Here is a 50,033-nt window from a genome sequence, read left to right as displayed (position 1 = left end):
GCAACTGGCTGACCCTTATGGGTCCGCACCGGCATATCATCACGCGGTCGATCAACCACACGGTTCTGCCCCGCCGACTTCGCCATCGCATACCCCACGTAAACCGTGGCAGCCGCCACACCAAGGGCCACGAGCGTCGTCTTATTGTCGCTCAGAACAGATCGAACATTGCTGGGGTGCATCTCGGTCCTCCAACTTGCAGCAGGCCCACGCGCAGCCAGCCTTCGCTCAGCAACGGCGTTCAACGCTTTCGGTTCCGCTCGTTATCCGAAAGGCGCGCCCTGACGACAAGGTGGCCACCAGCGTGCAGGCTAAATCTGCAGCGCTGTCAAAGTTCAGACAGTCCCTTCTCAAGAGCCTCATCCACAGTGGTTAAGGTGACCTGTGCCGAAAAGCGTAGCCGATATATTTTCATCGCAGCGTCATGGGTCTCATCCATCGTGCTGCAAAGGGCGTCGGTCGCCAAGACGACGTGATAACCATGATCAATAGCCCCCAGCACGGTGGCCATCACGCAAACATCCGACTCGCCGCCGCTGATCAACAACCTGGTAGCACCGCTGCCTTGCAACATTTTCGCAAGCTTGCCGTCGCTCCATGGTGAATAGACGACTTTGTCGACGACGCGGGCGGGCGGCACGAATTTTTCGAGTTCAGGAAATAAACCGAGCCAATGCGCGCCAAGCATTTCACCGGTGACCTCTCGCCATTTCGAATAATACTCACGCCACGCGCCAACTGCATCGGCGGGTGACTGAGGCGGAATGAAGCGGGTGAAAATAGTTCGCTCAGGGTGATGCGCAGCCAGACGAGCTACACCGCCCAGTATGCGCTCGGTCCAAGGCACGGCCCACGGCGACCCTGGACCAAAAAGCCTTTGCATATCGACACTTAGGTGAAAAAGCATCTGGTTGTCCGTGTCTCGCCGCAGAAGGGCTAAGAGCATCTCTCACCCCTCCTGCGATCAGTTGTTATCTGAGCCCCTGCCGCCCGCAGTGCTGCTGCAAAGTGCCACCGTGAGACCGCTGCCAGCTTCTACGGTAGGCGAAAAGCCACCACATGCCATCAATGGCCCTGCGGACCTTGCGACCTGTTGCGGTCGGCCACGGTCTCCTCTCATTAGTGATCAACCCGGTTGCCGATCTTAATACCAATTTCCTACCGAAGGTTCGGTTCCAAGTTTGACTCCAAAGCGCGCTCACAACCTCAGCAGGACTGGATGACCCCTGACCGACCAAAGTTCGCCCCAGCCAGACCGTTGGCCGCTAAACCTCAATGCCGAACGAACACAATTCCATCGAGCGCGATCGTTTTCACCGGCCACTGAAATACGCCAACCCCGCCTGACCATTGGCACCCGATGTGTTTGGCTAACTCAAGCGTCTCAACGTCCACAGAATGATTACCGTCGGCGTAAATTTCTTGTCCCGCAGGTCCAACATCAAGGATGACACCCGTTTCGCCATCACAGGTCAGCCAACGAATGTTCTGATCTCTACCCTCGACATACTCAAATTCAACTTTGTATATCATTTTACTCTCCTCACTGGATTACGCTGACTTAACTCAGCCTATGCTACAGCTATTACTGCAAGATGTGAAAAGGTGATTTCAGGTTGCTTGAGGCAACCTAGCGTAAAGATGCTGACACACGTGAGCAGCTATGTCTCCGTGCAGAGCGAGTAGTGATCTTTACTCCTACCGCCGGGGATGACATTCTCCCATGCTAAAATCCAACGAGGAATCCATTGGAGCATTTTGTCACCACCCCGACCCGTCCGGTCCTGACCGGCAGTGCGCGGGCGGTGTTCCAGCGGCTTGTCGAGCAGGGTCCCTCGACCCGGCCTCACATCGGTCAATCACTGGGGCTGTCTCGTCCTACGATGTCTGCCGCCATCGCCGAGCTTGAGAAGCCGGGCTATGTCGAGATGATTGGAGCGATCCGGGGGCCGCTGGGACGCAGTGCGGCGGAATACCGGGTGGGGCAGGGCGCAGGCTATGTGATCGCAGTGGACGCGGGATCAACTCATGTGCGGCTGCGCGTGTCGACGCTGGACCGAAGGCTTTTGACCAGTCGCCAGCTGCGCTTCCCAGTCAGCCACATCGCCATTGATGCTGACGTCAGCCAAGCGGTAGCTGCTGAGGTGGGTGCCGTCATCGCGGAGTCACTGCCGGAATGGGGGCCGCTTAGGGTGCTTGGCATTGCCACCCCAACACGGGTGGTCGGCCCAGAGGGCGATACAGAGGCCAGCCGTCAAAACGTGGTGTTCTGCGCGTTCACCCCGCCCAAGGGCGCCGCGATTGTGCTGGAAAACAACGTGAACTGTGCAGCCGTCGCGGAGATGCACTATGGCGCGGCGCAAGGAGAGGCAGATTTTGTCTATGTCCAAGTTGGGCTAAAGATCGGCATGGGCATCATTTTGGGCGAACGCCTGATACGCGGTCGCAATGGCGCTGCGGGCGAGATCGGGCATCTGAGCTTCCCGCTCGCACCAAATACCAACCCGCTGCGGGGTGAGGCCGAGCATTTCTTAGGCACTGAGGCGTTCTTGGCGCGGGTTCGTGCCGACTGGCCTCCGCAGGCTGGAGCTGCGCCAACAGATACCGCGGAACTGCTCAAGCTGGCCGGAACTGGGCATGAGAAAGCGCAGCGCTGCGTGGCGCGCCATGCCGCCGATATCGGTGCCGTCGTCGCCAGTTGTGTCAGCGTGGTTGATCCTGGGCTGGTGGTCTTGGGCGGTGGACTTGGTGCCTCGCCTCTGCTGCTGCCCGGCGTGCAAGAAACGGTAAACCGTCTGTCCTATGCAGCGGACATTCGCAACACCCTACTTGGCCCTGACGCAACGGTGTTGGGGATAGAACGTCTGGCGATCGAAAAAGCGCTACTGCTTCTCATCGGGCAGAGCGGCTGATCTCAACTGCCGCATTTGCGAATATGTGCAGGAAAGCCTTGACTCATCCTCAATCGCTTTTATTAGTTAAGGTGCCTAACGTTGATAGGCAGCTTGCCGTGTGATGCGGCGCAGGGTTCCCACAGGAGGAAACATGAAGACGCTAAGCATACTTCGATCCGGCGCCGTCGGACTCGCCACACTCGCTGCCACCTCGTTTAACAGTATGGCACTCGCCCAAGACGTCGCGCTGCAATACTGGGTCTATTCGGATTTCGCCCAAGGCGACGCACTTGCTATGCAAGAGGAATTCGTCAAGGAATTCACGGCTTCGCACCCCGGCGTGACTATCGAGATCGTTGGCAAGGGTGACGATGATCTGACCGCCGGCCAAGTGGCAGGCGCTGCCAGCGGTACCCTGCCCGACGTATTCATGAATTCCCAATCGGTTGGCGCACAACTGGTCGAGGTCGGGGCGCTGGCCAATATCTACGAAAAGTGGATGGCAATGCCCGCTGAATATCGCGCGCAATTTGACGAATCGGCGCTAAACGCCTGCATGCCTCGCCCGAGCGAGCTGTATTGCCTGCCTTACACTGGCTTTGGCTCGCTGTTGTTCCGCAACCTTACCGTGCTTGAAAAGGCCGGGATCGACCCGACCCCGCCCACGACATGGGACGAGTGGCTGGGCCAGATGAAGAAGATCAAAGAAGCCGGTTTCTATGCGGTCCCGGACCAAACTGCGGTCTTCAACTCCATCGCCGAGATCTATGCCACGACAGGCAGCGCAGACAGCTGGGGCTTTAACTGGGATACCAAGACGACCAAGATCGACCCGGCAAATATGACCAAAGTTCTCGCTAAATTCGTCGAGCTTGTGCCTTTGAACTCGGGCACCAGCCGGAACGATCAGGCCACGAAAGATCTGTTCATCTCGGACCAACTGGCGTTCCACACGATCGGCCCATGGGTGAATCCCACCTACGCTGAAGCGGCCAAGGCTAGCGGTCTGAAGTACGATTTCGTGCTGATCCCCGGCGATACGGCGGGAAAGACCGGCGGTATCCGCAGCTACGAGATGGTTGGTGTGGCTCCCGGACCGAATGCCGATGTGGCGTTTGAGTTCGCGGCGTTCCTAACCGAGAAGGCGCAGATGGCACGTTGGGCGAAGCTGCTGTCGCGCTATAATGCGAACGCGGCCGCAATGGCGGACCCGGATGTTTCGGCTTTGCCACTGATCAGGGTTTCCGTCGATGCCGCACATGGCGCGATGGATGTGGCGGCACCGTACTTCATCGGTTCGGTGCCAAGCTGCTACAACTCAACCGTGATCGACATCGCCTCTGCCACCGCTGACGGAGAATATACGCCCGAAGCCGGTGCTGCCGAGATGATCACCAAACTGAACGAGTGTCTGGCCGAATAGGCTGGCGATAATGCCACCTGCGGTCGGTCCCAGACCGACCGCAACCTTGACCGGAGCTTCTATGTCTTTGCGCCGACATCTGCCCCACTACATGATGATTGCGCCGTTCATGGTGCTGTTTGCTGCGTTTTTTCTGTATCCGATCATCAGCGGTTTTTTCTACAGCTTCCACGACTGGAACGGCGCCAGGCCGCCCGAATACGTTGGTGTAGCGAACTATACGAAGATCTTGCACTCGCGTGATTTTGCGACCGCGATGGGCAATCTGGCCGTCTACATCGCCATCACGGTGCCGCTTGGCATCCTTGTGGCGCTTGGACTGGCACTGCTGGTTGACAGTTTCACCGGGCGCTGGGCGAACTTCTTTCGCAATGCCTATTTCATGCCGGTGGTTTTACCCGCGTTTCTGGCCGCAACGATCTGGCGGTGGATTTACGCGCCGAATTTCGGGCTGCTGAATGTCGCCCTCGGCTGGTTTGGCTTAGGTTCGATCAACTTTTTGAACAATTCTAGCACCATGCTCTATTCGCTGATCGCGGTGGATGTTTGGGTCTCAGCCGGTTTCAACATGGTTATCCTGCTGGCTGGTTTGAAGAATATCCCCACCGAGCTTTATGAGGCCGCGCGGCTGGACGGCGCCAACAAATGGCAGCAGATCGTCCATATCACCGTGCCGATGCTGGCACCTGTGCTGTTCTTTGTTGTCACCTACAGCCTGATCTCTGCCATGCAGGTGTTCGACAAGCCGTGGCTGCTGACCGGATCGTCGTTCACCAGCTACGGCGGTCGGCGCAACGCGCTGCTGTTTCCGGTGATGGACATGATGGGCCGCGCCTTTGGTGGCGTGAAGTTCGGCGAGGCTGCCGCTTATGGCTTCCTTCTGACCCTCGCCATCGTGACCGTCACCGCCCTGATGTTCGCGCTGCGCAGTTGGAGTGCACGCAAATGACCGTTGTAACGACCCGCCCGACGATCTGGACCGTGCTCAAATGGGCATTGGCGATCCTGATTGCCCTCATAGCACTTTTCCCGATCTGGTGGATGGTGAACGTGGTCTTCTCGATGCCCGGAGAGCCGGTGTCGTTGAACCCGCGCCTGTGGCCGACCTCACTGTCAGCCGGGATTGAGAAGATCCGGGTCATTTTTACCGAGACCGAATATCTGCGCGCCTACGGCATCTCGCTGATTTATGCAGTGCTAACCATTGCCGGTGTGCTGACCTTCGGCTCGCTGGCTGCGTTCGAATTCTCGCTGTTCGATTTTCCGGGCCGACGCATCCTGTTCGGGATAATCCTGCTGTCGCTGATGGTGCCCACGGCGGTGACCATCATCCCGACCTATCTGCTGACGTCGCAACTTGGCTGGCTGAACACCATGCACGGGCTTGTCGTGCCCGGTCTGGCCTCGGCCTTTGGCCTTTTCATGCTGGTTCAGTTCATGCGGGCGGTGCCAAAGGACATGATCGAGGCGGCGCGTTTGGACGGGGCCAGCCATTTCCAGATCTACTGGCACATCGCTTTGCCGCTCTGCCGCAATGCAATGGTCACGCTGGCGATCCTGACGTTCATGCAGACCTGGGGCAACTACATGTGGCCACTGATCGTCAGCTCCAAGCCGCAACTGTATACGGTGGGGCAGGTGGTGGGTCTTTTCAACTCTCCGCTGTCACACCAGACCGTTGACATGGTGATGACGGCCAACCTGCTGGCCGCAATCCCGCCGCTGCTGTTCTTCCTGATCTTTCAACGCAAGATCGTCGAAGGCGTCGCGATGTCCGGAACCAAGGGCTGATCGGAGCACAACATGCCATTCCTCGACATATCATCCGTCTCGAAATCCTATGGCACGCAAGGGGTTCTCGAAAATATTAACCTGTCCATCGAAGAGGGCGAGTTTGTCGTCTTTGTCGGGCCGTCAGGCTGCGGGAAATCCACGCTTCTAAGGATGATTTCCGGGCTGGAAACCATAAGCTCTGGCACCATCGCGATCGAGGGCAAGGTGGTCAACGACATCGAACCTGCCGCGCGCGGCACGGCGATGGTGTTCCAGTCCTACGCGCTTTACCCGCACATGACGATCTTCGGCAACGTCTCGTTCGGGCTTCGCATGGCGCGCAACACGAAGGAGTTCATTGCATCCAAGGTGGCGCAGGTCGCGGGCATCCTGCAACTAAACAAGCTTCTGGAGCGGCGACCGGGACAACTGTCCGGTGGCCAGAAGCAACGTGTTGCCATCGGCCGCGCCATTGTGCGCGAGCCTCGGGTGTTCCTGTTCGACGAGCCTTTGTCCAACCTTGATGCCGAATTGCGCGTGCAAATGCGGGCGGAGCTAATGGACCTGCATCGCCGTCTTGGCACCACGATGATCTACGTGACCCACGATCAGGTCGAAGCAATGACCCTCGCCGACAAGATGGTAGTGATGAGCGGTGGGCGAGTGCAGCAGGCGGGGCCGCCGCTGACGCTTTACGACGATCCCGACAACCGCTTTGTCGCGGGCTTCGTAGGCTCGCCCAAGATGAATTTCCTGCCGGTCAAAACCGTCGAGCCCGCTTCCGGCGGCGTGCAGCTGTCGGGCATTGCAGGCAACGGCACTGCGTTTTTGCCGCTTGAAGCGCCCGGTTTGATCGGCCCGATCGAGATCGGCCTGCGCCCCGAACACATCCGCATCCTTCCCGCCAGCGGGTCGGAAGCGGGTCTGTTTCTAGAAGGCCGCGTCACGCTGATCGAGGAACTGGGATCGGAAAGCTTTGTCCATCTCGACCTCGACGACGGTACACGGATGACCGTCCGCGCTGGGCGCGACGCCGACCTTTCAGCTCCGACCCTGCGCTTGGCCATCGATCTGAGCCATGCGCTTTTGTTCGGTATCGACGGCGACCGCATCCGCAGCCAGAGCGGGCCACGGGCATGACCTTGAGCAATCCCATGCCGGGGATGATCGTCGGCATCGACATTGGTGGCACCAAGACTCATCTGCGCATGGAACCGCTGGACGGTGGGCCGATGCGCGAACAAGTGCTGCCGACCAAGGAATGGCGGGTGCGCGACTGGGATCGGGATGCCCAGCGCCTTCTGGAAATCGTAACGGCTATGGCTGACAGCACGCCGATCGCTGCCCTCGCGGTTGGCGCGCATGGCTGTGACGATGCCGAGGAATGTGAGACGTTCCAGCGCGCTTTTGCCGCTTTGACCGCCATTCCTTTGCAAGTCGTGAACGATGCCGAACTGATGCCATTGGCGCTGGGCCTGACCGGGCAGATCGGCGTGGTGGCAGGAACAGGCTCCATTGCCGTCTGTCGACCGAGGCCAGATCGAATGCTTGTCGCGGGTGGCTGGGGCTGGATCGTCGGCGACGAGGGCAGCGCTCCGGCCTTTGTCCGCGAGGCGGTCCGCGCCATCGCCCACCATTTCGACGCTGGCGGCGGGCGGGATGAACCGCTTGTCGTGGCGATCTTCGAGGCGTTGCAGGTGCCTTCGATACCGCGTCTCGGCAGCGCGCTGTCCGATATGCGCTCCGCTGCCGAAGTTGGCCGCCATGCCAGCGCAGTGTTTGAGGCTGCCGAGGCCGGTTCCGTTCTCGCCGCAGGCGTAATCCGGGCGGGCGGGCGTGCTTTGGCCGAACTCGCCGCATTGCTGTCGTCGCGCGGTGCCGGGGCCAGTCATGCCATTGCCGGAGGCGCCGTCATCGCCGCACAACCGCGTCTGTGGCAAGCTTTCGCGGAAACCCTGACCGAGATTACCGCTGGGCGCATCGCTCCGCATCTGTTCACCGGCAAGCCCGTCGAGGGCGCCTGTCGCCTCGCCGCAAGCCTTCTCACTCCCCAAAGCGCCACTGCTGCGCTCTCACGATTCTAAAGTAAGGACTATCACCATGAGCTATCGTTCAACCGTTTTGCGTCAACCGCAGTCGCTGGCAGACACCTATGCCTCCGCTCGCGATGAATTGGCAGGAATGGACCTGAAACCGCTGGACCGCCCGCTCATCGGCGTCACCGGCATCGGCGCAAGCTTTGCCGCTGCGGTCGTTGTGACCGCCGAACTGCAGGCGCAAGGCCGCCGCGCCTTTGCCATCCGCTCGGTCGATATGGCGGCGGGACATGACCTCTGCGACACGCTGGTCGGCCTGTCGCACCGCGGCCGCAGCGTCGAGACCGTCGCGGCTTTACAGAAACTGCCGCAGGCAGCGCGGTTGGCGATTACCAATGACCCAGAAAGCCCGCTGGCCCAAGCCGCCAACCTCCACCTGAAGTTGGCGAACGGCGAGGACGCCACCCCGTCCAGCACCGGCTACACCGCCACCTTGATGGCCGCTGGCATGGCGTTCGAAAAGCTGTTGGGTCAGGCCGACAGCTTTGGCGAAGTGCCCGCCCTCACCGATTCCGTTTTGGCTGCGGCAGCTCTGAAGATGAAGCGCTTAGGCCAACTGATGCCCGCGCGTCGTGCGATTGACTGCGTCGGTGCCGGCGCTGCTTTGGGCACCGCCGATGGAGCCTCGCTTCTGATCCGCGAAGCGGCGCGCATTGCGGCTTCCGCCTACGACACGCGTCACTATCTGCACGGCCCAATGGAAAGCATGGATGCGAATACTGCCGTCGTGCTGTTCGGCGCCGACCGCGAGGTTGAACTGGCCCTGCACCTAGAGCGCATTGGCTGCCCCGCGCTGCTTGTCACAACTGCTGACGGCGTCGAAGATGGCGAACTGCTTACCGTGGTGAAGGTGCCGAAGGTGAAAAACCTGATCGCACAAGGCATCATCGACATCTTGGTGGCCCAACTTCTCGCGGCAGAACTCTCCGATGCGGTCGGGTTGACCGACACCAAGTTCCGCTACCGGATGGCCGACACTAAGGTGCCGCAAACCGAGACCACGGCAGCACCGCTCTGACATCTTCAGGTTAATCTATACGTGACATGCTACAGTCCTTCGTAATTTCAGATGCTTGCGGTCGGTTAAATCCAAGGCCGCAAGCACGGCGCGTGACAGGGCGGCGCTTTTTTTTCAGTGGAAAGCTGGACGGAAGATCCTGTTTAGGCGAACGGCCAACTCTTTTCTACGACCAAACACCACGTTCAACACGCGGCTTCAGATGCGCTTGCCTGTCTCGATCGAGAACAGATGCAAACGACCAGGAAACGGGGCTACATTCAAACGGTCACCGCGTTGCGCGGTTGATGTACCCGGCAAGCGCAACGTTAGCAAAATATCGGAACCGACAATCACACCATAACCGAAGGCATCCGCGCCCAGATGCTCGACCGAGCGCAGGTCGATTGGGATTGAAGCAGTGTCTGCGTCAGTAACTTCCAAATCTTCTGGCCGCAGACCCAAGCGCACCTCACCACTGGCAGGGATCCCTGCAATAGCCAGCCTATGACCGCCCGGCAAAATTGCTGTGCCAGCTTCGGCACGGATGGTAAAAATGTTCATCGCGGGCGAGCCAATGAAGCCTGCAACAAACTCGCTGGCCGGCGTTCTATAAACTTCTGAGGGCGTGGCAATCTGCTCGGCTATGCCCTTGTTCATCACGATAAGCCGATCCGCCAGCGTCATGGCCTCTACTTGATCATGCGTGACATAAAGCGTGGTTTGTCCGGTGCGAAGGTGCATATCTTTGATTTGCAGGCGCATCTGCACCCGCAGTTTGGCGTCAAGGTTTGACAGCGGCTCGTCCAGCAACAGCGCCGAAGGCTCGCGCACCAAGGCACGCCCCATGGCGACCCTTTGGCGTTGTCCCCCTGACAAAGCACGGGGTTTGCGATCTAGGTATGGTTCAAGCTCCAGCATGGTGGCGGCACGGGCTACGCGCTGTTCAATTTCGGGTTTCGGCATTTTGGAGATTTTCAAGCCGTAAGCCATATTCTCGCGCACGCTCATATGCGGATAAAGCGCGTAGTTTTGAAACACCATGGCAATGTCGCGATCGCGTGGCTCCAGATCATTCACCACCCGGCCACCGATTTCAATAGTGCCCGCTGTGATACCCTCCAGGCCCGCCACCATGCGCAGCAAGGTTGACTTGCCACAGCCCGAGGGGCCAACGATCACCACGAATTCACCGTCAGCAATATCCATGCTGACGCCGTGGATTACCTCTTGTCCGGCATAGCTCTTACGCAATTCTTTTAACAGGATATGGGCCATTTATTTCTCCGTCTCGACAAGGCCCTTAACGAACCAACGCTGCATAAACACAACAACAAGGATCGGCGGCAGAATAGCCAGCACCGAAGTGACCATCACGAGACTCCAGGGTGTATCCGCATCGGCAAAAGAGATCATCTTCTTCAACGCGATCACTATGGTGTTCATCTCATTCGAGTTTGTGACCAAAAGCGGCCAGAGATATTGCGTCCAGCCATAGATGAACTGGATCACGAAGATCGCCGCAACATTGGTTAAAGACAGCGGCCATAGAATGTCTTTGAAAAACCGCCACGGCCCCGCACCGTCGACGCGAGCAGCTTCCAACAATTCATGCGGAATGGTCATGAAGAATTGGCGAAACAGCAAGGTGGCGGTGGCCGAGGCGATAAGTGGCAGGATCAGCCCGGGGTAGGTGTCAATCAGCCCCAAATCCACCATCACTTTGTAAGTGGGCTGAATGCGGACCTCAATCGGCAGCATAAGCGTGATGAAGATTACCCAAAAACAAACCATCCGCAGCGGAAAGCGAAAAAACACGATTGCATACGCCGATGCCATTGAGATGGCGATTTTCCCAATCGCGATGCCGAGCGCGATCAGAGTGGTGTTGCCCAAAAGCCGCCACAGGCTGACACCGCCCATTTTACTGATGCCGCCGGAGAAGGCGTTTTTATAGTTCGAGTATGCCTCAGCACCGGGCAAAAGCGGCAGCGGCGGCCGCAGAATGGTTTGCGTGCTATGCGTTGACGCGATCACGACGTAATATATCGGGAACGCCACCACGATCACGCCCAAGATCATCCATAAATGCGCCAGGGCTTTGCTTGATGCCCGAGCAGCAAGCGGGCCGTCCGATGTTTCAGCCATAATGTACCCTGCGTTCGATGAAACGAAACTGGAAAGCGGTAAGCCCGATCACGATGACCATCAAAATCACCGATTGCGCGGCCGAATCCCCCATGATCAGGTTCACAAAGCCATCATTGTAAACTTTGTAGACCAGCGTTTCGGTGGACTTGCCGGGGCCGCCACCTGTCACCGCGTGGATGATGCCGAAGGTATCGAACAACGCATAAACCGTATTGACCACCAACAGAAAAAACGTTGTGGGAGCCAGCAGTGGAAAGACGATAGTCCAGAACGCATGACGGCGGCTTGCTCCGTCGACAGCGGCGGCTTCTTGCAACGAGCGCGGAATGGCCTGCAAGCCCGCGACAAAGAACAGGAAGTTATAGCTGATCTGTTTCCAGGTTGAGGCCGCGACCACCAATCCCATCGCTTGTTCGCCATCAAGCAGCGGGTTCCACGCGATGCCAAGTTGGCGCAGCGGCCAAGCCAAGGTACCGAACGACGGGTTGAACATGAACAGCCAAAGCATACCCGCGATGGCCGGGGCGACGGCATAGGGCCAGATCATCATCGTGCGGTAAAATCCTTTTCCGCGTACGATTTTCTCTGCCTGAACCGCAAGGAATAGCGCTATCGACATTGCGCAGAATGCCACCAAGATCGAAAAGATCACAGTAACCTGTAAAGCGTTTAAATAGTTCGGGTCACTCAACACACGTCGGAAATTGGAAAATCCGACAAAGCTGGTACTGAGGCCAAAAGCATCCTCTCTAAGCATGGACTGTCGAAATGCTTGCGCGGCAGGCCAGTAGAAAAAAATTACCGTAATTGCCAACTGAGGCGTAACGAGCAGCCACGGCAATAGTTTATGCGGAAACACTGTCCGGTTCATCATCGATCCTCGTTACGAAACATCGGCGCGCACAGGTTCATTGTGCGCGCCGGGGCGATAGGATCAGCCGCCCGATGCTTGCTTGATCGCGGCATTGCCACGCTCCACGGCGTTCTTCAGTGCCTGCTCGGCAGTCTGCTGACCGGCCAACATCTTTTCATATTCCTCGTTCTGAATGTCGCGCAGTTGCGGCAGATTTGGCGCGCGCACACCCTTCGAGTTTTCAGTTGGGGTTTTGCCAGACATTTGCAGAATAGGCGTCTCACGCGCTGGATTCTTGTCGTAAAAACCCGAAGCTTTTGTCGCCTCATATGCCGCATTGGTGACTGGCAAATAGCCAGATTGTTCGTGCAGGAATTGCTGCACTGGTGTTTGCGACAGGTAGTTGAAGAAGGCCGCAACACCCTTGTAAGCCTCTGGTGACTTGCCTGCCATCACCCAAAGCGACGCACCACCTGGGGTGGTGTTTTGCGGCGCACCTTCTGCAGTTTCATCATAGGGCAGTTGGCCGATGCCGTAGTTCATTCCCGACTTCACGATATCGCCCAAACCACCGGAGCTTTCCGTCAAGATACCGCATTCACCCGAGGTGAAGTTCTGTTTGGCTTCCGACGTACGCCCACCGTAGACGAAGACACCCTCTTTCGCGAGGTCCGCAAGCTCTTGGAAATGCTTGATAAACAAAGGGCCGTCGATTTTCAACTCGGGCGTGCCAGCCAACCCATTTTCATTGGTGGCCCAAGGCAAATTGTTCCAAGCCGCAAAGTTTTCCGTATGTATCCATGTCAGCCAAGTCGACGTATAACCGCAATTTGCAGCACCGCTTTCTTTGATCTTACGCGCAGCCGCCCAGACCTCTGCCCAGGTTTTTGGCGGAGTATTGACGTCCAGCCCGGCTTTCTCGAAGATATCTTTGTTATAGTACAGGATGGGCGAAGACGAGTTGTAGGGGAACGACAGCATCTCGCCCTCGGGGCTGGAATAGTATCCGACAATACCCGCGAGATACTGACTTTTGTCAAAAGTGAAACCGCCTTCGGTCAGCACTTCGGCTACGGGTTTGATCGCACCTTGCGCTCCCATCATCACGCCGGTGCCAACGTCAAACACTTGCATGATGTCTGGGGCTTGTCCGGCCCGAAACGCCGCAATGCCAGCGTTCAGTGTTTCTGGATAAGTGCCTTTGAACACCGGTTTCACCACGTATTCAGACTGGCTTGCGTTAAAGTCGCTGGCAATTTTCTCGACGACTTCGCCGTTCGCCCCGCTCATGGCGTGCCACCAAGAAATCTCGGTTTGCGCATGTGCCGCAAATGGCAGCGACACAAGACCCGCGACCCACAGAGATATAGCTTTCATTTCAGTCTCCTCCCAAATCCGCTTGTCCGAAAGAGTTTTTCATAATCTCCGGCGCAAGTTCCACTCACAACGTTTCTTCAATCTTAGCTGATCCGATCAAAGATCATCGGGCAATTTTTAACTCCGCAATACAAAGGATTGAAGACAAAGCCGTCGCACCGATGCCATTTCAGCCGCAAGATGAGTAAGACAAGTAAGTTATAGTCTGCCGCAAGCTGAGTATGGCAGACAAGTTCTAGCGTACCCTGCCTGATTTTCAATCCGGCGTCTCACATGGTTGACGAAACGGGAAGATATCCGCCTGCGGATGGTTCAGCAGGCGCACGCCCTACTGCGCAGGCGTTGCGCCACGCACGCAGGACATCGCGGAACTCGACAGTTTCAATTAAATGGATCGCCCCAAACGAAAATGCGCGCCGTTGGCGCGCATTTTGTGTTTCGGCGAGCGACGGGTTTACCCCCGCCCAACCGCGGTATGCGGTTAACCCAGCGACGGATCAATCGCCTTACATGCCGCAACCAAGCCCTTAACCGCATCCACCGATTTGTCGAACATCGCTTGCTCGTCGGGGTTCATTTTGATGTCCACGATGCGCTCGATGCCGCCTGCACCGATCACGGTGGGGACGCCGACATACATGCCGGTCAAACCCAACGCGCCGTCAACGTAAGCCGCACAAGGCAGCAGGCGCTTTTGGTCTTTCAGGAACGCCTCGGCCATTTCTATTGCCGATTGCGCCGGGGCGTAGAAAGCCGAGCCAGTTTTCAACAGACCGACGATCTCTGCACCGCCATCGCGGGTGCGTTGGATGATGCCGTCAAGGTTCTCCTGCGTGGTCCAACCCATTGCAACCAGATCGGGCAGCGGAATACCTCCAACTGTCGAATAACGCGCCAGTGGCACCATGGTGTCGCCGTGTCCGCCCAGAACGAAGGCAGTCACGTCGCGCATCGAAACGCCGAACTCAACGCTCAGGAAGTGGCGGAAGCGGGCAGAATCCAGCACGCCTGCCATGCCGACGACCATGTGGTGCGGCAGGCCAGAAAACTCACGCAGAGCCCAGACCATCGCATCCAGCGGATTGGTGATGCAGATCACGAAAGCGTTCGGCGCATGGGCTTTCAAGCCCTCGCCAACCGCTTTCATCACTTTGAGATTGATCCCCAGCAGGTCATCGCGGCTCATCCCGGGTTTGCGCGGTACGCCTGCGGTGACGATGCAAACATCGGCGCCCGCGATATCGGCGTAAGAATTGGCGCCTTTCAGGGAGGCATCAAAGCCCGCCGAAGGGCCGGATTGCGCGATGTCCAAGGCTTTGCCCTGCGGAGTGCCCTCGGCAATGTCGAACAGAATAATGTCGCCAAGTTCTTTGATGGCGGCGAGGTGGGCGAGCGTGCCACCAATTTGACCTGCGCCGATCAGCGCGATTTTAGGGCGTGCCATGTGCGTCTCCGAAGGGTTTGTATACTGTGGTATGCCTAAGCTCAAACCGGATCTGCTGCAAGCCCGCTGCAGTGCAGCAAGGCAAGCCGCTGGCCCGCTACGCGTGTTTGCGCTAAACGGCGCAAGCATAGGTAGCAGGCGATTCAGAACCGCTTTGGGTCGGCAACGCGGTGATCATGGGTGATTCCGCTGGCAGGGGAAAGAGCGATGATGGATGGAGTAGCATTTTGGATGCTGGCGGTGCTGGCGTCGGTGCTGGTGGGCATGGGCAAGGGCGGCCTACCGGTGGTGGGGATGCTGTCGGTGCCGGTGCTGGCGATGGTGCCGGGAATAAGTCCGGTGACAGCGGCGGGTCTGCTTTTGCCGTTGTATGTGGTGTCCGATATGTTCGGGCTTTACGCCTATCGCCATGCGTTTAACGCCCGGGTGCTGGCGATCATCATCCCGGCGGGGACTTTGGGAGTGGCGATCGGCTATTTCACCGCGACTTTGGTGTCGGAAGCGTGGGTGACGGTGCTAATCGGGGTGATCGGCGTGGTGTTCGCGCTGAACCTGCTGATCCGGCGTCAGGTGATTGTCGAGCCGAAGCGGGCGGAGGTGGCTCCGGGGATGTTCTGGGGGGCTGTGACCGGATTTACCAGTTTCGTCAGCCACTCGGGAGGGCCGCCCTATCAGGTCTACACCATGCCATTGGGTCTGAGCAAAGCGGTGTTCGCGGGCACCTCGACGATAGCGTTTGCCTATATCAACGCGATCAAACTGATCCCTTATTATATGCTGGGACAGGTCAATCTTCTTAGCCTTGAGAAGGTGTTGGTGTTGATGCCCGTCGCTGCGATCTCGGTGTTTGCGGGGGTTGGTCTGGTGAAACGTCTGCCAGAGCGGTTGTTCTTTCAGTTGGTAACATGGGCGCTGTTGCTGGTGTCGATTAAGCTGATGTGGGACGGGTTTAAAGCCATCTGAACTTCAGGCAACGTTGCTGCGCGCAAAGCGTGGGCAGCAAGGATTAACCCGGCAAAGCCGAGAGACAGGGCAAACAAGGTCTTTTGCATGAAGCCTCCGTTGTTGATCTTCAAGGGTGCGTCAAAACTTGCAACCAAGGCGTTAACGCGCCGCACTGGCTTTTCTGCGCTGCGGCAATTACGCCCTTGCCGGAAGTGCCGAATTAGGGCCACTTGACGCAACATTGTTGCTTGGAGAGAATCATGCCCGCCAAATCTTTGGCCCGACCCTACCGCTCGGTGCTGTATATTCCGGGATCGAATGCGCGGGCGCTGGAGAAGGCGCGCGGTTTGCCCGTGGACGCGATTATCTTCGATCTGGAGGATGCGGTGGCACCGGATGAGAAATCTGCGGCGCGTACGGTGTTAGCGCAGGCTTTGGCGGAAGGCGGCTATGGCAACCGCGCGCGCATTGTAAGGATCAACGGTTTGGATACCCCGTGGGGGGTCGAAGACTTGGCAGTGTTCGGCATGCATCAGGGTGTCGAGGCCGTGCTGGTGCCGAAGGTGAACCGGGCCGCTGATCTGGACGCGGTGGCGGCGGTGACGGACAAGCCGTTGTGGGCGATGATGGAAACCGCCTTGGGGATGCTGAACGCGGCCGAGATTGCGGCGCATCCGAAGCTTTCGGGCATGGTGATGGGGACGAATGATCTGGCGAAAGAGCTGGGCGCTCGGCATCGGCCGGATCGGTTGGCGATGCAGACGGGGCTGGGCTTATGTGTGCTGGCGGCGAAGGCTTATGGCTTGGTGATCGTCGATGGCGTTTACAACGCATTCAAGGATGAGGCGGGGCAGTTGGCCGAATGCGCGCAGGGCCGGGATATGGGGTTTGACGGCAAAACGCTGATCCATCCGGCTCAGGTCGCCATTGCCAATGACGCATTTGCGCCGTCCGAGGCAGAGATTGAGCTCGCTCACCGCCATATTGCCGCGTTCGAAGCGGCCAAGGCGGCGGGGCAGGGCGTGGCGGTTGTGGATGGAAAGATCGTGGAAAACCTGCATATCGTGACGGCACAGGCGGTTCTAGGGAAGGCCCAGATGATAGCCGCGCTGTCAGAATAGGATTTGGCGATGGTCTGGCTGATTTTGGGGTTGGCGCTGTGGATAGGCGCGCATGTTTTCAAACGGTTTGCACCGCAGGTGCGAGCGGAAATGGGCGAGCGTGGCAAGCTGCTCATTGCGGTGGTTTTGGTGCTGAGCGTGGTGCTGATGGTGGTCGGCTATCGCGGGGCGGATTTCGTGCCGATTTACACCCCGCTGCCGGGTATGGGTCACGTCAATAACACCCTTATGCTGGTGTCCCTGTTCCTGTTCGGCTTAGGCGGCACCAAAGGCACGCTCTATCCGAAAATCCGACATCCGATGCTGTGGGGCGTCGTGGTTTGGGCGGTGGCGCATTTGCTGGTGAACGGCGATTTGGCTTCGCTCGTGCTGTTTGGCATCATGGGTCTGTGGGCCGTGGTTGAGATGTTGCTGATCAATCGGTCCGAGGTTTGGGTGCGCCCAACCAATGGCCGTGGCGTCAAGGGCGATGCGATGAACTTGGTGGGCACCGTCGTTCTACTCGCAGTGATTGCGATGGTTCACCAATGGCTTGGCCATCCGGTGTTTTTGGGGACATATTCCTGATGCAACTTTATCGGTTTTTGTCGGACGACGACACATCTGCCTTTTGCCACAAAGTCTCATTGGCGCTCAGCAAAGGCTGGGCGCTGCATGGCTCACCCTCTTACGCTTTTGACGCCAGCCGCGGCGTAATGCGCTGCGGGCAGGCGGTAGTGAAGACTGCGACGGGAAGCTATGATCCCGAAATGAAGTTGGCCGAGGCATAGGTGCGTGATGTGCGCGCCCTGCTGGGGAGATGCTGGTGATTAAGACCAATGCGGGGCGGTTCTTTGAAGATTATCGGTTAGGTGAGGAAATCATCCACCCGGTGCCGCGCACGGTGAAAATGGGTGAGCGCGCACTCTATCACGCGCTTTATCCGGCGCGGCATGCTCTGTATTCCTCGGACGTTTTCGCGCAAGATTGCGGGCTGCCGTTCAGCCCGCTCGATGATCTGATCGCGTTTCATGTAGTGTTCGGCAAGACCGTGCCGGATGTGTCGCTGAATGCGGTGGCCAATTTGGGCTATGCCGAGGGCCGTTGGCTGCGCCCGGTGTGGCCGGGCGATACTCTACGCTCGCAAAGCACGGTGATTGGGGTCAAAGAGAACTCCAACGGGCAATCTGGTGTGGTCCATGTCCGCACGACGGGCTTGAATCAGCATGACGAGGCTGTACTGGAATATGTGCGCTGGGTGATGGTGAAAAAACGCGATTTTGCCTCGACAGCCCCAATGGCGGTGGTGCCGAACTTGGCAAAGGTGGTGGCACCCGGCGCGCTGGTTATCCCGCAGGGGCTTGATTTCACGCGCTATAATTTTGCTCTGTCAGGCGAGCCGCACCGGATGCGTGACTATGCCGTAGGCGAGGTCATCGACCATGTCGATGGCGTTACCATTGAAGAAGCTGAGCATATGCTGGCGACAAGGCTGTGGCAGAACACCGCGAAAGTGCATTTTGATGCGACACAGCGGCCCGATGGCAAACGGCTGATTTATGGCGGGCATGTGATCAGCCTCGCGCGGGCTTTGTCGTTCAATGGCCTGGCAAATGCTCAGATGATCGTGGCGCTGAATGCGGGGACACATGCCAATCCGTGCTTTGCCGGAGATACGGTGCGCGCATGGTCCGAGGTGCTGGATATGGTCGAGACGGATGCAAAAGGCGTCGGCGCGATCCGCCTTCGGCTGGTGGCGACGCGCGGCGCTGCGGGAGAATTGCGAGGGCTGGATGGCAAATATCTGCCCGAGGTGCTGCTCGACTTCGACCATTGGGCGTTGATACCCATTTAACAATTGCCTGCTATACGTAGCTTGAATGGCAGCCTTTAACCGCTCATCGCAAGCTTTGGCGATATAAAGCGATAACTTCGCGTGGCAGCAAAATATTTACGCGGATCATCGGCATGTGCGCAGACACGGTGTCGGACCTGCTTTGCGTAGTTGTTCGACGGATATGTAACGTTGTTCCTCAGATATGTAACACGACCCGCTGTTTGTGATCACACGAAAAATGTGTGTGATCACAAACCGAATAAAATCGCGATGATAGCGAGAACATTTCGCAGCGGCAGCATCGTAGGGGTGGCAGTTGTTCGATAAACGCTATTTAGATAGGCACAGCCGCGCAGCCGCCAGGCGTTTTGCCCAAAGCTGCTGGCCCCCGATGCGGATCAAACGAAGGGAACCGTCATGGCCGAAGTGAAGCGGGTAGAGCGCCCCTTGTCACCGCATCTGTCTATTTGGCATTGGCAAATCCATGCGATTACCTCAATTCTGACGCGGATCACCGGAAATGGCCTGATAATCAGCGCGCTGTTATCGGTGTGGTGGTTGCTCGCTGCGGCGACCTCGGACAGCCAGTTTGCGATTGCCAATGCTGTCGTCACCAGCTGGTTTGGCGATCTGGCATTCACCGCCTCGGCTTGGGCTTTGTGGTTTCATTATTTGGCCGGGCTTCGGCACCTTTATTTTGATGCCGGACACGGGCTCGATATGAAAACCGCAGAAAAGCTGAGCTGGGCGGTGGTGATCGGATCATTCGTTCTGACCATCCTCACCATATTCATCGTGTAAGGGGCAAGACATGCGCTATCTGACCGCCCGCAAACGTGTCGAAGGCAAGGGTGCCTCGCATACCGGGACCTCCCACCATTGGCATATGACGGTTAGCTCCGCCGTGCTGGCCTGTATGGTCCCGACTTGGATTTACGTCTTCGGTCACGCGCTGGGCAAAAGCCGCGAAGGCGTGATGGAGACGTTCTCGCACCCGTTCCCGGCCATACTGACCGCCTTGGTGCTGATCGTCGGGATGCGCCATTTCGCGATGGGCGCACAGGTGATGCTTGACGATTATGTTCACGGCACCGCGCGCAAGTTGTCGGTGATCTTTGTCCAATCGCTTGCCGCCGTGATCACGGCGACCGGGCTGTTCGCGCTGATTAAAATGGCGCTCTGAGGATTGATATGACCGCTTATCCCTATGAAGTGCATGATTATGATGTGGTTGTTGTCGGTGCCGGGGGCGCGGGTTTGCGCGCAACCTTGGGCATGGCCGAGCAGGGCTTGCGAACCGCTTGTGTAACCAAAGTGTTCCCGACCCGGTCGCATACTGTGGCGGCACAGGGCGGCATCGCGGCGTCCTTGGGCAATATGGGGCCCGATAGTTGGCAGTGGCATATGTATGACACGGTGAAGGGCAGCGATTGGCTGGGCGACACCGACGCGATGGAATATCTTGCGCGTGAGGCTCCGAAAGCGGTTTACGAATTGGAGCATTACGGGGTGCCGTTTTCGCGCACAGAGGAAGGCAAGATCTACCAGCGCCCGTTCGGCGGCCATACCACCGAATATGGTGAAGGCCCGCCGGTTCAGCGGACTTGTGCGGCGGCCGATCGGACCGGCCATGCCATTTTGCATACGCTTTACGGGCAATCTTTGAAGAATAACGCCGAGTTTTTTGTCGAGTATTTCGCGATTGATCTGATCATGACCGAGGGCCGCTGCACCGGCGTGGTGGCGTGGAAGCTCGACGATGGCACGATCCATGTGTTCAACGCCAAGATGGTCGTGCTGGCAACTGGCGGCTATGGACGCGCGTATTTCAGCGCGACGTCTGCGCATACTTGCACTGGCGACGGCGGCGGCATGGTCGCTCGCGCCGGTCTGCCGCTGCAGGATATGGAGTTCGTGCAGTTCCACCCGACCGGCATCTACGGCTCGGGCTGCCTGATCACAGAGGGCGCTCGGGGTGAGGGCGGCTATCTCACCAACTCGGAAGGTGAGCGCTTTATGGAGCGTTATGCGCCACATTACAAAGACTTGGCTCCACGAGATTACGTGTCGCGCTGCATGACGATCGAAATTCGCGAAGGCCGTGGGGTAGGGGCCAACAAGGACCATATCCATTTGCACCTGAACCATTTACCGCCCGCAACCTTGGCTTTGCGTCTGCCGGGGATTTCAGAAAGCGCGCGGATTTTTGCGGGCGTTGATCTGCACAAGGAACCGATTCCGGTGCTGCCGACGGTGCATTACAACATGGGCGGCATTCCGACCAACTACTTCGGCGAGGTACTCAACCCGACGCACGACAACCCCGATGCGACTGTACCGGGCTTGATGGCCGTGGGCGAAGCGGGCTGTGCCAGCGTGCATGGCGCGAACCGTTTGGGCTCGAACTCGCTGATCGACTTGGTGGTTTTTGGCCGGGCGGCGGCGATTCGTGCGGGCGAAATCGTCAATCCAAAAGATCGCATTCAAGACGTTAACCGAGCCGAAGTTGATCGCGCTTTGAGCCGCTTTGACGCTGCACGCAACGCCAACGGCAGCACGCCGACCGCCGATCTGCGGTTGGAAATGCAAAAGACCATGCAATCGGATGCGGCGGTGTTCCGCACCGATAAAACGCTTGGCGAAGGTGTGCAGAAAATGACCGCGATTGCGGGCAAGTTGGATGACATCAAGGTGACCGACCGCTCGCTGGTATGGAACAGTGATCTGATGGAAACGCTTGAACTTCAGAACCTTATGCCGAATGCGCTGGCGACAATTCACGGGGCATATGCGCGCACTGAAAGTCGGGGCGCACATGCGCATGAAGACTACGCCACGCGCAACGATACCGATTGGCGCAAACATACGCTCGCTTGGGTGGACGGAAGCTCGGTGCGGCTGGACTATCGCCCGGTGCATACCGCGCCACTGACTTCAGAAGCAGATGGCGGGATTTCGTTGCAAAAAATCGCGCCGGCCGAAAGGAAGTTCTGATGCGCGCTTTGCGCACCCCGGAAGTACCGCAGGGGTGCAAAGCCTGCCGAATGACAATGCTGGGAGGAGAGAGCTATGTCTATCAGTCGATATAGTATTCTGCACGGTTTCTTGTTAGTAAGTTTGGTCGCTGCCTGCGATCCGCAGGTTCTGGCCGACAAGGCGATGCGCCGCACAGCGGAATCCGTAGTGCGTCCTGTTATGTCCCGAGAGTTGTCGGGTAATGTCGCCGAGGCTGCAACGCAATGCGTGCTCGATGCGGCCTCACCCGAAGAAACCCGAGCCTTGGCGCGGGATGTCGGGGTCGAAGCCGGAACTTTGACGGTGCAAAATATCCGCAACCTTGCGACCCGGCCTACAGCCAGCGACTGTTTCGCCCGCTCTGGCGTACCACCGCTGAAAGGTTAAGATATGCGACTGGTCTTTGCCCTTATCGCACTTTTGCCGCTGATCGCTTGCGGACCGATCCCACGCGCGCAAGCCGAGCGTGAATGTCTGCAGCGCGCAAGGCTCGCGGAGCATCCGCGCGGAGAACTGGGCGTTGGGCTTGGCTCTGGCGGACGCCGCGATGTGTTTGGTGAGATCACTTTCAGCAATGATTACCTGCAAGGTAAAGACCCGTCGCAGGTTTACCAAAATTGCGTCGTTCAACGCTCGGGTGAGATGCCGTCACGCCCGTTCACCAGCATTCCCGACAGCCATTATTGAGTTTGCACACAAAAAGGTCTGAGACATGGTTCAGTTCACACTGCCAAAAAATTCGAAAATTCGCACTGGCAAGACCTGGCCAAGGCCGGATGCCAAAAACGTCCGCAAGTTTCAGATTTATCGCTGGAATCCTGATGACGGGCAAAACCCTCGGGTAGACACATACTTTGTGGATATGGACACTTGCGGCCCGATGGTGCTGGACGCTCTTATCAAGATCAAAAATGAGATTGACCCGACGTTGACGTTCCGGCGTTCTTGCCGTGAAGGGATTTGCGGATCTTGCGCAATGAATATCGGTGGCATCAACACGTTGGCCTGCATTTACGGTCTGGACGAGTTGAAGGGCGATATCAAAATTTACCCGTTGCCGCACATGCCGGTGGTGAAGGATTTGATCCCTGACCTCACGCTTTTCTACGCACAACATGCCAGCATCATGCCGTGGCTTGAGACCAAAACCAACCGACCTGCCAAGGAATGGCGCCAGTCGATTGAGGATCGCTCAAAACTCGACGGCGTTTACGAATGTGTGATGTGCGCCTGTTGCAGCACGTCTTGCCCCAGCTATTGGTGGAATGCCGATAAATATCTCGGGCCAGCCGCCCTGCTACATGCTTATCGCTGGATCATCGACAGCCGGGATGAGGCAACAGGTGAGCGTTTGGATGATCTGGAAGACCCGTTTAAACTCTATCGTTGCCATACCATCATGAACTGCACCAAGACCTGCCCGAAAGGCTTGAACCCAGCCAAAGCCATCGCTGACATCAAAAAAATGATGGTTGATCGGGTGGTCTAAGCCAGCGAAGCCAGCTCTGACCGATCGCACCGCTTGCGGATTTAGTGATCGGTCAAGGCAAGCAGTGCTGATTGCGTGCCCGGCTCGAAGCCTTCCAATCCTTCCGTCAACGCGTGCAAGTCATCGACGATTTGCCGAATATCCACACGCTCGGCGTCGGTGAAATCCGCTCCGCTTTTGGTCAACCCCGCAATAGTGCGCGAGGTCGATGCGCCTATCGCATAGGTCCAGCCATTGTGCAGCCCATGTGCCAACGCGTCCTTAATCACGCCCTGTGAGTCTTGGTCGACCAGATCTGCCCAGTTTACCGACCCAACATTGGTCAAACCCCAATGCACCACCGGATCGCTGAGCATAAAACCGCGTTCGCTGTAGTGGTCAATCCACCCTTGATGGTAAGTTCTATACAAGATTGAGGGGCGCGTGTAGCGAATGTGGATCGCAAGGGCAAAGCCACTATCACAATACGCACGTAACCGGGTTAACAATAGTGCAACCGCACCTACCTTGGTCGTATCCTGCACGTTCACTCATCCTTGGGGTGCTATATGTTGCGAATTACAATTTAACCGGGCAATGTTTACCCAGGCAGGCTATGACGTGGTAAAGTATTCGGCAACTGTTTTGAGCATATGACACTGCTAGACGCCATGAGAGAACAGATCCAACATATCGCGCCGGCGGGCTCTTATGTGGCACTGCGGGTAGGATTCTCTTTTCCCGAGGAAGAGATGAACAATCTGCCCGACATTTGGGTGGAGTTTTATACAACCCATGGGCTAGTGGTACAAGATCCAGCAATGCGTTGGGTCTATGGCAACATTGGCGGCATCAGGTTCTCAGAAATGACCTCTACCGATCCGCATCAGGTGCGCGCACATGCTGCGGTGTTCGGTCTGGGCCACGGCGCTGCGGTGTCTGTGATGGCTTCGCAAGACAAAGGCAGACGCAGTTACGGTCTGTTTTTTCGCGATGACCGCGACTTTGATAATGCCGAAATGGACGAGCTACTGCGAATCATGCAGCACCTCCATACCGGCCCCGAAGACGAGAAAAGCCTGACCAACGCAGAGGTAGAGGCGCTGAAACTGCAGTCAGAAGGTTTGCGGCTGAAGCAGATTGCGCTTCGGTTGGGCATTTCCGAAAGCGCAGTGAAGGCGCGGTTGAACAACGTAAAGCGTAAACTGGGCGCGCGAACGCAGTCCCAAGCGGCCTCAATAGCCGCCGCGCGCCGGATTCTTTGAGCGGGCCGAATTACCTACAATTTTAGGCAACACCCAATCGCCTTGTGTTTGCGGACAGTGCGCAAATGCAACTTCCGCGATATTGTCTCCATATCTGAAATAATTCAGCTTGTTTAAGGGACGATCATGGACAATATCCGCTTCGACTTCTCGGACTTTCATCGCTACGGCTCGGCATTCTATGATTTTCTGGCCCTGCGTAAACAGGTCTTTGTCGATCAACTCGGCTGGGACGTGCCGCATAACGACAAAGTGGAGATGGATCAGTATGACACGCCGGTTGCGCATTATTCGCTGGTTTTGAAACACGGTCAGGTTGTGGGCGGCGCGCGCGCGATGCCGACGACGGCGACTTGGGGTCAGCACACCTACATGCTGCGCGATGCCTATTCCGGCAAACTGCCCCACATCCCGTCACATGTGATGTCGGTCGAAATTGCCACGCCGCATGTTTGGGAATGCACGCGGCTGGTGATCTCGGACACGCTGACCACCGCTGCAGACCGCACCGAATGTTTGACGGCCATTGTCGATGGCCTTGTCGATATCACCCAAGCGCAAGGTGGTGAGGAGTTGATTTGCCTGTCCTCGCTGACACTCATGCGGGCCTTGCGCCAGATCGGCTATGAGGTGTCGCGACTGGGAGAGACCTATCGCAACGATGAGGACGGTAGGCAATATGCGGTGTTGCGGATGCCGGCGGAATACTCGCGCGCACGTCAGCAGCGGGTCGTCCCGATCCCGTTTCCAAGCCATCGCATCCGCGCCGAGGGCTTCTTGCAGGGTGCGACGGCTTAAGCCATGCTGAATAAGCCAAAGCGCAGCAGGATGAACAGGAGGCCGCATGCCATTACTTTTGCTGCTTCTGGCGGTGTCAGTCTTCGTCTACGGCTGGCTGGCACGCCGCAACTCGACTCTGACGCGGGATTGTCGCTGGCGATTGGACCGCACCTTGGGGGTGTCGCATTATCGCTGCGCAAGCTGCGGCGCTGAGTGTGACACCGGATCACCGCGTCAGCCGCGCCATTGTTTACGCCCGCAATAAGATACTGCGTCCGGGTACCCCAATGCTCGACACCAACCGCGATCGGGGGGGCATTGCCCCCCAAATCGCTTGGATTCACCGCCAAAGATGTGCGTTAAGAAACAATGGAAGCTAGCAATAGCGCTCCACCGCGAGCAGTTGGTGGTCGCCGTAGCGGTCGCCAGCAGCAAAGCCGGGCGGCAGGATACGGTCGATTTCCGCATGGTCTTCAGGCGTAAGCGTGATCTCGGGTGCCATTACCCAATGTGCAAGATTTTCCGCTTTGCGCGTGCCAGGGATCGGGATCAGATGATCGCCCTTCGCCAAAATCCACGCAAGCGCAGTGGCCGACGTTGTCCAACCACGCTTCGCACAGAAAGCACGGAATCCCTTGATGGCATTAGTGTTTTCGGTGAAATTAGGCTCGGTAAAGCGCGGATTGGTGCTGCGGAAACCGTCATCGGGGACTGCCAGCGGCCGCTCGCCCAACATGCCACGTGCGAGGGGTGAGAACGGAATAAACGCCACACCAAGCGCCTTGCAGGCTTGGATCATGCCAAGCTCTGGCTGGCGGCTCCACAGCGAATATTCATTCTGCACAGCCATGCAGGGATGTAACTTGTGGGCAGCGCGTAAGGTGTCGGGCGCAATTTCCGACATACCGTAGCCGCCAATTTTACCCTCTTCGATCAGCCGCGACAGCGTGCCGATCACTTCGGCCAAAGGCCGGTTGTGCTCGCGGCGGTGAATGTAGAACAATTCGACATGGTCACGGTTGAGAATCTTCAGCGAGGCTTCCAACTCGGTGCGCAGATGAATTTCGGAATTGTCGATGTAGCGCGGTGGCCCCGCAACGAAGCTGGCTTTGGTGGCGATAACCACCTCCGGGCGTCGGCTGGCCAGCCATTTACCAATGATTGTCTCAGAAATGCCCATGCCGTAAATGTTGGCGGTATCAATAAAGTTGATGCCGTGATCCCGCATGGCGTCGAGGCAGCGCAGGCTTTCTGTCTCATCGGTTTGGCCAAATATCCCGCCAAAGGACATCGCCCCCAAGCCGATGGCCGATACGTTGGGGCCATTCTGGCCGAGTTTGCGAGTTTTCATGGGCGTCTCCTACGCTAGGGCTGCGCAATAGACGCCCACGAATCGGTAAGGTCAAGGTCGCATGTCGTTGGCTCTGCAAAGCATTTTGCAGAGCCGAGCAGCGCGCTGCAATTGGATCGTGGCGGCGCGCGAACTCAAGACGTCGGCGATCAAAGCCGTTGAGATCATTAAAACATTCGGTGATCGGCAAACCGCAGGTCATAAAATCCGTCATCCTTTCGCGTGCGCATCAGGCGAAGGCAGCCTCTAGCGCCACCTCAACCATCGCGCCAAAGCTTGTTTCGCGCTGATCCGCCGGCAAGGCTTCATCCGTCAAAAGATGGTCGGAAATTGTTAAAACCGCCAATGCGCGCCGATTGTAGCGGGCGGCCAGCATATAAAGCTCTGCGGCCTCCATCTCGACACACAAAGTGCCGTGGCGTTGCAACTGATCCGACAGGTCGGGGCGTTCATCGTAGAATGTATCGGAGGAGAATATCCCGCCAACATGCACGGGCACGCCGATTTTTAGCGCGGCTCTATGCGCCGCTGTAAGCAGGCCAAAATCGGCGCAGGGTGCGAAATTGAGCTCTCGAAACACGCTTTGCGACGGGCTGCCGCATGTGCTGGCAGTCTGCGCCAAAACCACATCACGCAGCTTCACATGCGGCTGCATCGCGCCCGCAGAGCCAATGCGGATCAAGGTCCGCGCGCCAAAATCTTTAATCAATTCATTGGCATAGATTGACAGAGACGGCATCCCCATACCCGAGCCGTGAATTGTCACCTGATGCCCGCGCCATGTGCCGGTGTAGCCGAGCATACCCCGGACCTCATTCACAAGCACCGGATTTTCAAGGTAGCGCTGCGCCGCCCAACGAGCACGGTAGGGATCGCCGGGCAGCAGCACAGTTTCAGCAATCTCGCCAGGTTTGGCTCCGATATGATGTGTCATATTTTCCTCCGCTTTCGCCAAAACTAGGGTGTTTCGAAGCGCGAGGAAAGCAGTTAGGCGGCAGTCGCAGCCCTATCGACGAGCGTTACAATATCCATCATAATTCGGTTCATCTCAAAGTCTTTCGGCGTGTAAACGGCGGCGACACCCATGGCGCGCAGCGCATTCGCGTCATCTTCTGGGATGATACCGCCGACGATCAGAGGAATCTGCGACAGGCCGGCTTGCTGCATTCTTAACAGAGTGTCGCGGATCAGCGGGATATGGCTGCCCGACAGGATCGACAGGCCGATGACATGGGCATTTTGCTGTACGGCGGCATTGACGATCTCCGCAGGGGTCAGACGGATGCCTTCGTAGTGGATGTCCATGCCACAATCCCGGGCGCGGGCCGCTATTTGTTCTGCGCCGTTGGAATGGCCGTCAAGCCCCGGCTTTCCAACAATAAATTTAAGCGGCCGACCGAGTTTGGCAGAAAGAACTTGCACGGCTTCGCGGATCGGCTCCAGCCCCTCGGTACGGTTTGAAGGGTTGCGGGAAACGCCGGTCGGGGCGCGATATTCGCCGAAAGCACTGCGCACCATTAATCCCCACTCGCCCGTGGTCGCCCCAGCTTTTGCCGCCGTGATAGAGGCCGGCATGATATTCGCGCCGGACGCGGCGGCGGCACGTAGGCCGCGCAGAGCGCTCTGCACGGCATTTTCGTCGCGCACACTGCGCCATTCGCTCAGTCGAGCGATCTGATCGGCCTCCGCTTTTGGGTCAGCCACCATAATGGAGCCATCGCCTGCGGTCAGCGGGCTTGGCGTGGTTTCAATCCAAGCGTTGACGCCAACCACCGTGGTTTCATGCGACTCAATCTTGGCGATGCGTTCGGCGTTGGCTTCCACCAGCCGCGCCTTCATGTAGTCAATCGCCGCAACCGCCCCACCCATCGCGTCAATTTGTGCCAACTCGGCGCGCGCCCCGTCCTTGAGCATCGCGACCTTGCGCTCAATGGCCGGATTACCGTCAAACAGATCGTCGTATTCCAACAAATCGGTCTCATAGGCCAATATTTGCTGCATCCGCAAAGACCACTGCTGATCCCAAGGCCGGGGCAGTCCCAATGCTTCGTTCCAAGCAGGTAGTTGCACGGCCCGAGCGCGGGCATTCTTTGACAGTGTCACGGCCAGCATTTCGATTAAAATGCGATATACGTTGTTCTCGGGCTGCTGCTCGGTGAGACCCAGTGAGTTGACCTGAACCCCATAGCGGAACCGCCGATGTTTGGCGTCAGTAATACCATAACGGGCAAGGCAAATTTCGTCCCAAAGATCAACAAACGCCCGCATCTTGCAAATCTCAGTCACGAAGCGAATGCCTGCGTTGACAAAAAACGATATTCTGCCCACCATACTAGGGAAATCAGCGGTTGAAACTTTACCTTTTAGATCATCAAGCACAGCGCAGGCAGTGGCGAGGGCAAATGCCAGTTCCTGTTCCGGCGTCGCTCCGGCCTCTTGCAAATGATACGAACAAATGTTCATCGGATTCCATTTGGGCAAATTCTTTTGCGTGAAAGCCGCGATGTCAGTGGTCATCCTTAACGACGGCGCAGGCGGCGCAATGTAAGTGCCGCGCGATAAATATTCTTTGATAATATCGTTCTGAACGGTGCCTTGCAGAGCGGTCAGATCTGCTCCCTGCTCTTCCGCCACAGCGATATAAAGCGCCAAAAGCCAAGGGGCGGTAGCGTTAATCGTCATAGAAGTATTCATGCGTTCCAAGGGGATATCTTTGAACAACGCCCTCATATCGCCCAAATGATTGACCGGCACGCCCACCTTGCCCACTTCGCCACGGGCCAACTCATGATCGGAATCGTAGCCGGTTTGGGTTGGCAAATCGAAGGCCACCGAAAGCCCGGTCTGCCCCTTCGCCAAATTGTTGCGGTAAAGCGCGTTTGAGGCCGTGGCAGTCGAATGACCCGCATATGTCCGAAACAACCACGGGTTTTCCTTAGTCACCATCTCGGGCCTCCCTGGATTTGTGAAGCAAGTATATTGCGTACATGAAGCAATAAGCGCAATTTATCGAAAGTGTCAATTCGCTGCAGCGCGGCAAAGCAGTTTTCGCTTGAAGGCGCGGTCACCAAAAATCTATGCATTGCCGATTGAGGGCTTTGAAACCCAACCTCACACTGGCAATGATGCAGCATGACACAGCCCGTCGTGGTCCCATTCTGGTTGCTGCTTTTGATCCTCGCATTTGCTGCGATCACGTTGGCCTCGCATTTTCTGTTCCCATCTGTGCGCTGGTTCTTTCGCAAACGCGCCGAAAAGGCTCTGGCGCGGCTGAACAAACGCCTAGATCGCCCGATCGAATTCTTCAAACTTGCGCGCAGACAGGACATGATCGTGCGACTGTCTTACGATTTGCGCGTCCTCGAAGCGGTGGCCGACCACGCGGCCGAGACCGGAGTGCCGGGTTCGGTGGCGTTTGAGGAAGCCCGCCGCTATGCCCGCGAAATTGTGCCGGGGTTTTCGGCAACGTTGTACTTCGGCGTGGCAATTCGTCTTGCGCGCTGGCTGTCCCGATTGGCCTACCGGGTGCGGATTGGCAAAGTCGATGCCGCTTTGGCGCATATCGACCCCAAGGCCACGGTAATCTTTGTGATGAACCATCGCTCTAACATGGATTACGTGCTGATCACTTGGCTGGTCGCCAACCGCTCGGCGATTTCTTACGCGGTTGGCGAATGGGCGCGGATCTGGCCGCTGAGCGCGCTGATCCGCTCTATGGGCGCCTACTTCATCAGGCGCCGCAGTCGCAACACGCTCTACCGCCGGGTGCTGGCGCGCTATGTGCAGATGGCGACGGCGCAGGGCACCACGCAGGCGATTTTTCCGGAAGGCGGGCTGTCGTTGGATGGTCGCGTGGGTGCTGCCAAGATGGGGCTGCTGTCTTACATCGTCTCGGCCTACGAGCCCGGCGGGCGGGACGTGGTGTTTGTCCCGGTGGGTCTGGCCTATGACCGTGTGCTGGAAGACCGGATTTTGACCGACGCCGCACAGGCTGGCAGCCGTAGATTTCGCGGTAAGCCGCTGGCAACTATAAAATTTATTCTGCGCAATATATGGCGCAAGTCTCGTGGCCGTTTCAAGGGCTTTGGCACAACGGCGGCTGGCTTCGGCCCGCCGGTGTCGCTACGGCGCTTTCTCCGTGACGCGCCGGATGCCCCTACCGAAGAACTGGGTGCTCATCTGATGGCGGAAATCACCAAAGTCGTGCCGGTGTTGCCAGTGCCGTTAGTCGCCGCCGCGCTAACGCAAAACCCCGCGGATCGCGCGGCGTTGTTGGAAGGGATGATCGCTCTGCAAGCCCGCCTAAACGCACATGGCGCGGTGCTTAAGCTCTCCCCCCAAGGGGTGCAGGCCACCTTGGACGAAGGTTTGGAACCCTTGTTGCATCGCAGATTGATAGACGAAAACTTGGCGATCACCGCTGGCTCAGCCACGCTGATCGCATTTTACGCGGCCTCAGTCTTACAGCGTTTGGAGTAGTCGCCGCTACGCAGCAGACATAAAGTTACAAAATAGCCCTAAAGACTATTGCAAAGTTGCGCGATGGCTGGCTATCAATGCTTGAATCCGCATCGATTCTGCGACGCGGCATTTGTTGGAGGCTGGCATGGCTCTGGATACTGCTTCGGCGATCATTCCCTATGAGGCTCCGATCAAGGATCTGTACGAGATTGGCGAAATGCCACCCTTGGGTCATGTTCCGGCAAAAATGTATGCGTGGTCGATCCGGCAAGCGCGGCATGGCGAGCCCGATACCGCGATGCAGGTTGAGGTCGTCGATACTTGGAGCCTCGACAGCAATGAGGTGCTGGTTCTGGTGATGGCGGCTGGGGTCAATTACAACGGCGTTTGGGCGGCCTTGGGCGTGCCGATCAGCCCGTTTGATGGCCATAAACAGCCGTTTCACGTCGCGGGCTCGGATGCGTCTGGCATCGTCTGGGCGGTCGGCGACAAGGTGAAACGCTGGAAGGTCGGCGATGAGGTTGTGGTGCACTGCAACCAAGACGACGGCGATGACGAGGAATGTAACGGCGGCGATCCGATGTTCTCGCCCAGCCAGCGGATCTGGGGCTACGAGACCCCGGACGGCAGCTTCGCCCAGTTCACCCGCGTGCAAGCGCAGCAGTTGATGCCTCGTCCGAAGCATCTGACATGGGAGGAATCCGCCTGCTACACGCTCACCTTGGCGACCGCCTACCGGATGCTGTTCGGCCATGAGCCGCATGATCTGAAACCGGGGCAGAATGTTCTGGTTTGGGGCGCATCGGGCGGCCTTGGTTCGTTCGCAATCCAACTGATCAACACCGCAGGCGCGAATGCAATCGGTGTGATCTCCGACGAATCCAAGCGTGATTTCGTCATGGGTCTGGGTGCCAAGGGCGTGATAAATCGCAATGATTTCAAATGCTGGGGCCAATTACCAACCGTAAATACACCGGAATACAACGATTGGCTCAAAGAGGCCCGCCGCTTTGGCAAAGCGATTTGGGACATCACCGGCAAGGGCATCAGCGTCGATATGGTGTTCGAACATCCGGGCGAGGCGACCTTCCCGGTGTCGTCGCTGGTGTGCAAAAAAGGTGGCATGGTGGTGATTTGCGCTGGCACCAGCGGGTTCAATTGCACTTTCGACGTGCGCTACATGTGGATGCACCAAAAACGCCTGCAAGGCAGCCATTTCGCGCATCTGAAACAGGCGGCAGCGGCGAATAAGCTGATGATCGAACGTCGGATTGACCCCTGCATGTCGGAGGTTTTTGAGTGGGCACAGATCCCTGCGGCGCATATGCTGATGCGCGCAAACAAGCACAAACCCGGCAATATGGCGGTGCTGGTGCAAGCTCCCCGCACAGGTTTGCGCACATTTGAAGACACGCTGGACGCCAGTTTGCACCGTTAAAGTAGCAAAACGCCAATTGTTTCACATTGGCATAAATATTCCGGGGGAGCGCAGCGGGGGCTGGCCCCCTCCGCAGCTAACATCCGCGCCACGTCGCAGAACCCATCCCCGGCAGCGCCGTTTCAAGGGGCTCAATGCCCCGCGAAACGGCCATTGGGTTCAGGTCTGGCCCTTCACGGCATCCTCGCCTATGTTGGGCAAATGACCGAACTTGCCCCCATAAAGCTCACTTTCTCCGATGATCAGGCCGAAGCCTATGACCGCGTTTCGGCGGAATTGTTCAGTATGGGCGTTGATTTGGACAAGGGCGGGCTAGAGCCTCGTCCGGAAGATAAATCGTCGGTGCTGGCCGTCGTTGGTAAGGCGGGGTCCGGCAAAACCATGCTGCTCGCCAGCCTCTACAAGGCCCTGGTGGCGGCGGGCGTTGATCTGGTGTCCGGCGACTACGAACCGAAAAAGCGGAAGGAACGTCGGACCCTGGCGATTTTGGCCCCGACCAACAAGGCGGCTTCGGTGCTGCGAATGCGCGGCGTGGCTGCGACGACCATTCACCGCATCCTTTATTCCCCCGTCTATGACCCGCAGTATGAAAAGATCGCCGAATGGCTGACCGGGCAAGGCCCGCGCCCAGTGGTTGAGGGGCTGACCGAACTGGCGCTCGACCGTGCCCATGCGTTCTATCAAACCGTGGCCTCCATTCCGGGTGCGCTGGCTGCGGCGGGCCTGCGTGGCAGCGACTTCATCAAAGGCTGGAAGCGGCGCGAAGAACCGCTCGATATCGGTTTTGTTGACGAATCCTCGATGCTCGATGAACGCGCGCTGACCGATCTGCGGGAGATTTTCTCGACTTTGGTGCTATTCGGCGATCCGGCGCAGCTGGCTCCGGTGGGGTTGTCGGGTGAGATGGTGTTTGACCGTTTGGGCGAGGGCCGCAAGCTGGTTCTCAGCCGTATCCACCGCCAAGCGCAGGACAATCCGATCCTTGATCTGGCACACGCTTTGGGCGACCCGAACCTTAGCTTTGATGAGTTTGAGCGGATGGTTGAGGCTGCCTCGAAAAAAGATGATCGCGTGGTCTGGGCCGAGCGGGTCGATGCTGATCTGATGGCGCGCAGCCCGGTTTTGGTCTGGCGCAACGCGACGCGGATCAGGTTGATCACGGCCTTCAGGGCGGCGCATGGCGCGCCGATTGATCAGTTGTTGCCCGGTGAGCCGTTGATTTGCGACGGCATCGAATTGCCGCTGAAGCACCGCAAAAAGCGGATTGATCTGGAAGCGCGCGGGCTGATCAAGGGCGCGCAGGTAATCTACCTGGGGCCGGGCAATCGGCCCGGGTTTGCGAAGATACATGTCGTCGGGGCAGAAGATCCGCAGGTTTCCGCCGCCTCGATCATCAAGATTGAGCGTCCGGATGAGGATGAACCGTTCATCGCGTCGGCTGCGACGATGGGGGCGGCGTTCCTGCATGGGGCGGCGGTGACGATCCATAAGGCTCAAGGGTCGCAGTGGGAGACGGTGCAGGTGTTCGCGCCGGACTTGTATGCGGCGGCGGCTGCGGGGCGATCGGAGGCGGGGGTGCCGCTGTGGAAACGGCTGGCTTACGTGGCGATCACGCGGGCGCAGCATCGGCTGATGTGGGTGGTCCGCAACCGGCTGGCGCGGCCGCTGCAGGTGTTGACGGTGGAGGATTTGCGGCCGGCTTCGGTGCCGCTGACTTTATCGGCGCAGGGTGACGACTAGACTCTGGCTTTAGCTGGGGTAGGGTGACGCAAAGAATGAGGTTTCGATGATCTGCGTGTTCGTTCAATTTCGCTGCACCCCCGGCAAGACCTATGAGGTCGCGACTGCGATTTATGATCGCGAGGTGGTTTCGGAATTGTATTCGACCTCTGGCGAATATGATCTGATCGCGAAAATCTACATCCCCGATGATGCCGATGTTGGGCATTATCTGTCGGAAAAGCTGTTCGATATTCCGGGGATCGTGCGGACTTTGACGACGATGACGTTCAAGGCATTTTAGGCGGGATTCAGGTTGTTCACGCGCGGACAGGGGTGCGTCCCTATAGAAATCAATGGCTTAGCGGGGCGGGTCATATTTCGTTAACCTTCAAACACCACCGCCAGTTTGTTGCCGGATGGGTCGCGTAGGTAGGCTGCATACCAAGTCGGGCTGTAAATCTCGCGGATGCCGGGGGCACCTTCGTCTGTCGCACCCAGCGCCATTGCGGTGGCGTAGAACGCATCGACTTCATCGCGATTGTGGGCGGGTAATCCTAGCATTTGACCGTTGCCCGCGCTGGCGGCTTCCCCGTTGAATGGCGGGCAGACCCAGAATTTGAAGCCGATCCCGGTGCCAGCCTCAGAATAGCATTTCCAACCACCGGGGAAATCGGCGTGGGCGGCCCAGCCGATGGTTTTAAGCACCGCGTCGTAGAAGGCGTGGGCAATAACTGGGTCGTTTGCGCCGAGAGTGATGTAGGCGGGCATGGCGGTGTCCCATGTTAGGCTAATGTGAAATTGTGCGAACTAAGCGAGGACTGGAGAAGTTACAGCAACAGATCAACGTAAGATAGGCGGGCCGTTTTGGGTTGCAGCTTCAACAAAGGCGTTGATTTTGGCGGGGTCTTTGACGCCGTGGCCGGATTCTACGCCGGAGGAGACATCGACTTGCCGGGCGTTGGTTAGGCGGATGGCTTCGGCGACGTTGTGCGGGGTGAGGCCGCCTGCAAGCATCCACGGGCGCAGCCAACGGCGTTGGGCGACCAGCCTCCAGTCGAACGACAGACCGTTGCCGCCGGGCAGGGCGGAGTTCTTCGGCGGCTTGGCATCGACCAGAATTTGATCGGCGACCAGCGAATACTCCATCAGGGCTTCGAGATCGCCTTCGTCGGCAACGCCAATGGCTTTCATCACTGGCAGGCCGTAGCGGGCGCGGATTTCAGCGACACGCTCAGGCGTCTCATGGCCGTGAAGTTGCAGCATATCCAAAGGCATAGCCTCGGTTATCGCATCGAGCAGGGCGTCGTCGGCATCGACCACAAGCGCTACTTTCGCCAGACCCACGGGGGCGGCGAGGGTCAATTCGCGGGCTTGCGGAATGGTCAGATGGCGCGGGCTTTTCGGGAAAAACACAAAACCCGCATAAGCGGCTTTCGCCGCAGACACGGCGGCCACGTCAGCTAGGCTGCGCAAGCCACAGATTTTTACGCGAATATCAGGCATTGTTAATCTTTGGCATCACTTCTGCCGGGGTCGGTCAAGCAGCGCTATCACATCATCCTGCGGCACCGAGGTGGCGTCGCGCATGGTGGCAAGTTCACGCTCCAACCGGGTGACTTGGCGGGACTTGGTTGAGGCTGTGGCGCGGTGCTTATGCTCACGCGCCCATTCCCACAAAAAGCCAACCAGCACGCCCGCGACAATGCCAAAAAACAGCAGCATGAAAACCGGAAGCTCTAACTGCCACGTCACGCCAAGAAACGCGGCCAGATCATCCGGCATGGCTTTTAACAGCACGGGGGTGCGGTTGGCCAAAGCCACAATCAGCAGGGCCAAGCCCACCGCCGCCAGAATCAGATAGCGCAGAAAACGAAACATCGGACCGCCTTTTCGCAGGTGCTGCGCCTATATTGGAGCAGATTGGCCCGCATGCAATGCGGCTTATTTGGTGTTGAGCCGATCGCGCAGCAGTTTGCCAGTTTTAAAGAACGGAACCTTTTTATCCTCAACCTTGACCGCCTCGCCAGTGCGCGGATTGCGACCGACGCGGGCATCACGCGCTTTGACCGAAAAAGCGCCGAAGCCGCGCAGCTCTACCCGGTCGCCTTTGGCGAGGGCGTCAATAATTTCTTCGAACACCGTGTTGACGATGCGTTCAACATGGCGCTGCGTAAGATGCGGATTTTCATCCGCGATTTTTTGGATCAGTTCAGAACGGATCATCCGCGATATCCCCCTTGTGGTGCCGCGTCCCTTTTTGCTGGGATTCTCGGCCGTGCCAACCTGTTACGCATTGGACTATAGGCATAATTTCCAAATCCACAAACAAAAATGCAGTCAAAAGCTGCCAAAGCAAAGGGCCCCGCGTTGCCACGGGGCCCGTTTATTGACCTGTTCGGGTCAGATCAGTTCTTGTCGCCCTTCAGAGCAGCACCAAGAATGTCGCCCAGCGAGGCGCCCGAATCGGACGAACCATACTGCTCGACGGCTTCTTTCTCTTCAGCGATCTCGCGCGCTTTGATCGACAGACCCATGCGGCGGGTCTTCGGATCAATGTTGGTCACGCGCACGTCGATCTTGTCGCCAACGCTGAAACGCTCTGGACGTTGATCGCCACGCTCACGCGAGAGATCAGAACGGCGGATGAAGGATTTTGCGCCGTTGTATTCAACTTCAACGCCGCCTTCTTCGATCGCGGTTACGATGACGGTGATGATACCGCCACGTTTCACGCCATCAACCGCATCGGTGAAGGTGTCTTCGCCCAAAGCCTTGATCGAGAGCGAGATACGCTCTTTTTCCACGTCAACTTCGGTGACCGAAGCCGTAACGGTGTCGCCCTTGCGGTAGTTTGCAATCGCGTCTTCGCCACGTTGATCCCACGACAGGTCGGAGAGGTGAACCATGCCGTCGATGTCGTTGTCGAGGCCAACGAACAGACCGAACTCGGTGATGTTCTTGACTTCGCCTTCGATGTTGGTGCCGATCGGATGGGTTTCGGCAAACACTTCCCACGGGTTGCGCTGAGTCTGCTTGAGACCCAAGGAAACGCGGCGTTTGGTGCTGTCGATTTCCAGAACCATAACTTCCACTTCCTGGCTCGTCGAAACGATTTTGCCGGGGTGAACGTTTTTCTTGGTCCAGGACATTTCCGAGACGTGAACAAGGCCCTCAACACCGGCTTCCAGCTCAACAAATGCGCCGTAATCGGTGATGTTGGTGACACGGCCTTTGTGCACGGTGCCGATGGCGTAAAGTTTCTCAACAGCATCCCAAGGATCGGATTGCAGTTGCTTCATGCCAAGGCTGATGCGGTGGGTTTCTTTATTGATCTTGATGACTTGCACCTTGATCGTCTCACCAATCGCGAGGATCTCGGACGGGTGATTGACGCGACGCCAAGCCATATCGGTAACGTGCAGCAAGCCGTCAACGCCGCCCAAATCGACAAACGCACCGTATTCGGTGATGTTTTTCACAACACCGTCGATGGTTTGGCCTTCGGTCAGGTTGCCGATGACTTCAGCACGCTGTTCTGCGCGCGACTCTTCGAGGATGGCGCGACGCGACACCACGATATTGCCACGACGGCGATCCATTTTCAGGATTTGGAACGGCTGCTTCATGCCCATCAGCGGGCCAGCATCGCGCACGGGGCGCACGTCCACTTGGCTGCCCGGCAGGAAGGCGACAGCGCCGCCCAGATCCACCGTGAAGCCGCCTTTGACACGGCCAAAGATCGCGCCATCGACGCGAGTCTCGGTCGCATAGGCTTTCTCAAGACGATCCCAAGCTTCTTCGCGGCGGGCTTTCTCGCGCGAGATTTGGGCTTCACCGCGGGCATTTTCCACGCGGTCGAGGTAGACTTCCACGGTATCGCCCACGTTGATGTTGGGCTGCTCACCGGGGTTGGCGAATTCTTTCAGATCGATGCGGCCTTCCATCTTGTAGCCGACGTCGATGATGGCCTGGCCCGCTTCGATAGCGATAACCTTGCCTTTGACAACCGTACCCTCTTCGGGGGTGTCAATTTCGAAGCTTTCTTTCAAAAGTGCTTCGAATTCGTCCATAGCTTTGGAGTTCATGTAGTTTGGGTCCTTTTTTCGATATGTCACTGGCCATGCGGTTGGCTCCGCCGGTCTTGGCTGCAATGAAGACGGGGCGTGGCTTCAGCCTGACCCTGCAATCGTTGGCGTCTTTATGGCGAAAGGCAGGATTCTGCAAGCGATATAGGGGCTCGCGCTGGTTTTACTGCCCGAAATTTGCCGGGATTTGTCTGGCTGAGTTGCGTTACTTCATCGTCGCGAGATAGGCCGCCACGTCTTCAGCACCGTTGCCCATCTTAAACGCCATTTTGGCGGTCACCGAGGCATCACCAGATTCCTCTTTGACCCATGCGGTTGGGTTGGTGATGTAGGCCGCAAGCTTGGCTTCGTCCCAAATATCGCCCTTGGCATTCAGCGCCAACAGGCCGGTACCGTATTTGAAATCGGGATAGCTGCCAATCGGGCGACCGATTACGCCATACAGATTGGGGCCGGTTTTGCCGCCCATTTGCACCGCTTTGCCGTCGGGGGCGATGATGGAATGACAGGCTTTGCAGCGGTTGAACAACTTCTCACCTTTTCCTGCGTCACCCTCTGCAAGGGCAGGAGTGGATAGCAACAAGGTAATCAGTGCGGATCTCAGAGCGAATCTCATCAAGCGGGCTCCTTCACGGGCTGGCCAAGCGGGCGCAGCGGTTGCGCCTGTTCAAGAGGTTATAGCCCGCGCGGCGTTGATTGACATCAGTTCGTGCGAAGTGCTTCAAACCGCCGCGGCAGAGCTTCTGTGCGGGTTAACTCAGGTGGAAGTCGATCGGTTGCAGCGGTTTTGGCGCGGGTTGGCCCAGATGCGGTGCAAGGCTGATTTCGGCAGCGCGGCAGATTGCGTCGAGCGGCAGGGCGTTCAAAGTGGTGCCGAACGGGGTGCTGAGTTCTTCGGTGACTTCGGCAAAGCCTAGAAAAACGTAAGCGACGATGCCGACGAAAAGCGGCGTCAACCAGCCCGAGGTGCCGACCAGCGCCATCGGCAGCAGCAGGCAAAACAGGTAAGTCGTGCGGTAGATCAGCAGCGAATAGACGAAAGGCAGCGGCGTTCCGGCAATGCGCTCACAGCCGGCTTGTTGCAGCGCGATACTGCCAAGCCGAGAGGTCAGCGTGCGTGCGCCGAAGCCGTCCATTTGACCTGCGGCATAGGCTTGCGCCAGATCGGCGTTGATCAGGTTCAGCGCCGAGCAGGGTGGATGCGGGTCGGCCAGCAGCGTTGGCGAGCGCGATTGGGTTTCGGAATCATGGGTTATCCGGCGCAGTTGCGTGCGGTGTAGATGCAAAAACGCCAGCGATTGCAACAGGATACGGTGGCGGATGGTTTGGTCGGGTAGAAAGACCTCCAACTCTCGGGCAAGGCTGCGCAGGTCGGCCAACAGACCGCCCCACAGCTTGCGAGCCTCCCACCAGCGATCATAGGCGGCGTTGTTGCGAAAGCTGAGGAACAGCGAAAGTGCTATGCCAAACACGGTGAAGGGGATGCCCTCGATATGCGGCAGGACGCCGAAATGATGGTCGAGAAACACCATCAGGGCCGCGAATGCGATGACACAAAACAGCGGCAGCGCGATATGCGGCAACACCGAGCCGCGCATCGCAAAGGCCAATTCCCAAGCGCGGGGTCTGTCGCGGATGATCATGGCGGTGTCCTTTTGCGTAACGGTTACGGTTAACGGCAGCTACCTGAAGCGCAGTTGCGTGAAGCGAAAGGCCGCGACTTTCGATTTGCATTGTCGATATGATGTTAGCGAGTGCCTACGTCTGTTTGCGCAACCGCGACGGATTTCACAATCGCAAAGATCGGCTGACCGGGGCTAAGGCTCAAAGCTTTCGCAGAGCGGGCGGTGATGCGGGCCAGCATATGCTCGGACCCTACGGCAAGTTGGATCAGCGCGCCGTCGTCAGATAGGCGGATTTCGCTGATCGTGGCTTGCAGGATGTTCAGCGCCGATAACCCCTCTGGCCTCGTGCGCGACAGGATCACGTCTTGGGCTGCGATGCGGATGCGCAATGTTGTGCCAAGGTTTGCGGCGATTGTCGGCAGCCAGATCGGGCCGCCGGCACTTTGCAACTGGCTCAGACCGTCAGCATCTTGCGCGATCAGAGTGCCGGTAAGGGTGGCACCCGCGTCGCGCAATCCCAAGGCCGGGGCGAGATCGGGGTCGGACAGCAGATCAGCGGCGGAGCCAGCGCGCAGAATGCGGCCTTGATCGAGCACCACCAAAGTCGTGGCAAGGCGGGCGACTTCGGCAAGCGCATGGCTGACATACAGGATCGGGATCTGAGTGTGGTCGCGCAGGGCTTCGATATAGGGCAAAAGTTCGGCTTTGCGGGCTTCATCCAAGGCGGCAAAGGGTTCGTCCATCAGCAGCAGCGCGGGGTTCGACAGCAAAGCGCGACCGATGGCAACACGCGATTTCTCACCGCCCGAAAGTGCCTGCGGACGGCGGGCGAGCAGAGCGTTGAGGCCAAGCAGAACCACAATATCATCGAAGTTCGGACCTTTGGTTTTGGGTGAGAACCAGCGACCGTAGTTTAGATTTTGCCGCACGGTGAGGTGCGGGAACAGCCGGGCGTCTTGGAAAACATAGCCTAAGCGGCGGCGATGCGGCGGCAGGTTGATGGCGTGGGCGGTGTCGAGCAGGGTGATCTCGCCTGAGGTGATGCGGCCCTGATCGGGGCGCAAGATACCCGCTACAGCATTGATAACGCTGGTTTTGCCTGAACCAGATTTGCCAAACAACGCGGTTAGTCCGGGGGGTGCCGTAAAGTTCACCTCCAGCGTGAAGCCGGGAAAACGGTGGTCAAGGGCGACGGTCAGGCTCATCGGCCCGCAATCCTTCGGGCGACGGCGCGGCTGAGCAATTCCGACAATATCAGCGCAAACATGGCTACGGCGATGGAGACTAAAACCAACCGAAAGGCTTGCGGATCGCCGCCGGGGACTTGCAAAAACGTGTAGATCGCCGAGGGCAGGGTTTGGGTTTGGCCGGGGATGTTCGAGACAAAAGTGATCGTCGCGCCGAACTCTCCCATCGCTTTTGCAAAGCACAACACCGCGCCCGCGATGATGCCGGGAAGGATCAGCGGCAGGGTGACGGTGACGAAAACCCATAGCGGCGATGCGCCGAGCGTGCCTGCGGTTTGCTCGAGTTTAGGATCGACGGCCTCAAACGCCTGGCGGATGGCGCGCACCATCAGCGGAAAGGCCATCACGGCGGCGGCGAGGACGGCACCGCTCCATTTAAAGGCGAGCACGAGGCCGAACCATTGGTCAAGATATTGGCCGATAAAGCCTTTTCGCCCGAACGCCAGCAGCAACAAGTACCCGGTGACGACGGGCGGCAGGATCAGCGGCAGATGCACGAGGCCGTTCAGCAGTTGTTTGCCCCAGAACTCTCGCCGCGCCAAAACATGCGCTACATAGGTGCCCAACGGCAAACTGAGCACCGTCGCCCATAGCGAAACGCGCAGCGACAGCGCCACGGCGCGCCATTCATCGGCGGTAAACCAGTCGGCGAGGGTGAACCAGTTGGGCATTGAGCCTTATTTCAGAACGGTAAAGCCTTGGGCAGTGAATACTTTCGCAGCGGCATCGCTAGACAGCTCGTCAAGGAAGCTCTGCGCCTCGGGTTTGGTGCTGCTGGCCACAACGGCCGCAGGGTAGACGATTGGCTGGTGGCTGTCGCTAGGGAAGGTGCCGACGACCGTCACCTTGTCGCCCGCTTCATCATCGGCAATTGCATCCGAGGCATATACGATGCCATAAGGCGCCTCGCCCGCAGCAACCAGAGCGAGGGCGGCGCGGACGTTATCGGATTGCGCAACATTGGCTTCGACGGCGGCCCAAATGCCAAGGTTTTCCAGGGCTTGCTTGCCATATTGGCCCGCAGGAACGGAATCAACGCTGCCCATCGACAACTTGCCATCGCCAAGAAGCGTTTTCAGATCAAAGCCTTGGGTGATGCCAATCGGTGCCGCCTTGCCAGAGGCGACCAGCACCAAAGTGTTGCCGAGGATATTTTTGCGGCTGTCGTCTTTGATCAGCTTTTCGTCGGAGAGCGTATCCATCCACTGCTTTGAGGCCGAGATAAACAGATCGGCGGGCGCGCCCTGTTCAATCTGTTTGGCGAGTTTGGCAGTGCTTTCGTAGGAAATCACCACGGTGTTGCCGCTGGCTTTTTGCCAATCGGCGGCGATGATATCCAGCGCGTTCTTCAAACTGGCGGCAGCGAATACGGTGATTTCGTCGGCACGGGCGGGCAGGGCGAGGCTGACGAATAAGGCTGCGGTGGCGATGCTGCGGATGAGAATTGGCATCGTGAACCCTGTCGACATGTTTTGCCAAACATATCAGCAAAGTCGTGTGCCGATGCAAGCGTTATTTCCCGTCGGGAATATCGCGGAGCAGGGCTTGCAAGGCGGCGATATGCGGCGCGGTGGCCTGCGCGGTGGCAGTTTCGGCGGCGCGATATTGCGTGATCACCGTGATGCCGGTGGCAGTTAGCTGCGCGCCGCCACCCTTCGCGCCACCACGCACACTTTCCACCACGGGATCGGCGAACGCGGCATTCATTTCCTCGACCAGCATCCACGCCCGCTTGTAGCTCATCGCCATCGCGCGTCCGGCTGCGGAAATCGAGCCGGTGTCGCGGATATGTTCCAGCAACGTCACCTTGCCGGGGCCGATCATTGCGGCTCCGAAATAAAAACGCAGGAAGATTTTTGCAGGCAATGTGCTCATGCGGTCAGGGTTCAGCCAAACCGAACGCATTGCAAGCGGTTCATCGGGTCAGGTCTTGCCGATTTGTCTCTCGCAAATGATGGGTGAGGCTGATTAACTCCGCCGCGCGCCGCTCGGGTATCCAACCTTTCGCCTCGGCCACCACATCGGCTATCCGCTCCAGATCGGCGGCGTTGACAGCACCGGTGATTGCCAGCGTTGTGCGGCGCAGCACCAGATCGGCAAGGTGTTCGACCGATTCATTGCGGGCGAGCCAGTCAATTTCAGCGAGGCTGTAGGCTTTGGCATTGGGCAGGCGATCAGTGTCACTGTGGGCTGATCTGTGGGCGGAGAAACTGTTCAAGCTGGTGCCGTAGCGGGCGAAAAGTTCTGCCGCGCGGGTGAGGGTTAAGCCACCGGCTACGGCGGCGCTGGCGATCTGACTCGATTTTGCTGTATCATCAGTGGGATAGCGCTTGCCGCCACCAATCCCAAGATTGCGCGTGCTGATCTGGCGGGTGGAGTTCAGACGGCTCAAGCAGGTGTCGGCGACTTCTTCGGCAAACCCTCGGAACGTCGTCCACTTTCCGCCGACCATCGAAATAATCGCGTAAGGGCGCTGGCCTGTGGGCTCCAAAACTGGCGCGGAATGGTCGCGGCTGATCAGACCGGGGGTGGCTGCATCCGAGGCGGGCAGCGGGCGGATGCCGGAATAGGCGTAGATGATATGACTGGCATCGAAGCTCAAACCGGGCAGCAGAGCGCGCAGACTGGTCAGGAAATAAGCGATCTCGTCATCCTCACAGCGGACGTTTTCGGGGTCGGTGGCTTTGATATCGGTGGAGCCGACCAAGGCTTTGCCGAGGTAGTCATAGACCAGCAAGATGCGGCCATCGTCGGCCTCAAAGTAGATCATCTGGCCGTTCAGCATCGCTAAAAGTTCGGGGTGGTCGAGCAGGATATGCGAGCCTTTGGTGCCGCCGATCAGCTTGGTTCGCGCGCCCAAAATGGCATTTACGTGGTCGATCCACGGGCCAGCGGCGTTGATGACGAGCTTGGGTTCGGTGGTGAAACTGCTGCCATCCTCGCAGGTGAAGCTGATTTCACCGCCGTTATGGGCGGCAGGATGGGTGTAGTTCAGCGCCAAAGCATTGGCGTTTACGGCCATCCCATCAGCGAGCAATTCCCAAACCAGACGTTCTGGCCCCGAGATTTTTGCGTCGTAATAGAGGCCCGACGCGACAATGCGCGGCGTCATTTGCGGAAACTCGGTAAGGGTCTTGGCGCGGGATTTCATCCTGTGGCGCGGCATGACATTTGCGCGGCTGCCGTAATAATCGTAGATCGTGAAACCGATTTTCAACAGCAACGCGCCACGACTGCGCGCGGCGGTGGTAGAGCCGAACAGGGTGCGCAATGCCGCCCAAATCCCTTTGGTCCAAGAGAAAATCGGGATCACCGTTGGCAAAGGTGTCACGGCGTGGGGTGCGTTGCGCAGCAGCAGATTGCGCTCTAACGTCGATTGCGCCACCAGTCGAAACTCGCCGGTTTCAAGGTATTTCAAGCCGCCGTGTATCATCCGCGACGGGGCCGCCGAGGTGCCGCCGCCGAAATCACCCTTCTCGACAATCAGCACCCGCAGCCCCTGTTCGGCAAGGTCGCGGAACAGGCCAGCGCCGTTGATGCCAGCACCAATGATCAGCACATCGACGCCGTTTTCGGTCAAACTTTGCAGGCGGGCATCTTTATGCATAGGGTATCCGTTCGATCAGTTGCGCTCGCACACCTGCGGCTTTCAGCGGGTTTCTCGCTTTGCGTGTCATCATGGCACCAAAGCTTCGATTTCGGGCCAGAGCGGGGCGAGGGCTTGGGTGATTTTATTGTAAAGTTGAAAGCGTTTTTCATAGGCTGCGGAGCGGGCAGGGTCTGGGGTATATGTCTGACCCAAAAGCGCCATATCGCGAGGGTCGGCGAGGGGCGATGCGTATAGCCCAACCGCTGCTCCGGCGCATAACGCCGCACCCCAAGCGGCGGCTTCCTCGGTCTGGCTGGTGGTAACGGTCATCCCCAGAATATCGGCGAACATCTGCGCGAAGGCGGGATTGCGGGCGACGCCGCCGGTCAAACGAGCCTCTTGCACTGGGAAACCTGCGCGCAAAGCATCGACATGAGTGCGATGATTGAACACGATGCCTTCCAGCACAGCGCGCAGCATATCGCCGCGATTATGCCAGCCGCGCAGACCGATAAAGCTGGCGCTGGCTTGCGGGCCGTAAGGCGAGCCAAAGAGATAGGGGTGGAAGATCAACGAGGTAGGCTTTAGCAGCGCGGCGTTGATTTCTATCGCGAGGGCCGCGTGGATCGACTGACCCGAGGCGGTTGCGGCGGCTAGTTCCGCCTGACAAAGCGTCTCAATAAACCAGTCGTAATTGGCGGCAGAGGCGGGTGAGAGCGCCATGTTGTTCCACTGGCCCGGCAGGATCGCATTGCGGCAAAGCCAATGCGGATCGGTGTTTGGGGCGTCGGACACCACCTCATTGATCGAATAGGTGCCTGCGACGATGGCGACCACGCCCGTCTTATGGCCGCCAATACCCAAGGCCGAGGCGGTCACATCATGCAGACCAGCGGCAACCGGAGTGCCCTCGACAAGACCTGTGAGCCCAGCAGCCCCGGCGGTGATATGGCCGATGATTTCGGCGGAACCCGCGATGTCGGGCAGGGCGTGCGCGATGTTCTCCAGGTCGAAAAGTTGAAGCGCATCAAGGGTGTAGTCTTGGGTTTGTACATCGGTGAAGGCGGTTGAGGCTTCGGTGCGGTCGGTGCCAAGACTGCCCGTCAGACAGAACCGCAGCCAGTCTTTGCAGGCGAGAATTGTGCCGATCTGGGCGAAACGATCAGGCTCATTGTCACGCACCCAAGCGAGCAAAGCCGCAGGAGAGCAGGCGGGCGGGATCTGGCCCGTCAGTTTCAACGCAGCATCGGCGCGGTCGGCGCATGCGGCGCAGATCGCTCCCGCCCGGCCATCAAGCGACAGGATGCCGTTGCCAAGCGGGCGATTTTCGTGGTCGAGCAGATACAAACCGTCGCCATGCGCGGTGGCCGCGACTGCGACAATATCCGACGCGGGACGGCCAGAAAGCTGGATGGCTTCGGCAATAGCCTCGGCGGTGGCGCGCCACAGTCCCTCCATATCGCGCTCGACATGGTGCGGTTCGGGCAGCAGTTGCGGCACACGGCGGCGCGCAACTGCGATTTGCTGGCCCGAGACGTCGAATATCACCGCTTTGGTCACGGTTAGGCCGTTGTCGATGCCCAAGATGCTGGTCATTTGCTTTCCTAACGCGTCTGGGCGGGCTTTCGCGAGTCTATAACTCGACATGGCATGATGGGGTTGCAACAACAACGGGCGTTGCGATTATTCCTCTTCGGCGACGTCCGCGACACGCGAAACGGCCTCAGTCGCGATAATCACGTTGATACCTTTGGCGCGCATCCGAGTGATATGGGCCGGGTTGGTGGCTTGGTCAACGATCACCACGTCAAATTCGGTCAGGTCGGCAAAGGCGTGCAAAGCACGACGCTCAAACTTGGTGTGATCGGCCAGCAGGATGCGTTTTGAGGCGCTATCAAACATCGCGCGTTTGGTTTCCACCATGTCGGGCGATTGGTGGAACACGATATCATCGGTGATTGCCGACATCGACAAAAACAGCGTGTCTGCCCGCAAGCGTTTGATTTCGCTTGTGGTCATCCTCCCCATGAAGGCGTTGCACCAGTTGTGAAACTGCCCGCCCAGACCCAGCAGGGTAAGGTCGCGGATGCCGTTCAGCTCATTCATCAGGATCAGCGAATTGGTGATCGCGGTCAGCGGCACCTTGGCGGGTAGGTGCGGTGCCATCTGCAAGACGGTGGTGGAATCGTCGAAGAATATCGCCTGACCGGGTTCGACAAACTGCATTGCAGCGGCGGCGATGGCTTTCTTCTCAGTAGATTGGCGCGAGAAACGATAGAGGTCAGAGGCTTCAATCAGGCTGGTGGGCGCGGCTGACACAATTCCGCGGGCTTTACGCAATAATCCACGCGCGACCAGTTCATCAAGGTCGCGGTGGGCGGTCATCAGTGAGATGCCGAAGCGGTCGGTCAGATCTTCAATCCGCATCGAACCTTCGGCCATCACGGCCTCGGTAATCAACTGGCGGCGGGCGATTTGGCGGGCGTGGCGACTATCAGACGGCAGCTGCGCAGGCGTAGGGCCAGTGGGCGGTCGCATATCGGTCATTCTCGCCCCCCTTTATCATGCGCCGAAAAGCTGGGGAGCGCCGTTGCCAGCGCCCCCCCAAGTTCAGATTATTGCGACAGAGTGAACGGGCCGGTGTAGTTGGCGACGTTGTCTTTGGTGATCAGCAGGCAATCGAACAGCTGCTTTTCAGTCGCGGCACCAGTAGCGCCGGTCTTGATAAAGCTGTCGGCTTGCTTCACAGCCTCGGCCGAGAACACAGCAACTGGCTGCAACACGGTGTATTGCATTTCGCCGGCAGTAATCGCGGCTACAGCGTCTGGCGAGCCGTCAAAACCGCCGACTTTCACGCCCTCGAGCTTGCCCGCTTCTTTCAAAGCCGCAATCGCGCCCAAAGCCATCTCGTCATTGCCAGCGATCACGCCGATAATGTCGGGGTTGGCTTGCAGGATCGACTGCATTTTGTCGTGGCCCTTGGTGCGATCCCAATCGGCAACTTCTTGGGCGGCTTTCACCAGATCAGGATATTGGGTCAGCACGGTCTCATAGCCGTTCGAGCGCGTTGCCGCATTGTTATCAGCCGGGTTGCCGAAGAGTTCGGCGTATTTGCCGGTCTCGCCCACAGAGGCCACCCATTGTTGCGCGCCCATAGCCGCACCTTGCGCGTTGTTGGACACGAGCTGCGCTTTAGCCAGACCTTCTTTGTTGATCTCAGCGTTAACCAAAAACACCGGAATACCAGCGTCAACAGCCTTTTGCACAGCGCCAACCGAGCCGTCAGCATTCGCCGGATCAAGGATAATCGCGACGGATTTGTTGGTGATCGCGGTGTCGATCATCGTCGATTCCGCATTGGTGTCGCCCTTATGCGCCGACACGGCGGCGGTGTAGCCGAGGCTTTCAGCGGTAGCAGCCGCCACGTCACCCTCGGTTTTCCAGTAAGGGTTCGCCGGGTCGTTAACGATAATGGTGATAAGGCCATCTGCGAAAGAAGCGCCTGCGAGCAGGGCGTTAATCGCCACTGCAGCGAGCAGCGCGCGCTTGGTCATTGTGAACATAGTCTCTCTCCCTTGGTTGTAAAAAGCAGTCTTGCCATTGTGGTGGCGGTCTTTCCGAAGCGGCGCACCGCCTCGGCGAAGCTCTTTAAATCTCAGACCTTTGCCTTGGCCTTCGGTTTATATTGGATGGAGTTCAACAGCACGGCGAGCACGATCACCGCACCCGTAAACACGGTTTGCCAGTAAGACGACACGCCGATAATGACGAGGCCGTCCGACAGAAAACCGATCACGAATGCGCCGAGCATGGTGCCGCGAATGGTGCCGCGCCCGCCGGTAAGTGCCGCACCGCCGATCACCACGGCGGCAATCGCGGTTAATTCGTAAGTGGTGCCCGCGGTCGGGCCAGCACTGGTTAACTGCGATGACAGCACGAGGCCCGCGATCGCCGCGCAGATGCCGGACAGCACATAAACCGTGATCTGCACCCGCTTGACCGGAACGCCGGAGAGCTCTGCCGCGCGCTCGTTGCCGCCTGAGGCATAAAGCCAACGGCCAAAAGCCGTGCGCGACAGCATTAACCCGGCGAGGATCGCCAGCGTCGCCAACACGACGACACCGATGGGAACGCTCCATTCGCGGGTAAAGCCGAGGCGGTTGAAGCCCAGCCAGTTGAAACCCTGATTGCCAAGCTCGGGTTTGCCGCCAAGATTGTTGAAAGTCAGCCCGTTGGTCATCAAAAGCGCCACGCCGCGCGCCACGTATAGCACGCCGAGCGAGGCCACAAAGGCGGGCACCTTGAACCACGCCACCAGCACGCCGTTAACCAAACCGACAAACGCCCCCAAAACGCAAGTCAGCACAGCGACCGCCCAAACCGGCGGATACAGGATAACGCCAAAGCTATCGACCTGCACGCCTTGCATTAAAAATCCCGCGACGCAGCCCGCAAGCCCAAGCGTAGAACCCACCGAAAGATCAATACCACCGTTCAGGATCACCAGCAGCATACCGATGGCAAGGATGCCATAAATCGCCACATGGCTCGCCATAATCAGGAAATTCGCCAGCGAAAAGTAGTGTGGAGACAGCAGCGAGAATACCACGATAATCGCGATCAGCGCAAAGAAGGCGCGGCCTTCAAGCAGCAGAGCAATCGGGTCAAACCCTTGTTTCGCCAGAGGTTTTGGGGTAGACGACATCGGATGCTCCTAGTGAACCACGGCTTCGCCAGAGGCGGCCATGATCTTTTCTTTACTAACTGTATGGTCAAACTCGGCCGAAATCCGGCCCCGGTGCATGACGATAATGCGGTGCGCAATCGACAGACATTCGCCGACTTCAGAGGTCGAATAGATCACCGCAAGGCCCTGTTTCGCACCCTCAGCCAGCAGCCGAAACACCTCCGCTTTGGCGCCAATGTCGATACCGCGCGAGGGTTCATCGAGCACGATAACCTTCGGATTTGTCGCGAGCATCTTGCCGATAACCACTTTTTGCTGATTGCCGCCCGACAGCGACCCAATCGGCGCTGCGCCGCTGGCATCCGTCTTCACCGTCACCTTGCGAATGGCATCGCTGATCACGGCTTGCT

General features: G+C 58.1%; 54 protein-coding genes (1 of these 54 running past the window's edge). 25 read left to right on the top strand and 29 right to left on the bottom strand.

The window, feature by feature from the left end; translation table 11 throughout:
* The 3 genes from JWS10_RS14115 to JWS10_RS14105 all read right to left on the bottom strand — a co-directional run.
* A partial coding sequence (locus tag JWS10_RS14115; RefSeq protein WP_299508413.1) for a hypothetical protein occupies window positions 1–182 on the bottom strand: 182 nt, incomplete at its 3' end.
* A 146-nt stretch (window positions 183–328) separates the two neighbouring features.
* Complete coding sequence (locus JWS10_RS14110; protein WP_299508411.1) at window positions 329–907, bottom strand: cysteine hydrolase; 579 nt, start codon at window positions 905–907, stop codon at window positions 329–331.
* Between the two features lie 365 nt (window positions 908–1,272).
* A complete protein-coding gene (locus JWS10_RS14105) occupies window positions 1,273–1,533 on the bottom strand; it encodes a hypothetical protein (protein ID WP_299508409.1) in 261 nt (86 codons plus the stop codon).
* Window positions 1,534–1,748: 215 nt separating this feature from the next.
* Between JWS10_RS14105 and JWS10_RS14100 the strand changes: the two genes are divergently transcribed.
* The 7 genes from JWS10_RS14100 to JWS10_RS14070 all read left to right on the top strand — a co-directional run bounded on the left by JWS10_RS14100 (window position 1,749) and on the right by JWS10_RS14070 (window position 9,204).
* The gene (locus tag JWS10_RS14100; protein ID WP_299508407.1) at window positions 1,749–2,912 is read left to right on the top strand and encodes an ROK family transcriptional regulator; all 1,164 of its coding nucleotides are present in this window, start codon (window positions 1,749–1,751) and stop codon (window positions 2,910–2,912) included.
* A 133-nt stretch (window positions 2,913–3,045) separates the two neighbouring features.
* Entirely contained in the window at window positions 3,046–4,317 is a 1,272-nt protein-coding gene (locus JWS10_RS14095; RefSeq protein ID WP_299508405.1) for an ABC transporter substrate-binding protein, read from the top strand.
* Between the two features lie 61 nt (window positions 4,318–4,378).
* A complete protein-coding gene (locus tag JWS10_RS14090; RefSeq protein ID WP_299508403.1) occupies window positions 4,379–5,266 on the top strand; it encodes a carbohydrate ABC transporter permease in 888 nt (295 codons plus the stop codon).
* Window positions 5,263–6,108, top strand: coding sequence for a carbohydrate ABC transporter permease (locus JWS10_RS14085; RefSeq protein WP_299508401.1), 846 nt, complete (start codon window positions 5,263–5,265; stop codon window positions 6,106–6,108). The genes JWS10_RS14090 and JWS10_RS14085 overlap by 4 nt, the downstream gene beginning before the upstream one ends.
* Window positions 6,109–6,120: 12 nt before the next feature.
* On the top strand, window positions 6,121–7,230 hold the full coding sequence (ugpC, locus tag JWS10_RS14080; RefSeq protein WP_299508399.1) for a sn-glycerol-3-phosphate ABC transporter ATP-binding protein UgpC: 1,110 nt from the start codon (window positions 6,121–6,123) through the stop codon (window positions 7,228–7,230).
* Entirely contained in the window at window positions 7,227–8,174 is a 948-nt protein-coding gene (locus tag JWS10_RS14075; RefSeq protein ID WP_299508397.1) for a sugar kinase, read from the top strand. The genes ugpC (JWS10_RS14080) and JWS10_RS14075 overlap by 4 nt, the downstream gene beginning before the upstream one ends.
* A 16-nt stretch (window positions 8,175–8,190) precedes the next feature.
* Window positions 8,191–9,204, top strand: a complete 1,014-nt coding sequence (locus JWS10_RS14070; RefSeq protein WP_299508395.1) for an SIS domain-containing protein — start codon at window positions 8,191–8,193, stop codon at window positions 9,202–9,204.
* Between the two features lie 198 nt (window positions 9,205–9,402).
* On the opposite strand, the gene ugpC (JWS10_RS14065) is transcribed toward JWS10_RS14070, so the two are convergent.
* From ugpC (JWS10_RS14065) to mdh, 5 genes are all read right to left on the bottom strand, one after another.
* Window positions 9,403–10,461: a sn-glycerol-3-phosphate ABC transporter ATP-binding protein UgpC gene (ugpC, locus tag JWS10_RS14065; RefSeq protein ID WP_299508393.1), complete on the bottom strand. Its 1,059-nt coding sequence runs from the start codon at window positions 10,459–10,461 to the stop codon at window positions 9,403–9,405.
* A complete protein-coding gene (gene ugpE / locus JWS10_RS14060; protein WP_299508391.1) occupies window positions 10,462–11,331 on the bottom strand; it encodes a sn-glycerol-3-phosphate ABC transporter permease UgpE in 870 nt (289 codons plus the stop codon).
* A complete protein-coding gene (gene ugpA / locus JWS10_RS14055) occupies window positions 11,324–12,205 on the bottom strand; it encodes a sn-glycerol-3-phosphate ABC transporter permease UgpA (RefSeq protein ID WP_299508389.1) in 882 nt (293 codons plus the stop codon). The genes ugpE and ugpA overlap by 8 nt, the downstream gene beginning before the upstream one ends.
* Before the next feature lie 63 nt (window positions 12,206–12,268).
* The gene (gene ugpB / locus JWS10_RS14050; RefSeq protein ID WP_299508387.1) at window positions 12,269–13,564 is read right to left on the bottom strand and encodes a sn-glycerol-3-phosphate ABC transporter substrate-binding protein UgpB; all 1,296 of its coding nucleotides are present in this window, start codon (window positions 13,562–13,564) and stop codon (window positions 12,269–12,271) included.
* 481 nt (window positions 13,565–14,045) lie between these two features.
* Window positions 14,046–15,008: a malate dehydrogenase gene (gene mdh / locus JWS10_RS14045; protein WP_299508385.1), complete on the bottom strand. Its 963-nt coding sequence runs from the start codon at window positions 15,006–15,008 to the stop codon at window positions 14,046–14,048.
* A 210-nt stretch (window positions 15,009–15,218) separates the two neighbouring features.
* On the opposite strand from mdh, the gene JWS10_RS14040 reads away from it, so the two are divergent.
* From JWS10_RS14040 to JWS10_RS13990, 11 genes are all read left to right on the top strand, one after another.
* Entirely contained in the window at window positions 15,219–15,971 is a 753-nt protein-coding gene (locus JWS10_RS14040) for a sulfite exporter TauE/SafE family protein (protein ID WP_299508423.1), read from the top strand.
* A gap of 242 nt (window positions 15,972–16,213) precedes the next feature.
* A complete protein-coding gene (locus JWS10_RS14035; RefSeq protein WP_299508383.1) occupies window positions 16,214–17,074 on the top strand; it encodes a CoA ester lyase in 861 nt (286 codons plus the stop codon).
* Window positions 17,075–17,083: 9 nt separating this feature from the next.
* Entirely contained in the window at window positions 17,084–17,641 is a 558-nt protein-coding gene (locus JWS10_RS14030; protein ID WP_299508381.1) for an NnrU family protein, read from the top strand.
* Complete coding sequence (locus tag JWS10_RS14025; RefSeq protein ID WP_299476825.1) at window positions 17,641–17,844, top strand: DUF1737 domain-containing protein; 204 nt, start codon at window positions 17,641–17,643, stop codon at window positions 17,842–17,844. Before JWS10_RS14030 ends, JWS10_RS14025 begins: the two co-directional genes overlap by 1 nt.
* A 35-nt stretch (window positions 17,845–17,879) precedes the next feature.
* Window positions 17,880–18,908 carry a MaoC family dehydratase gene (locus JWS10_RS14020; protein ID WP_299508379.1) on the top strand — a complete coding sequence of 343 codons (1,029 nt, stop codon included), beginning with the start codon at window positions 17,880–17,882 and terminating at the stop codon, window positions 18,906–18,908.
* A 399-nt stretch (window positions 18,909–19,307) separates the two neighbouring features.
* Complete coding sequence (gene sdhC, locus JWS10_RS14015; RefSeq protein ID WP_299476819.1) at window positions 19,308–19,691, top strand: succinate dehydrogenase, cytochrome b556 subunit; 384 nt, start codon at window positions 19,308–19,310, stop codon at window positions 19,689–19,691.
* Between the two features lie 10 nt (window positions 19,692–19,701).
* Window positions 19,702–20,073 (top strand): succinate dehydrogenase, hydrophobic membrane anchor protein, encoded by a 372-nt coding sequence (gene sdhD / locus JWS10_RS14010; protein ID WP_299476817.1) that lies wholly within the window; start codon window positions 19,702–19,704, stop codon window positions 20,071–20,073.
* Between the two features lie 8 nt (window positions 20,074–20,081).
* Window positions 20,082–21,884: a succinate dehydrogenase flavoprotein subunit gene (gene sdhA, locus JWS10_RS14005; protein WP_299476814.1), complete on the top strand. Its 1,803-nt coding sequence runs from the start codon at window positions 20,082–20,084 to the stop codon at window positions 21,882–21,884.
* A gap of 75 nt (window positions 21,885–21,959) precedes the next feature.
* A complete protein-coding gene (locus JWS10_RS14000; protein ID WP_299508377.1) occupies window positions 21,960–22,292 on the top strand; it encodes a hypothetical protein in 333 nt (110 codons plus the stop codon).
* Between the two features lie 3 nt (window positions 22,293–22,295).
* On the top strand, window positions 22,296–22,592 hold the full coding sequence (locus tag JWS10_RS13995; protein WP_299508375.1) for a hypothetical protein: 297 nt from the start codon (window positions 22,296–22,298) through the stop codon (window positions 22,590–22,592).
* Window positions 22,593–22,617: 25 nt separating this feature from the next.
* The gene (locus JWS10_RS13990; RefSeq protein WP_299476806.1) at window positions 22,618–23,394 is read left to right on the top strand and encodes a succinate dehydrogenase iron-sulfur subunit; all 777 of its coding nucleotides are present in this window, start codon (window positions 22,618–22,620) and stop codon (window positions 23,392–23,394) included.
* 41 nt (window positions 23,395–23,435) lie between these two features.
* Here JWS10_RS13990 and JWS10_RS13985 read toward each other — a convergent pair whose 3' ends face one another.
* The gene (locus JWS10_RS13985; RefSeq protein ID WP_299476803.1) at window positions 23,436–23,918 is read right to left on the bottom strand and encodes an autoinducer binding domain-containing protein; all 483 of its coding nucleotides are present in this window, start codon (window positions 23,916–23,918) and stop codon (window positions 23,436–23,438) included.
* A 207-nt stretch (window positions 23,919–24,125) separates the two neighbouring features.
* Here JWS10_RS13985 and JWS10_RS13980 point away from each other — a divergent pair, with 207 nt between their 5' ends.
* The 3 genes from JWS10_RS13980 to JWS10_RS13970 all read left to right on the top strand — a co-directional run bounded on the left by JWS10_RS13980 (window position 24,126) and on the right by JWS10_RS13970 (window position 25,683).
* A complete protein-coding gene (locus tag JWS10_RS13980; RefSeq protein ID WP_299508373.1) occupies window positions 24,126–24,638 on the top strand; it encodes a LuxR family transcriptional regulator in 513 nt (170 codons plus the stop codon).
* Between the two features lie 126 nt (window positions 24,639–24,764).
* Window positions 24,765–25,436, top strand: a complete 672-nt coding sequence (locus JWS10_RS13975; RefSeq protein ID WP_299508371.1) for an acyl-homoserine-lactone synthase — start codon at window positions 24,765–24,767, stop codon at window positions 25,434–25,436.
* Between the two features lie 46 nt (window positions 25,437–25,482).
* A complete protein-coding gene (locus JWS10_RS13970; protein WP_299508369.1) occupies window positions 25,483–25,683 on the top strand; it encodes a hypothetical protein in 201 nt (66 codons plus the stop codon).
* 111 nt (window positions 25,684–25,794) lie between these two features.
* Here JWS10_RS13970 and JWS10_RS13965 read toward each other — a convergent pair whose 3' ends face one another.
* The 3 genes from JWS10_RS13965 to JWS10_RS13955 form a co-directional block, all read right to left on the bottom strand.
* A complete protein-coding gene (locus JWS10_RS13965) occupies window positions 25,795–26,769 on the bottom strand; it encodes an aldo/keto reductase (protein ID WP_299508367.1) in 975 nt (324 codons plus the stop codon).
* A 229-nt stretch (window positions 26,770–26,998) separates the two neighbouring features.
* Window positions 26,999–27,703, bottom strand: a complete 705-nt coding sequence (gene deoD / locus JWS10_RS13960; protein WP_299508365.1) for a purine-nucleoside phosphorylase — start codon at window positions 27,701–27,703, stop codon at window positions 26,999–27,001.
* A 53-nt stretch (window positions 27,704–27,756) separates the two neighbouring features.
* Window positions 27,757–29,766: a protein meaA gene (locus JWS10_RS13955; protein WP_299508421.1), complete on the bottom strand. Its 2,010-nt coding sequence runs from the start codon at window positions 29,764–29,766 to the stop codon at window positions 27,757–27,759.
* A gap of 135 nt (window positions 29,767–29,901) precedes the next feature.
* On the opposite strand from JWS10_RS13955, the gene JWS10_RS13950 reads away from it, so the two are divergent.
* From JWS10_RS13950 to JWS10_RS13935, 4 genes are all read left to right on the top strand, one after another.
* Window positions 29,902–31,248: a 1-acyl-sn-glycerol-3-phosphate acyltransferase gene (locus JWS10_RS13950; protein WP_299508363.1), complete on the top strand. Its 1,347-nt coding sequence runs from the start codon at window positions 29,902–29,904 to the stop codon at window positions 31,246–31,248.
* A gap of 127 nt (window positions 31,249–31,375) precedes the next feature.
* Complete coding sequence (gene ccrA, locus JWS10_RS13945; RefSeq protein WP_299476785.1) at window positions 31,376–32,668, top strand: crotonyl-CoA carboxylase/reductase; 1,293 nt, start codon at window positions 31,376–31,378, stop codon at window positions 32,666–32,668.
* Between the two features lie 201 nt (window positions 32,669–32,869).
* The gene (locus JWS10_RS13940) at window positions 32,870–34,408 is read left to right on the top strand and encodes an AAA family ATPase (protein ID WP_299508361.1); all 1,539 of its coding nucleotides are present in this window, start codon (window positions 32,870–32,872) and stop codon (window positions 34,406–34,408) included.
* Window positions 34,409–34,454: 46 nt separating this feature from the next.
* Window positions 34,455–34,691, top strand: coding sequence for an Lrp/AsnC ligand binding domain-containing protein (locus JWS10_RS13935; RefSeq protein ID WP_299473851.1), 237 nt, complete (start codon window positions 34,455–34,457; stop codon window positions 34,689–34,691).
* Window positions 34,692–34,771: 80 nt separating this feature from the next.
* Here the strand turns inward: JWS10_RS13935 and JWS10_RS13930 are convergent, their stop codons facing one another.
* The 17 genes from JWS10_RS13930 to JWS10_RS13850 all read right to left on the bottom strand — a co-directional run.
* Window positions 34,772–35,158, bottom strand: coding sequence for a VOC family protein (locus JWS10_RS13930; RefSeq protein WP_299473853.1), 387 nt, complete (start codon window positions 35,156–35,158; stop codon window positions 34,772–34,774).
* A gap of 72 nt (window positions 35,159–35,230) precedes the next feature.
* Entirely contained in the window at window positions 35,231–35,893 is a 663-nt protein-coding gene (locus JWS10_RS13925) for a phosphoribosylanthranilate isomerase (protein ID WP_299508359.1), read from the bottom strand.
* Between the two features lie 15 nt (window positions 35,894–35,908).
* Window positions 35,909–36,268: a LapA family protein gene (locus JWS10_RS13920; RefSeq protein WP_299473859.1), complete on the bottom strand. Its 360-nt coding sequence runs from the start codon at window positions 36,266–36,268 to the stop codon at window positions 35,909–35,911.
* A 63-nt stretch (window positions 36,269–36,331) separates the two neighbouring features.
* The gene (gene ihfB, locus JWS10_RS13915; protein ID WP_299473862.1) at window positions 36,332–36,613 is read right to left on the bottom strand and encodes an integration host factor subunit beta; all 282 of its coding nucleotides are present in this window, start codon (window positions 36,611–36,613) and stop codon (window positions 36,332–36,334) included.
* A 182-nt stretch (window positions 36,614–36,795) separates the two neighbouring features.
* On the bottom strand, window positions 36,796–38,475 hold the full coding sequence (rpsA, locus tag JWS10_RS13910) for a 30S ribosomal protein S1 (RefSeq protein WP_299473865.1): 1,680 nt from the start codon (window positions 38,473–38,475) through the stop codon (window positions 36,796–36,798).
* Window positions 38,476–38,680: 205 nt separating this feature from the next.
* A complete protein-coding gene (locus tag JWS10_RS13905) occupies window positions 38,681–39,091 on the bottom strand; it encodes a cytochrome c family protein (RefSeq protein WP_299508358.1) in 411 nt (136 codons plus the stop codon).
* A gap of 136 nt (window positions 39,092–39,227) precedes the next feature.
* Window positions 39,228–40,118: a bestrophin family protein gene (locus JWS10_RS13900; protein ID WP_299508356.1), complete on the bottom strand. Its 891-nt coding sequence runs from the start codon at window positions 40,116–40,118 to the stop codon at window positions 39,228–39,230.
* Window positions 40,119–40,222: 104 nt separating this feature from the next.
* Window positions 40,223–41,305: a molybdenum ABC transporter ATP-binding protein gene (gene modC / locus JWS10_RS13895; protein WP_299508354.1), complete on the bottom strand. Its 1,083-nt coding sequence runs from the start codon at window positions 41,303–41,305 to the stop codon at window positions 40,223–40,225.
* The gene (modB, locus tag JWS10_RS13890; RefSeq protein WP_299508352.1) at window positions 41,302–42,018 is read right to left on the bottom strand and encodes a molybdate ABC transporter permease subunit; all 717 of its coding nucleotides are present in this window, start codon (window positions 42,016–42,018) and stop codon (window positions 41,302–41,304) included. The genes modC and modB overlap by 4 nt, the downstream gene beginning before the upstream one ends.
* Before the next feature lie 6 nt (window positions 42,019–42,024).
* The gene (gene modA / locus JWS10_RS13885; protein ID WP_299508350.1) at window positions 42,025–42,798 is read right to left on the bottom strand and encodes a molybdate ABC transporter substrate-binding protein; all 774 of its coding nucleotides are present in this window, start codon (window positions 42,796–42,798) and stop codon (window positions 42,025–42,027) included.
* 61 nt (window positions 42,799–42,859) lie between these two features.
* Complete coding sequence (locus tag JWS10_RS13880; RefSeq protein ID WP_299508348.1) at window positions 42,860–43,252, bottom strand: LysR family transcriptional regulator; 393 nt, start codon at window positions 43,250–43,252, stop codon at window positions 42,860–42,862.
* 10 nt (window positions 43,253–43,262) lie between these two features.
* Window positions 43,263–44,954, bottom strand: coding sequence for a glycerol-3-phosphate dehydrogenase/oxidase (locus JWS10_RS13875; protein ID WP_299508346.1), 1,692 nt, complete (start codon window positions 44,952–44,954; stop codon window positions 43,263–43,265).
* Window positions 44,955–45,023: 69 nt separating this feature from the next.
* Window positions 45,024–46,532 carry an FGGY-family carbohydrate kinase gene (locus JWS10_RS13870; RefSeq protein WP_299508344.1) on the bottom strand — a complete coding sequence of 503 codons (1,509 nt, stop codon included), beginning with the start codon at window positions 46,530–46,532 and terminating at the stop codon, window positions 45,024–45,026.
* A gap of 87 nt (window positions 46,533–46,619) precedes the next feature.
* Complete coding sequence (locus JWS10_RS13865) at window positions 46,620–47,483, bottom strand: DeoR/GlpR family DNA-binding transcription regulator (protein WP_299508342.1); 864 nt, start codon at window positions 47,481–47,483, stop codon at window positions 46,620–46,622.
* A gap of 68 nt (window positions 47,484–47,551) precedes the next feature.
* The gene (locus JWS10_RS13860) at window positions 47,552–48,499 is read right to left on the bottom strand and encodes a D-ribose ABC transporter substrate-binding protein (protein ID WP_299473896.1); all 948 of its coding nucleotides are present in this window, start codon (window positions 48,497–48,499) and stop codon (window positions 47,552–47,554) included.
* Between the two features lie 92 nt (window positions 48,500–48,591).
* The gene (locus JWS10_RS13855; protein WP_299508340.1) at window positions 48,592–49,641 is read right to left on the bottom strand and encodes an ABC transporter permease; all 1,050 of its coding nucleotides are present in this window, start codon (window positions 49,639–49,641) and stop codon (window positions 48,592–48,594) included.
* 9 nt (window positions 49,642–49,650) lie between these two features.
* Window positions 49,651–50,033 carry the 3' end of a sugar ABC transporter ATP-binding protein gene (locus JWS10_RS13850; protein WP_299508338.1) on the bottom strand. Its footprint extends 1,150 nt past the window's final position, so only the last 383 of its 1,533 coding nucleotides appear in the window; the start codon falls outside the window, past its right edge; the stop codon is at window positions 49,651–49,653.

This window comes from Cypionkella sp. (genome assembly GCF_028290025.1).
Taxonomy (GTDB): domain Bacteria; phylum Pseudomonadota; class Alphaproteobacteria; order Rhodobacterales; family Rhodobacteraceae; genus Cypionkella.
This window is presented reverse-complemented; position numbering and strand designations above follow the sequence as displayed.

Coding starts and splice junctions, on each gene's coding strand:
- JWS10_RS14110 (WP_299508411.1), bottom strand. CDS start 907: ATGCTTTTTCACCTAAGTGTCGATATGCAAAGGCTTTTTGGTCCAGGG.
- JWS10_RS14105 (WP_299508409.1), bottom strand. CDS start 1,533: ATGATATACAAAGTTGAATTTGAGTATGTCGAGGGTAGAGATCAGAAC.
- JWS10_RS14095 (WP_299508405.1), top strand. CDS start 3,046: ATGAAGACGCTAAGCATACTTCGATCCGGCGCCGTCGGACTCGCCACA.
- JWS10_RS14090 (WP_299508403.1), top strand. CDS start 4,379: ATGTCTTTGCGCCGACATCTGCCCCACTACATGATGATTGCGCCGTTC.
- JWS10_RS14085 (WP_299508401.1), top strand. CDS start 5,263: ATGACCGTTGTAACGACCCGCCCGACGATCTGGACCGTGCTCAAATGG.
- ugpC (WP_299508399.1), top strand. CDS start 6,121: ATGCCATTCCTCGACATATCATCCGTCTCGAAATCCTATGGCACGCAA.
- JWS10_RS14075 (WP_299508397.1), top strand. CDS start 7,227: ATGACCTTGAGCAATCCCATGCCGGGGATGATCGTCGGCATCGACATT.
- JWS10_RS14070 (WP_299508395.1), top strand. CDS start 8,191: ATGAGCTATCGTTCAACCGTTTTGCGTCAACCGCAGTCGCTGGCAGAC.
- ugpC (WP_299508393.1), bottom strand. CDS start 10,461: ATGGCCCATATCCTGTTAAAAGAATTGCGTAAGAGCTATGCCGGACAA.
- ugpE (WP_299508391.1), bottom strand. CDS start 11,331: ATGGCTGAAACATCGGACGGCCCGCTTGCTGCTCGGGCATCAAGCAAA.
- ugpA (WP_299508389.1), bottom strand. CDS start 12,205: ATGAACCGGACAGTGTTTCCGCATAAACTATTGCCGTGGCTGCTCGTT.
- ugpB (WP_299508387.1), bottom strand. CDS start 13,564: ATGAAAGCTATATCTCTGTGGGTCGCGGGTCTTGTGTCGCTGCCATTT.
- mdh (WP_299508385.1), bottom strand. CDS start 15,008: ATGGCACGCCCTAAAATCGCGCTGATCGGCGCAGGTCAAATTGGTGGC.
- JWS10_RS14040 (WP_299508423.1), top strand. CDS start 15,219: ATGGATGGAGTAGCATTTTGGATGCTGGCGGTGCTGGCGTCGGTGCTG.
- JWS10_RS14035 (WP_299508383.1), top strand. CDS start 16,214: ATGCCCGCCAAATCTTTGGCCCGACCCTACCGCTCGGTGCTGTATATT.
- JWS10_RS14030 (WP_299508381.1), top strand. CDS start 17,084: ATGGTCTGGCTGATTTTGGGGTTGGCGCTGTGGATAGGCGCGCATGTT.
- JWS10_RS14025 (WP_299476825.1), top strand. CDS start 17,641: ATGCAACTTTATCGGTTTTTGTCGGACGACGACACATCTGCCTTTTGC.
- sdhC (WP_299476819.1), top strand. CDS start 19,308: ATGGCCGAAGTGAAGCGGGTAGAGCGCCCCTTGTCACCGCATCTGTCT.
- sdhD (WP_299476817.1), top strand. CDS start 19,702: ATGCGCTATCTGACCGCCCGCAAACGTGTCGAAGGCAAGGGTGCCTCG.
- sdhA (WP_299476814.1), top strand. CDS start 20,082: ATGACCGCTTATCCCTATGAAGTGCATGATTATGATGTGGTTGTTGTC.
- JWS10_RS14000 (WP_299508377.1), top strand. CDS start 21,960: ATGTCTATCAGTCGATATAGTATTCTGCACGGTTTCTTGTTAGTAAGT.
- JWS10_RS13995 (WP_299508375.1), top strand. CDS start 22,296: ATGCGACTGGTCTTTGCCCTTATCGCACTTTTGCCGCTGATCGCTTGC.
- JWS10_RS13990 (WP_299476806.1), top strand. CDS start 22,618: ATGGTTCAGTTCACACTGCCAAAAAATTCGAAAATTCGCACTGGCAAG.
- JWS10_RS13980 (WP_299508373.1), top strand. CDS start 24,126: ATGAACAATCTGCCCGACATTTGGGTGGAGTTTTATACAACCCATGGG.
- JWS10_RS13975 (WP_299508371.1), top strand. CDS start 24,765: ATGGACAATATCCGCTTCGACTTCTCGGACTTTCATCGCTACGGCTCG.
- JWS10_RS13970 (WP_299508369.1), top strand. CDS start 25,483: ATGCCATTACTTTTGCTGCTTCTGGCGGTGTCAGTCTTCGTCTACGGC.
- JWS10_RS13965 (WP_299508367.1), bottom strand. CDS start 26,769: ATGAAAACTCGCAAACTCGGCCAGAATGGCCCCAACGTATCGGCCATC.
- deoD (WP_299508365.1), bottom strand. CDS start 27,703: ATGACACATCATATCGGAGCCAAACCTGGCGAGATTGCTGAAACTGTG.
- JWS10_RS13950 (WP_299508363.1), top strand. CDS start 29,902: ATGACACAGCCCGTCGTGGTCCCATTCTGGTTGCTGCTTTTGATCCTC.
- ccrA (WP_299476785.1), top strand. CDS start 31,376: ATGGCTCTGGATACTGCTTCGGCGATCATTCCCTATGAGGCTCCGATC.
- JWS10_RS13940 (WP_299508361.1), top strand. CDS start 32,870: ATGACCGAACTTGCCCCCATAAAGCTCACTTTCTCCGATGATCAGGCC.
- JWS10_RS13935 (WP_299473851.1), top strand. CDS start 34,455: ATGATCTGCGTGTTCGTTCAATTTCGCTGCACCCCCGGCAAGACCTAT.
- JWS10_RS13930 (WP_299473853.1), bottom strand. CDS start 35,158: ATGCCCGCCTACATCACTCTCGGCGCAAACGACCCAGTTATTGCCCAC.
- JWS10_RS13925 (WP_299508359.1), bottom strand. CDS start 35,893: ATGCCTGATATTCGCGTAAAAATCTGTGGCTTGCGCAGCCTAGCTGAC.
- JWS10_RS13920 (WP_299473859.1), bottom strand. CDS start 36,268: ATGTTTCGTTTTCTGCGCTATCTGATTCTGGCGGCGGTGGGCTTGGCC.
- ihfB (WP_299473862.1), bottom strand. CDS start 36,613: ATGATCCGTTCTGAACTGATCCAAAAAATCGCGGATGAAAATCCGCAT.
- rpsA (WP_299473865.1), bottom strand. CDS start 38,475: ATGAACTCCAAAGCTATGGACGAATTCGAAGCACTTTTGAAAGAAAGC.
- JWS10_RS13905 (WP_299508358.1), bottom strand. CDS start 39,091: ATGAGATTCGCTCTGAGATCCGCACTGATTACCTTGTTGCTATCCACT.
- JWS10_RS13900 (WP_299508356.1), bottom strand. CDS start 40,118: ATGATCATCCGCGACAGACCCCGCGCTTGGGAATTGGCCTTTGCGATG.
- modC (WP_299508354.1), bottom strand. CDS start 41,305: ATGAGCCTGACCGTCGCCCTTGACCACCGTTTTCCCGGCTTCACGCTG.
- modB (WP_299508352.1), bottom strand. CDS start 42,018: ATGCCCAACTGGTTCACCCTCGCCGACTGGTTTACCGCCGATGAATGG.
- modA (WP_299508350.1), bottom strand. CDS start 42,798: ATGCCAATTCTCATCCGCAGCATCGCCACCGCAGCCTTATTCGTCAGC.
- JWS10_RS13880 (WP_299508348.1), bottom strand. CDS start 43,252: ATGCGTTCGGTTTGGCTGAACCCTGACCGCATGAGCACATTGCCTGCA.
- JWS10_RS13875 (WP_299508346.1), bottom strand. CDS start 44,954: ATGCATAAAGATGCCCGCCTGCAAAGTTTGACCGAAAACGGCGTCGAT.
- JWS10_RS13870 (WP_299508344.1), bottom strand. CDS start 46,532: ATGACCAGCATCTTGGGCATCGACAACGGCCTAACCGTGACCAAAGCG.
- JWS10_RS13865 (WP_299508342.1), bottom strand. CDS start 47,483: ATGACCGATATGCGACCGCCCACTGGCCCTACGCCTGCGCAGCTGCCG.
- JWS10_RS13860 (WP_299473896.1), bottom strand. CDS start 48,499: ATGTTCACAATGACCAAGCGCGCGCTGCTCGCTGCAGTGGCGATTAAC.
- JWS10_RS13855 (WP_299508340.1), bottom strand. CDS start 49,641: ATGTCGTCTACCCCAAAACCTCTGGCGAAACAAGGGTTTGACCCGATT.